Annotated in this window: 31 protein-coding genes and 1 pseudogene; 7 read left to right on the forward strand and 25 right to left on the reverse strand. The window is 73.0% G+C overall.

Annotation, left to right across the window (positions count from 1 at the left end):
• From ABT342_RS32035 to ABT342_RS32045, 3 genes and pseudogenes are all read right to left on the reverse strand, one after another.
• Window positions 1-176: pseudogene (locus ABT342_RS32035) on the reverse strand (urease subunit alpha); the annotation flags it as partial.
• On the reverse strand, window positions 173-889 hold the full coding sequence (ureA, locus tag ABT342_RS32040; protein WP_351581669.1) for an urease subunit gamma: 717 nt from the start codon (window positions 887-889) through the stop codon (window positions 173-175). The gene ureA and the pseudogene ABT342_RS32035, both read right to left, overlap by 4 nt.
• Before the next feature lie 298 nt (window positions 890-1,187).
• Window positions 1,188-1,769 (reverse strand): TetR/AcrR family transcriptional regulator, encoded by a 582-nt coding sequence (locus tag ABT342_RS32045; RefSeq protein WP_351581607.1) that lies wholly within the window; start codon window positions 1,767-1,769, stop codon window positions 1,188-1,190.
• Window positions 1,770-1,893: 124 nt separating this feature from the next.
• Between ABT342_RS32045 and ABT342_RS32050 the strand changes: the two genes are divergently transcribed.
• Window positions 1,894-2,508 (forward strand): TetR/AcrR family transcriptional regulator, encoded by a 615-nt coding sequence (locus ABT342_RS32050; protein WP_351581609.1) that lies wholly within the window; start codon window positions 1,894-1,896, stop codon window positions 2,506-2,508.
• 235 nt (window positions 2,509-2,743) lie between these two features.
• Window positions 2,744-3,907, forward strand: a complete 1,164-nt coding sequence (locus ABT342_RS32055) for an agmatine deiminase family protein (protein ID WP_351581611.1) — start codon at window positions 2,744-2,746, stop codon at window positions 3,905-3,907.
• A 27-nt stretch (window positions 3,908-3,934) separates the two neighbouring features.
• On the opposite strand, the gene ABT342_RS32060 is transcribed toward ABT342_RS32055, so the two are convergent.
• Both ABT342_RS32060 and ABT342_RS32065 read right to left on the reverse strand, forming a co-directional pair.
• Complete coding sequence (locus ABT342_RS32060) at window positions 3,935-4,348, reverse strand: cupin domain-containing protein (RefSeq protein WP_351581613.1); 414 nt, start codon at window positions 4,346-4,348, stop codon at window positions 3,935-3,937.
• Between the two features lie 136 nt (window positions 4,349-4,484).
• Window positions 4,485-5,096 carry a DUF1707 SHOCT-like domain-containing protein gene (locus ABT342_RS32065; protein ID WP_351581615.1) on the reverse strand — a complete coding sequence of 204 codons (612 nt, stop codon included), beginning with the start codon at window positions 5,094-5,096 and terminating at the stop codon, window positions 4,485-4,487.
• 310 nt (window positions 5,097-5,406) lie between these two features.
• Between ABT342_RS32065 and ABT342_RS32070 the strand changes: the two genes are divergently transcribed.
• A complete protein-coding gene (locus tag ABT342_RS32070) occupies window positions 5,407-5,742 on the forward strand; it encodes a hypothetical protein (protein ID WP_351581617.1) in 336 nt (111 codons plus the stop codon).
• Window positions 5,743-5,807: 65 nt separating this feature from the next.
• On the opposite strand, the gene ABT342_RS32075 is transcribed toward ABT342_RS32070, so the two are convergent.
• The 4 genes from ABT342_RS32075 to ABT342_RS32090 form a co-directional block, all read right to left on the reverse strand.
• Window positions 5,808-6,833, reverse strand: a complete 1,026-nt coding sequence (locus ABT342_RS32075) for a hemolysin family protein (RefSeq protein WP_351581619.1) — start codon at window positions 6,831-6,833, stop codon at window positions 5,808-5,810.
• Window positions 6,830-8,224 (reverse strand): hemolysin family protein, encoded by a 1,395-nt coding sequence (locus ABT342_RS32080; RefSeq protein WP_351581621.1) that lies wholly within the window; start codon window positions 8,222-8,224, stop codon window positions 6,830-6,832. Before ABT342_RS32080 ends, ABT342_RS32075 begins: the two co-directional genes overlap by 4 nt.
• A 382-nt stretch (window positions 8,225-8,606) precedes the next feature.
• Complete coding sequence (locus ABT342_RS32085; RefSeq protein WP_351581623.1) at window positions 8,607-10,241, reverse strand: isovaleryl-CoA dehydrogenase; 1,635 nt, start codon at window positions 10,239-10,241, stop codon at window positions 8,607-8,609.
• A complete protein-coding gene (locus tag ABT342_RS32090) occupies window positions 10,225-10,839 on the reverse strand; it encodes a TetR/AcrR family transcriptional regulator (protein ID WP_351581625.1) in 615 nt (204 codons plus the stop codon). The genes ABT342_RS32085 and ABT342_RS32090 overlap by 17 nt, the downstream gene beginning before the upstream one ends.
• A gap of 203 nt (window positions 10,840-11,042) precedes the next feature.
• Between ABT342_RS32090 and ABT342_RS32095 the strand changes: the two genes are divergently transcribed.
• Window positions 11,043-12,179, forward strand: a complete 1,137-nt coding sequence (locus ABT342_RS32095) for a PP2C family protein-serine/threonine phosphatase (protein ID WP_351581627.1) — start codon at window positions 11,043-11,045, stop codon at window positions 12,177-12,179.
• A gap of 208 nt (window positions 12,180-12,387) precedes the next feature.
• On the opposite strand, the gene ABT342_RS32100 is transcribed toward ABT342_RS32095, so the two are convergent.
• Complete coding sequence (locus ABT342_RS32100) at window positions 12,388-14,106, reverse strand: aminotransferase-like domain-containing protein (protein ID WP_351581629.1); 1,719 nt, start codon at window positions 14,104-14,106, stop codon at window positions 12,388-12,390.
• Between the two features lie 158 nt (window positions 14,107-14,264).
• On the opposite strand from ABT342_RS32100, the gene ABT342_RS32105 reads away from it, so the two are divergent.
• Window positions 14,265-15,923 carry a SpoIIE family protein phosphatase gene (locus tag ABT342_RS32105; RefSeq protein WP_351581631.1) on the forward strand — a complete coding sequence of 553 codons (1,659 nt, stop codon included), beginning with the start codon at window positions 14,265-14,267 and terminating at the stop codon, window positions 15,921-15,923.
• 192 nt (window positions 15,924-16,115) lie between these two features.
• Here ABT342_RS32105 and ABT342_RS32110 read toward each other — a convergent pair whose 3' ends face one another.
• Complete coding sequence (locus tag ABT342_RS32110; protein ID WP_351581633.1) at window positions 16,116-18,263, reverse strand: SpoIIE family protein phosphatase; 2,148 nt, start codon at window positions 18,261-18,263, stop codon at window positions 16,116-16,118.
• 22 nt (window positions 18,264-18,285) lie between these two features.
• Complete coding sequence (locus tag ABT342_RS32115) at window positions 18,286-19,653, reverse strand: DUF6777 domain-containing protein (protein ID WP_351581635.1); 1,368 nt, start codon at window positions 19,651-19,653, stop codon at window positions 18,286-18,288.
• Between the two features lie 121 nt (window positions 19,654-19,774).
• On the opposite strand from ABT342_RS32115, the gene ABT342_RS32120 reads away from it, so the two are divergent.
• A complete protein-coding gene (locus tag ABT342_RS32120) occupies window positions 19,775-21,079 on the forward strand; it encodes a streptophobe family protein (protein ID WP_351581637.1) in 1,305 nt (434 codons plus the stop codon).
• A 43-nt stretch (window positions 21,080-21,122) separates the two neighbouring features.
• On the opposite strand, the gene ABT342_RS32125 is transcribed toward ABT342_RS32120, so the two are convergent.
• The 11 genes from ABT342_RS32125 to ABT342_RS32175 form a co-directional block, all read right to left on the reverse strand.
• The gene (locus ABT342_RS32125; RefSeq protein WP_351581639.1) at window positions 21,123-22,085 is read right to left on the reverse strand and encodes a serine/threonine-protein kinase; all 963 of its coding nucleotides are present in this window, start codon (window positions 22,083-22,085) and stop codon (window positions 21,123-21,125) included.
• Window positions 22,082-22,654, reverse strand: a complete 573-nt coding sequence (locus tag ABT342_RS32130) for an SH3 domain-containing protein (protein WP_351581641.1) — start codon at window positions 22,652-22,654, stop codon at window positions 22,082-22,084. The genes ABT342_RS32125 and ABT342_RS32130 overlap by 4 nt, the downstream gene beginning before the upstream one ends.
• A gap of 15 nt (window positions 22,655-22,669) precedes the next feature.
• Window positions 22,670-25,894, reverse strand: coding sequence for an FHA domain-containing protein (locus tag ABT342_RS32135; RefSeq protein WP_351581643.1), 3,225 nt, complete (start codon window positions 25,892-25,894; stop codon window positions 22,670-22,672).
• Window positions 25,895-25,951: 57 nt separating this feature from the next.
• Window positions 25,952-29,080, reverse strand: a complete 3,129-nt coding sequence (locus tag ABT342_RS32140; protein WP_351581645.1) for a S41 family peptidase — start codon at window positions 29,078-29,080, stop codon at window positions 25,952-25,954.
• A gap of 29 nt (window positions 29,081-29,109) precedes the next feature.
• Window positions 29,110-30,714, reverse strand: a complete 1,605-nt coding sequence (locus ABT342_RS32145; protein ID WP_351581647.1) for a nitroreductase family protein — start codon at window positions 30,712-30,714, stop codon at window positions 29,110-29,112.
• Window positions 30,715-30,731: 17 nt separating this feature from the next.
• Window positions 30,732-32,732 carry a TOMM precursor leader peptide-binding protein gene (locus ABT342_RS32150; protein WP_351581649.1) on the reverse strand — a complete coding sequence of 667 codons (2,001 nt, stop codon included), beginning with the start codon at window positions 32,730-32,732 and terminating at the stop codon, window positions 30,732-30,734.
• An 88-nt stretch (window positions 32,733-32,820) separates the two neighbouring features.
• On the reverse strand, window positions 32,821-32,967 hold the full coding sequence (locus ABT342_RS32155; protein ID WP_351581651.1) for a thiopeptide-type bacteriocin: 147 nt from the start codon (window positions 32,965-32,967) through the stop codon (window positions 32,821-32,823).
• 87 nt (window positions 32,968-33,054) lie between these two features.
• A complete protein-coding gene (locus ABT342_RS32160; protein WP_351581654.1) occupies window positions 33,055-35,265 on the reverse strand; it encodes a TOMM precursor leader peptide-binding protein in 2,211 nt (736 codons plus the stop codon).
• Window positions 35,266-35,599: 334 nt separating this feature from the next.
• Window positions 35,600-38,692, reverse strand: coding sequence for a lantibiotic dehydratase (locus ABT342_RS32165; protein WP_351581656.1), 3,093 nt, complete (start codon window positions 38,690-38,692; stop codon window positions 35,600-35,602).
• Between the two features lie 88 nt (window positions 38,693-38,780).
• Window positions 38,781-39,938 (reverse strand): XdhC family protein, encoded by a 1,158-nt coding sequence (locus ABT342_RS32170; RefSeq protein WP_351581658.1) that lies wholly within the window; start codon window positions 39,936-39,938, stop codon window positions 38,781-38,783.
• Between the two features lie 44 nt (window positions 39,939-39,982).
• Window positions 39,983-41,455, reverse strand: coding sequence for an NCS2 family permease (locus tag ABT342_RS32175; RefSeq protein WP_351581660.1), 1,473 nt, complete (start codon window positions 41,453-41,455; stop codon window positions 39,983-39,985).
• A 47-nt stretch (window positions 41,456-41,502) separates the two neighbouring features.
• On the opposite strand from ABT342_RS32175, the gene ABT342_RS32180 reads away from it, so the two are divergent.
• Window positions 41,503-41,646: a hypothetical protein gene (locus ABT342_RS32180; RefSeq protein ID WP_351581662.1), complete on the forward strand. Its 144-nt coding sequence runs from the start codon at window positions 41,503-41,505 to the stop codon at window positions 41,644-41,646.
• Window positions 41,647-41,775: 129 nt separating this feature from the next.
• Here the strand turns inward: ABT342_RS32180 and pucD are convergent, their stop codons facing one another.
• Both pucD and ABT342_RS32190 read right to left on the reverse strand, forming a co-directional pair.
• The gene (gene pucD, locus ABT342_RS32185; protein WP_351581664.1) at window positions 41,776-44,178 is read right to left on the reverse strand and encodes a xanthine dehydrogenase subunit D; all 2,403 of its coding nucleotides are present in this window, start codon (window positions 44,176-44,178) and stop codon (window positions 41,776-41,778) included.
• A gap of 2 nt (window positions 44,179-44,180) precedes the next feature.
• The coding region (locus ABT342_RS32190; protein WP_351581667.1) for a (2Fe-2S)-binding protein at window positions 44,181-44,629 on the reverse strand (449 nt) is incomplete at its 5' end.

A 44,629-nucleotide genomic window follows, 5' to 3' on the forward strand; every position in this document is an offset into this window, starting at 1 on the left:
AGGAACTCGTCACCCGGCTTCTGCGAGTCGGACTCGACACGGACGACGAGCCCGGAGTCGCCGAGGACGACCCGGTCCCCGGCGCGCGGGCCGTGCACGGAGGCGTACTCGTGGGGGTCGATGTGCCGGCTGGCGCCCGGCGAGCAGTGGTCGCTGTGCCTGGTCGGCCTGCTCATGCGCGTACTCCTTCCGAAGCGCCTCGGCGCGACTCCGCACCCAGGTAGCCGCAGGCCGCGGCCCGCCTCAACGCCCGGTCCTTGGCGCCGGGTGCGTCCAGCGGGCCGTCGACCAGGCCCGCGAAGCCGATGGCGATGCGCTCCCCGCCGATGGGCACGAGGCCGACCTCGGCCTCGCCACCCGGATCGAAGCGGACGGACGAGCCCGCCGGGACACACAGCCGCATGCCGTAGGACGCGGCCCGGTCGAAGTCGAGCCGCGGGTTGGCCTCGAAGAAGTGGAAGTGCGAGGTGACGCTGACCGGGACCGTCGCCGTGTTGCGCACGGTCAGGGTCACGACCGGCTCCGGCCCGACGACGGCATCCGGGCCGGGCAGTACGGCACCGGGGGCGCCGTCGTTCCGGTCCTGGGCGCCGAACGGCGCGGCGACGGCGGCGAGCCGGGTGCCGTCGTCGAAGACGGCCTCGACCTGGATCTCGGTGACCACGTCGACGACGCCGGGCAGCACGTCGTCGGGGCCCAGGACGGTGCGCCCCCGCTCGATGGCCTCGGCCAGACGCAGGCCGTCCCTGGCGGCCTCGCAGACCGTGTCCGCGATGAGCGCGGTCGCCTCGGGGACGTTGAGCCGCAGACCTCGCGCGTGGCGGGTCCGGGCGAGTTCGGCGGCGGTGAACAGCAGCAGGCGGTCCCGCTCGGTGGGGGTCAGCGGCATGCCGACCTCACGTACGTGGCGCACATGGGGGTGTTTCCTTCCTCCCCTGCGAAGAGGGCAGGGAGAGCGAGGGGGCGGGGGCTTCTCCGCGGCCCAGGCTCGGCCTCTTGGGGCGAGCGGGACCGGCGGATCCCGGCGATGCCTCACTGTCGCACTGACTGAAAAATCAGTCAAGAGATTGCGTGTGCGTGAACACCACATGGAAAGCAGAGTGGCGCGACCAGGTCCGCGCCGGGCGCCAAGGCCGGCTCTACGTCTGGCTCCAGGGCCGGCTCTACGCCGGGCTCCGAGGCCGGCTCTACATCTGCCGCAGCCGGGTCAGCTCCACCTCGATGGCTTCCCGCATGAGAGTGCGCGCGTGGTCGATCGCGAGGCCGCCGCTCAGCCAGCGCATACTCAGGCCCTCGAGGAGGGCGGTGAGCCGTTCCGCGGCGGCGGCGAGCGTGGCCGCCGGCGCCATGGGCTGTACCTGGCCCAGGAGCGCGGCCACTTCCTGCACCCAGACCAGGGTCGCGCGGGCGAGGTCCTCGCGCAGGACAGGGTCGAAGACGGCGCTCGCCCGCAGCTCACCCCAGGCGGAGCTGTTCTCCCGCACCTCCGGGGTGTCCTGGAGCTCCAGGAGGAGGACCTGGTCCAGCTCCTCGCGCGGGCCGAGCGGCTCCGCGTCGGGGTCGAGGGAGGTGGTGTACCGCTCGGCGCGGTCGTTGATGAACTCCAGCGTGTGACGCAGGATTCCGGTGCGGTCCTTGAAGTGGTAGTAGATCAGACCGGTGGAGACCCCGGCCTCGGCGGCCAGTTCCTCCACACGGAGCCCGCGGACCCCGCGCCGGGCGATGACCCGGGCGGCCGCTTCAAGGATCTGAGTACTGCGAGACGCCATGCCATGAACCCTATCCGGAGTGCCGGACGGGGTGATCGGGAGCACCGTTCCAGCTATTGACTAAAGTTTCAGTCAACAGAATGTCAGACCCCATCGGGAGATCAGAGTGAGTGAGGAGCACGGGGTGAAGGACCGGAGAAAGGCGATTCTCGAAGCCGCCGCCCGGGTGATCGCGCGCCGCGGAGTGCGCGGACTCCGGGTCGAGGAGCTGGCCGCCGAGGCGCGGGTCTCCAAAGCGCTCGTCTACTACCACTTCGAGGACCGGGCCGGCCTGCTGCGCCACACGCTGGAGTTCATCGGCGACCGTGCGGAGCGGTACACCCGCCGCGATCCCGCCGGCCGCCCGCACGAACCCGTGAGCCCGCTGCGGGAGCTGGAACGCAGGCTCCTGCTGGAGCTCCAGGACGCGCCGGAGGTTCGCGAGAACAGCACGGCATGGGGCGAGCTGCGAGCCAGCGCGGTCTTCGACCCGGAGTTGCGGGAAGAGCTGGCGCAGGCGGGCCTCGACTGGGTCCGCGAGATCGCCGACCTGCTCGGCCGGGCCGGGCCGACGGTCCCGGACGCCGCCCTCGTCGCCTCCGCGGAGCGGCTCACCGCCCTGCTGGAAGGGCTGAGCACCCGGTGGCTCATCGGGTTACTGCCGCTGCGTCACGCACGCGAGCTGATGCGGGAAGCGATCGCGGTGGAGCTGGAGCGGCTCGAGCTCCCGGACCGGCCCGCCGTGTGCACCGTGCGCTGACCTGGTGACGCGGAGCTCACCACACCACCATGCGTTTGACTGAAAATCCGGTCAGTGCCACGATGGTCTCAACGGCCACCCCCACTCGCGCCTCCGGTGCCGCCGTCTCCGCACGGCCGGCACCCGCGTGAGGCCAGGCCCGCGATTCCCGCCGCCGCGCGCGTCATCGCGCCCAGCACGCCGCGCCCCGCTCGCCGCGTCGGACAGCCTCGCCAGCCCATGATCGGAGCACACCGTGTCCCACCGTTCCCTCTCCCGCCGCACCGCCCTGCGCGCCTTCGCCGGAATCGGCGGGGCCCTCGCCCTCGGCGCCGCCGCCTGCGGCCCCGAGGAGTCCGCGCAGGGCCGTGCCACGACCGGCACGGGTCGCACCCCGGCCGCGGACGGCGAGCTCCGCTTCGGCGCCGAGTGGGAGAGCCACGCCCGTACGTTCATGTCCTGGCCCGCCCTCGCCTCCGTCTGGGAGGACGACCTCCCCTACGTACGGGAGGACATCGCCCGCATCGCACGGGCGGTCGGGGAGTACGAGGCCGTCGTGATGATGGCCCGCCCGGAGCAGCAGGCCGCGGCCCAGCGGGCGTGCGGCTCGCAGGTCGAGGTCATCCCGCTCGCTGTCGACGACCTGTGGGCGCGCGACACCGTTCCCGTCTTCGTGGAGGAGGACGGCAAGGTCATCGGCGTCGACTTCAACTTCAACGGCTGGGGCAACAAGCAGGAGCACACCAACGACGCCCGGGTGGGCAGCGCGCTGCTCCGCAAGTACGGCGTCCCCCGCGTCCAGGCGCCGCTCGTCGCCGAGGGCGGCTCCTTCGAGACCGACGGCGAGGGCACCCTCCTCATCACCGAGAGCTCGATCGTCAACAACAACCGCAACCGGGGCAGGACCCGGGACCAGATCGAGGACGAGCTCATCGACACCCTCGGTGTGGAGAAGGTGGTCTGGCTGGCGGGGGTCCGCGGCGAGGACATCACGGACGCGCATGTCGACAGCCTCGTACGGTTCACCGCGCCGGGCGTGGTCCTGCTGGACCAGGCGTTCCCCGGCATGCCCGCCGACTCCTGGTCGCGCTCGGCCGACCAGGCCCGCTCGGTGCTCAGCAAGGCCACCGACGCGCGGGGCCGGCGCTTCGAGATCATCGACCTGCCGCAGCCCGACCTCGACAGGATCACGGGCGAGGGCGACGACTTCGTGTCGACGTACGCCAACTTCTACGTCGCCAACGACTCCGTCTTCCTGCCCAAGTTCGGGGACCGGAAGGCCGACGACCGCGCCCGCGGCATCCTCCAGGAGCACTTCCCCGAGCGGGAGATGGTGCAGGTACAGATCGACACCATCGCCTCCGGCGGGGGCGGCATCCACTGCTCGACCCACGACCAGCCCGGCAAGCCCGCCGCCTGAGCCCCCGCCCCCGCCCCGCCCCGTCGGTCACATGCCCGCTTCCTCCAGGTGGTACAGCTCGGGCACGGACACCTTGATCGGCTCCTGCGTGGTCCGTGCGATCACGACGACCACGGGCTCGTCCGGGTCGGGGTTCTCCTCCCGATGCGGGACGAACGGGGGGACGAGCAGGAAGTCGCCAGGGCCGGCGGAGATCCGTACCTCCTGCACGCCGTCGTGGAAGACGAAGACGGGGTGGCCGCTGACCACGTAGATCCCCGCCTCCGACGCGCCGTGGTGGTGGTTGTCCGTCGCACTCAGCGGCGCGTTCTCGACCAGGCCCATCCAGAGCTTCTTCGAGCCGACCGTGCCGCCGCTGATGGCGGCATGGCCGGCCGGCTCACCGGCTCGAACGTGGTGGACGCGGTTGCCCAGCGGCCTGTTGCCGTCGGCGGTGGTCATCGTGTGGCCTCCTGATGGTTGTCGACATCCTTCGGTCGGCATCAGGCTGCGACCACCGCGCCCGGAACGACAACTGTTGTTGCCGTAACGGCAACACGCGTCTCAGGGAAGCACCCCCGGTCGCGCCGGAGGCCGTTCAGCCGAGCGGCTTCCGGCGACGCTCCAGCTTGCGGCGTTCGCGGAGGTTGGGGTGGCGGACGACCACTCCCCCCATCCCGCCCTGCCCGACGAAGCGGATGAGAGGGGTGCCGGGCAGCCGGTCCTCCGTGGTCTTGTCCTTGACACCGCCCACCCCGGGGTCCACCCCGTCGGTGTCCGCCACCCAGCCGTCGGGGATGACGACGGTGACCCCCGCCATCTCCCCGTGCACCTCGATCTCCACCTCGGGGAGCCGGCATTCCGTGCGGGTGAAGTCGAGCTTCACACCACCCATGCCGCCGCGCGCGCTGATCCGGGCGGGGACCTGCCAGCGCCCCACCCGGGACACGCCGTGCATGCCGCCCTTCAGCGTCAGCGGCTCCCCCGGGTCCAGGACAGCCGCCTCGGTGGGCAGATCGGCGGTGAGCGGCGCCAGATCGCCGTAGGTCTTGGCCGTCAGCGCCACGGCCAGCCTGGCGTCCAACTCGTCGAGATCGATACGGCCGTCGGCGGCCGCGTCCCGCAACTGCTCCACCACCGCGTCGCGTTCCGCGTGGGACACCCGCATCGCGCTGGGAGGGACGAGGTTCGCATCGTCTTCACCTGTCATGCCGGGAATCCTACGGATGAAGTCCCGGCCCCTGAAGGCCTGTCCGGCGCTCCTCCACGCACGGACGGTGATGGCGGTACGCGGTATCGCGTACGCGGAAGTCTCGCCGCCCACCTTTACGCCGACCCGGCCGACCTGCCGCCCGCCGCCGCCCTGGCCGCCCTCGGCGACCACCTCGCGTCCGTCCTCACCGGCGAATGCCACCTACGCGGCCGGTACCCGCCGGACACCACGTCCGGCCTGGGGCTGAGCCTCTGAGAATCCTCAAGTCCCTTGCCACACGGAGGGAATGACAGTCACGGTGATCCACATGGCAGCTATCGCAGGACTGAACAAAAAGCACAACTTCGTGCTGGTCATCCGAGACGCGGACATGGTCGCCGCGGACCTGCGTCAGGCGCTGGCCGAGGCATCGCCCGATGAGCGCCCAGGCCTGGAACGCGCCGCCGCACTCGTCGAGGCCACCGCCGCCGCCACCGAAAGTCACCTGCGCGCCCGCTGGGTGCGCTCCCGACTGGCCGCCGTCGGCTTCACCGGGGACATCGCCTCGGTCGCGGCGGTGAAGGCGCTGCGCCAGGCGGAGCCGAAGCTGAGCCTGCTGGCGGCGGTGCAACTGCAGAAGGAGGCCGTGGCCCACCCGGAGTGATCCGGATGGGCCGGCCCCGCCACGCCCCCTCGAACTCGGCCGGCTCCGCCGCGCCCGGCCGGGGATCAGCCCACGGCGTCCGGGGTGGGGCCGACGAGTTCCTCCAGGACGTCCTCCATGGTGACGAAACCGAGCACCGTGCCCTTGTTGCCGGTGACGGCCGCGAGGTGGGTGCCGGCCGCGCGCATGGCGGTCATCGTGTCGTCCAGGGGGGTGTCGAGGGCGACCTCGGTGATCGGGTGCAGTGCGGCGCGGGGGAAGGGCCGCGTGCGGTCGGCGGCGCCGAGGGCGTCCTTGATGTGGAGGTAGCCGAGGATCTCCTCGCCGGGGCCGACGACCGGGAGGCGGGAGAAGCCGTTGGCGGCCGCGGCCCGTTCCAGGCCCTGCGGGGTGATGTCGTGGCCGACGGTGACGACTCGGTCCAGCGGCACCATCACTTCGCCGACCGGCCTGGTGCCGAGTTCGAGGGCGTCCTGGAGCCGCTGGCCGTCCTCGGGGCCGAGGAGGCCGGCGGCGCTGGAGTCCTTGACCAGCCGGGCGAGTTCGTCGTCGGTGAAGACCGAGGCGACCTCGTCCTTCGGTTCGACCTTCATCAGCCGCAGCAGGACGTTGGCGAACGCGTTGATCCCGAACACGACCGGCCGCAGGGCCCTGGTCAGCGCGACCAGCGGCGGGCCGAGCAGCAGCGCGGTCGGCGCCGGGGCCGCGAGGGCGATGTTCTTCGGGACCATCTCGCCGACCAGCATGTGCAGATACGTGGCCAGCGCCAGGGCGATGACGAACGCGATCGGGTGGATCAGCGCGCCGGGCACGCCGATCGCGTGGAACGATGGTTCCAGCACGTGCGCGATGGCAGGTTCCGCGACCGCGCCGAGCACCAGCGAGGAGATGGTGATGCCGAGCTGGGCCGTGGCCATCATCGCGGACAGGTGCTCAAGTCCCCAGAGCGTGCTCCTGGCACGCCGGTCGCCCTTGAGGGCGGCAGGTTCGATCTGGCTACGGCGCACGGAGATCAGCGCGAACTCGGCGCCGACGAAGAACGCGTTGGTGAGGAGGGTGAGGGCACCGATCAGAAGCTGCACGGTGGTCATCGGGTCTCCTCCACGCTCTCCGCGGCCACGGACACGGGCGCGGGCGCGGACACGGAGCCGGTCTCGGACGCGGAACCGGTCTCGGACGCGGCGGGACCGGTGATACGGACACGGTCGGCCCGATGGTGCTCGACACGGAGCACGGCCAGTTGCCTGCCGTCGATGTCGAGGCGGTCGGCCACGGTCGGGATCCGCTCCAGATGGGTGGCTATCAGTCCGGCCAGCGTCTCGTACGGGCCCTCGGGGGCGGTGAAGCCGATCGCCTCCAGCTCGTCGAGGCGTACGCTGCCGTCGGCCTCCCACACGGCACGGCCGTCCGGCGACGGCTCGACGGCGATCAGGTCGGGGATCTCGTGGGGGTCGTGCTCGTCACGGACCTCCCCGACGACTTCCTCGACGATGTCCTCGACGGTGACCACTCCGGCGGTGCCGCCGTACTCGTCGATGATCACGGCCATCGTGCGGGCCTCGCGCAGCCGTCCGAGCAGCTTGTCCACCGGCAGGGAGTGCGGCACCAGCAGTGGCTCGGTGGCCAGGTCGAGAACGGACGTCAGCGGGCGCTCGCCCTCCTCCAGAGCGAGGACGTCACGGATGTGGACGGTGCCGACGACCTCGTCGAGAGTGGCGCGGTAGACCGGGAAGCGGGACAGACCGGTGGCGAGGGTGAGGTTCGCGGCGTCCGCGGCGGTGGCCTGTGCCTCCAGCGCCCGGACATCGACGCGGGGCGTCATCACGTTCTCCGCGGTCAGCTCACCGAGGTGCAGGGTGCGGACGAACAGCTCGGCCGAGTCCGCCTCGATCGCGCCCTCGCGGGCCGAGTGCTGCACGAGCGCGACGAGTTCCTCGGGCGTGCGGGCCGAGGCCAGCTCCTCCTGCGGTTCCAGGCCGAAGCGGCGCACCAGTCGGTTGGCGGTGTTGTTCAGGTGCCGGATCAGCGGTGCGAACGCGGCGGTGAAACCGCGCTGCGGGCCGGCGACGACCTTCGCCACGGCCAACGGCCGGGAGATCGCCCAGTTCTTGGGCACCAGCTCGCCGACGACCATCAGCACCACGGTGGAGATCGCGACACCGAGGAACGTGGCCACCGACGGGACGGCCCCCGGGGGCACACCGACGGCGTCGAGCGGGCCGCGCAGCAGGGCCGAGACGGACGGCTCGGCGAGCATGCCGATGACCAGCGAGGTCACGGTGATGCCCAGCTGGGCGCCGGACAGCTGGAACGTCAGCCGCTTGGCGGCCTTCAGCGCGCTCTCGGCGCCGCGCTCGCCGGATTCGGCGGCCCGTTCCAGCTCGCCGCGCTCGACCGTGGTCAGCGAGAACTCGGCCGCGACGAACACCGCGCACGCCAGCGTGAGCGCGAGAGCGAGGAGCAGCAACAGCACTTCGGTCACCGTGCCACCCCCGGACCCTCCATGGTGAGCGGGCGGGATGTGGCACGGCTGGGACTGGGAGGTTCACCCATTGCGGGTCTGCTGCTCCTTCGTGGCGCGGTGGGCCGCTGGGCGGGCCTGGCTGATTCTTGAGGGGGACAGTGTCTCGAATCCAGGGTAAAGGGTCGGTAAAGCGCCTGACCATCCATGTCCACGGAGTGGGCGGAAGGTCATTCAGCGAGCACAGGGCAGGTCAAGGGGGGTGCGCCGCGGCGCACCCCCCTTGACCTGCCCCGGACGCCGGGCCCGCTCCCTGCGCCCGGGGCGTCACGTGCCCGTACGTCAGGCCGTGCCCGTACGCACGCGGTCCACGTCAATCCGTGCCCGTACGCGCGCGTCCACGTCAGACCGTGGCCGTACGCGCCCGGTCGAGGATCGCGGCGGTGTCCACTCCCGGCGGCAGGGTGCCGAACGCGCGGCCGTGGTCGCCGCCGAGCCGGGAGGCGCAGAAGGCGTCGGCGACCGCGGTGGGGGCGTAGCGCTGGAGGAGCGAGCCCTGGAGGACGAGGGCCATGGTCTCGGTGATCCGGCGGGCGCGGTACTCGGCCTGGCCGGGGTCGGCCAGTTCCTTGCGGAGCCCGGCGACCGCCGCGTCCAGTCGGCGGTCGGCTCCGGCGGCCTGCTCGACCTCGGCGAGGAAGGCCTCGACGGTCTCCGGCTGCCGGGCCATGGCGCGCAGGGTGTCCAGAGCGGCCACGCTGCCGGAGCCCTCCCAGATGGAGCCCAGCGGAGCCTCCCGGTACAGGCGCGGCATGCCGGATTCCTCGACGTACCCGTTGCCGCCCAGGCATTCGAGGGCTTCGGCGGCGTGTACGGGGGCGCGCTTGCAGACCCAGTACTTGGTCACGGCCAGTCCCAGACGGCGTACGAGAGCCTCGTCCGTGCGCCCCGCGGCCACCCGGTCGGTCGCTCCCGCGAGCCGCATGGCCACCGCCGTGGCTGCCTCGGACTCCAGGGCGAGGTCCGCGAGGACGTTGCGCATCAGCGGCTGGTCGATCAGCGCGGCGCCGAACGCGCGGCGGTGGGTGGCGTGGTGGACGGCGCGGATGAGACCGAGGCGCATGCCGGACGCCGCGCCGAGGACGCAGTCCAGCCGGGTCATGTTGACCATCTCGATGATGGTCGCGACCCCACGGCCCTCCTCGCCCACGAGCAGGCCGTAGGCGTCGTCGTACTCGATCTCGGCGGAGGCGTTCGAGCGGTTGCCCAGCTTGTCCTTGAGGCGCTGCAGGTGGATGCGGTTGCGGCTGCCGTCCGGCAGCACGCGGGGCAGCAGGAAGCAGGACAGCCCACCGGGCGCCTGAGCCAGCGTCAGGAAGACGTCCGACATGGGGGCCGAGGTGAACCACTTGTGCCCGGTGAGGCGGTACGTCCCGTCCGCGGCCGGTACGGCGGCCGTCGTGTTGGTCCGTACGTCCGAGCCGCCCTGCTTCTCGGTCATCGACATACCGGCGATCAGGCCGCGCTTGGCCATCGGCTCCCTGAGCCCGAAGTCGTACTCCCGGGAGGCGAGCAGGGGCTCCAGCCAGTGCGCGATCCCGGGTGCGGCGCGCAGCGCGGGCACGGCGGCGTACGTCATCGACACCGGGCACGAGTGGCCCGCCTCGACCTGTCCCCAGACGTAGAACTTGGCGGCCCTGGCCACGTGCGCGCCGGGCCTGTCGTCCTGCCACGGCGCGGCGTGCAGTCCGTTCCCGACGGCCGTGCGCATCAGTTCGTGCCAGTACGGGTGGAACTCCACCTCGTCGACGCGGTGCCCGAAGCGATCGTGGGTGCGCAGCACCGGGGTGTTCTCGTTGACCAGGCGCCCCCATTCGGCCGCCTGCTCCGAACCGGCGAGAACGCCGAGTTCGTGGATCTCCCCGGTGGCCCATCCGGCGCCTTCGCGGGCGACCGCCTCCAGCAGGGCCGGATCGGCGGCCGCGTCGTATCCGTGGTGCGGCCGGACCTGGTTGGTGACCTCATGCGTCTGCGCCATCATGCCCTCCAAGAGCACGCAACGTGAAGGTGATCAGTCCTGGGATGACATCGTCCGGGGCCGCGTCGCCGTCGGCGAGCGGTCCGACGAGTGCTTCGGCGACCGCGCCGACGAGCGCCGCCGCGGTCAGTTCCGGGGGCTGCGGGGGCAGTTCGCCGCAGGCGACGCCCGCCGCGATCCGCTCGGCGTACACGTCCCGGAACGCCCGGCGGAAGACGAGCCGTTCGGTGTCGACCGCCGGGTCGGCCGGCTCGGCGAGCAGGGCGAACGCCCGGCGCGGTGCCTGGAGAGCCCGCACGGCGAAGGTCTCCACCGCGGCGGCCACGCGGACCGCCGCGGGCCCCGGGCGGGCCGCCGCGAGGCTCACGGCTTCCAGCTCGCGGGCCGCGAGGGTGCGGAAGAGGGCGACGGCCAGCTCCGACTTGCCGGAGAACGACTGGTAGACGCTGCCGGTCGAGATGCCCGCCTCGGCGGCGATCGCGGCGACCGAGCAGCCGGCGTAGCCCTCACGGGAGAGCAGCCGGACGGCGGCGTCGAGGACGAGGTCGCGGCGGGCGTCGAGGCGGGCCTGTACGGCGGGGGGTCTGCGGTAGGGCACGGAAGTAGTGAAGCATCGATTCAGTGCTTCAGCCAGATGTCGGCCGGGCGTATTCGGCTCGGTGTCACCCGGAGCTCGGGCGGACCGGCGCGGGTTCCCCGGTCTCCCGTCCCGTCCTGGCCCGGCCCCGTCCCGGCCGGATGGCACGACACGGCACGCTCCGTGACCGGTCCGGGGCGGGAAAGGCTCTTAGGGTGCGCCTTATGCCTCGTTGGGTGATGCCTCGTTGGGTGCGTCAGGGATGGATCTGGTGGCTGCCGCTCGTGGTGGTGGTGGCCGATGTGACCGCGGAGTTCGCCCTCGGGGGGCGCGAGCCGGTGAGCTTTCTGCTCATCGGCGTGCCGCCGCTGGTCGCCGCGACGCGCGGACCACGGGGCACCGCCGCGGCGACCGTGGTGTGTCTGGCCCTGCAGATGTGGATGGCGTGGCGGCGGCCGGGCCACTTCGGCGAGCAGCACCATGTGGCGATGTACTTCGGAACCCTGGTCATCGGGATCGCCAGTACGGCGCTGGCCCGGCAGCGGGAGCGGACCCGGGAGCATCTGATCCGCGCCAACTCGGTCGCCGAGGCGATGCAGAAGACCCTGCTGCGGCCGGTTCCGCCCCGGCTCGGGCCGGTACGGGCGGCAGGTTTCTACGCCGCCGGGGAGGGCGGCCTGCTCGTCGGCGGCGACCTGTACGACGTGTGCGGGACGCCCTTCGGGGTGCGGGCGATCATCGGGGACGTACGCGGCAAGGGGATGGACGCGGTGCAGACGGTCGCGGCCGTGCTGGGCAGCTTCCGGGTGTCCGCGCACGAATGGAAGCACCTGAGCAGTCTCGCGGACCGGCTGGAGCTGAGCATCGCCCGCAACAGCCCGGCGGGCGAGGCGGGCGACCCGGAGCTGTTCGTGACCGCGCTGGTGCTGGAGTTCCCGGCCGCGGCCGAGCCGGGCGGCGAGGCCCGGGACGGTGAGGTACGGATCGTCAACCGCGGCCACCCCGAACCGATCGTCGTCGGCGCGAAGGGTGCGCGCAGGCTGGTCACGTCGCCCTCGCTGCCGCTGGGGCTGGGCGGGCTGTCCCCCGGCGGCGCCGACACCACCGTGCACCGGCTGGCCCCGGGCGAGGTGCTCGTCGTCCACACGGACGGGGTGAACGAGGCGCGTGACGCGCGCGGCGTGTTCTACCCGGTCCTGGACCGGCTCGCGGAGCGCTTCGGGGGCCAGGAGGCGCCGGATCCGGCGGCGGTCGTGTCGTTCGTACGGGCGGACTCGGAACGGTGGTCCGCGACCGTGGACAACGACGACCGCGCGATTCTCGCCGTGACGCTGACGGGGGGCGGGGTGGCCGGGCGGTAGGGCGATAGGGCGGGGCGGGGGCCGGACGCTTCCGGGGGCGGGGGTCGAACGCCTCCCGGGGGCGGGGGCCGGACGCTGCCCCGCGGCCCGGAGCGGGGGCCGAACGCTTCCCGGGGGCGGGGGGGCCGAACGCTTCCCGACCGGGGCGGAGCCCGAATTCTGCCCCGCGGCCGGGAGCAGGGACCGAGAGATTCCCCCGTGGCCGAGGTCAGTGCCGCAGCAGCGCCCGGAGCGCCTCGCCGATCGCGGCGACCCCTTCGGCGATGGCCGACGGCGAGCTGACGGCGTATCCGAGGACGAGGCCCGGGCGCCCCGGCCGCAGCCGGTGCCAGGAGAGCGGCTGCACCTTCACCCCGCGTGCGAGCACCGCCGCGGCGAGCTCGGCGTCGGAGAACTCCGCGTCGAAGGTGATCATCAGGTGCAGTCCGGCCGCCGCGCCGTGCACCACGGCGTCCGGGAGATACGTTCCGATCGCCTCGATCATGGCGTCGCGGCGGCGTCGGTGTCGCCGGCGGATCAGCCGCAACTGGCGCTCCATGTCGCCGGATTCCATCAGCCGGGCCAGCACGAGCTGCGGCAACATGGGATTGCCGAGGTCGGCGAAGCGTTTGGCCTCGACAAGGGCTTCCCGGTAGCCGGGCGGGGCCAGGACCCAGCCGGTGCGCAGTGCCGGGGCGAGGAGCTTGGACACGCTGCCCACGTACAGGACGCGATCCGGCAGCATGGACCGCAGCGCGGGCACGGGAGGCCGGTCGTAGCGGTGCTCCGCGTCGTAGTCGTCCTCGATGATCAGCCCGCCACGGCCACCGCCGGGGCCGTCGGCGTCGTCGCCGCCGGCCCAGCGCATGAGCTCGCGGCGCCGGGCGCCCCCGAGCACCACGCCCGTCGGGAACTGGTGGGCCGGTGTCAGCAGGACGGCCGGGGCCGCGGTGGCGCGCAGCGCGTCGACGCGTACGCCCTCGGGGTCGACGGGGACCGGCGGGGTGGCGAGCCCCCAGTGGCGCAGATGCTGCCGGACCCCGAGCGAGCCGGGATCCTCCACCGCCACGCGCGTGATCCCTGCCCCATGGAACACCCGCCCGATGAGGCCGAGCGCCTGCGCGGTGCCCGCGACGATCAGCACCTCGTCCGGGTCCGTCCGGATGCCCCGGTAGCGGGCCAGCCAGTGGGCGACGGCCACCCTCAGCTCGGGCGTGCCGCGCGGATCTCCGTACCCGAACCCCGACGCCGGAAGCCCGGCCAGCACGGACCGCTCCGCCCGCAGCCAGGCCGCCCGCGGGAACGCGGCGAGCTCCGGCACGCCGGGCGACAGGTCGATCCGCGCCTCCGCCGCCCGTACGGCCTCGAACACCGTGCTCCCCGGCTCCCCGGCGAACGGTCCACCGGCGCCGGACGGCAGCGAAGGCGCGGACTGCGCGGACCCGTCGGGCATGACCGGCCCGCCCCGGGGATCGCCCCCGGGACGCACCTCCGCCGCGCCGACGGTCATCCGGCCGTGCGGCCCGGCGGCAACGGTCCCGCCGCCCGGCGACGAAGCCGCGGCGGACCCCACGGGATCGGGCGCACCGGCCGGCTCGTCCGACCCCACGCGACCGGGCCCCCCGGGCCCACGCGCATCCGGGCCGCCGGGGAACAGGGGGGCCGCCAGCACGATCGTGCCGGTACGGCCGTGGCCCGTGACGTGGCCGTCTTCCGTCAGGCGGCGGTAGGCCTCGGTGACGACGCCGCGCGAGACGCGCAGCTCCGCCGCCAGGACGCGGGTCGCGGGGAGCCGGCCGCCGACCGGGAGGCGGCCGTCCGCGATCGCGCGGCGGAGGCGGGCCGCCAGCCAGGTGGAGATTCCGCCCGCCGGGGCCTCGCTCACGTCCAGCTGGAGGAAGTCGGATCCCGCGGCGTCGGCGGCGGGCGTTATGGTCCGGTCATCCATGACCATGATGGGCACCCTTCACCGGACCATTGTCCCATCGACAGCCCACGTGATAGGGCTGAGCCGGTCGTGGGCAGATCATTTCCCTCAGCTGATGCGTTCGGAGAGGCTGTGGAGCAAGCTGGGGTCACCGCCCCGTGAGGGGAGAAGGTGATCGTGTGGCTGCCGATCGTCGGGACCGGCTCCAGGGCCGTCGCGCACTCCGCACGCCGGAGGCCGACGGCCCCGGCACGTGGAGTCTCGAAGACGCCCTGCGGGGCGCCTCGGCCGGGATAGCCGTCCTCGGCACGGACCTCCGCTACCTCTTCGCCAACTCCGCGTACTGCAGGATCACCGGTGAAGCGCCGGCGGGACTCGTGGGCCGGCCCCCGAGCGACCGGGCGGGGCAGTACATCGGTCCGGCCTCACTTCCTGGCGAGGTGCTCGACGACGGGGTCCCGCGCAGCCATGTGACCGGCCCCGGCTCCAGTAGCCGGTGCACCTGTGTCCGGCTGGAGAACCGGGGAACCGTGACCGGCGTCCTGTGCATCGTGGTCGAGACCTCCGTCCCCGAACTGTACGAAGAGCTGGAGCTGGCGCGGGCCCGCCTCGCCGCGGCGGACGAGGCCGTCGAGCGGATCGGGACCACCCTCGACGAGGGGGCCACCTGCTACGAGCTCGCGGAGTTCCTCGGCTCCCGGCTCGCGGACGCCGTGGCCGTCGACCTGCTGCCCGCCCCGCCCCCCGGCGGCTCCCCGAAGGCGCTCGCCGCACCGGCCGCGATGCGCCGCGCCGCCGTGGCCGGGCCCGTGCGCCTGCTCGGCGACGACGCGGACCGCCGCCACCCCGCGCCGTCGGCCGTGGCCAGAGCCGTCGCGACCGGGCTGCCCGCCACCGAGCACGGCGCCGGCGCCGTGGTGCTCGCCGTACCGCTGGCGCCCCCGGGCGGCCGCGGCCGCCTTCTCGGAGTGGTCCTGCTGGCCCGTACGCACTCCGCGTTCACCGCGAACGACACCCGCATCGCCCAGCACGCGGCGCGCCGCGCGGCCGTCGGCATCGCGCACGCCCGCGAGTTCGCGGCGGAGCAGCACATGGCCGTCGAGCTGCAGCGCGCGCTGCTGACGGAGCCCGGCAAGCCACACCCCAACCTGGAGCTGGCCACCCGCTATCTGCCGTCGGGCACCAGCAGTCTGGTCGGCGGCGACTGGTTCGAGACGGTACGCCTCCACTACGGGCGGACCCTGCTCGTCATGGGGGACGTCATGGGCCACGGGGTCGAGGCGGCGGTCGAGATGAACACGTACCGCGCGATGCTGCGCGATGTCGCCGCCGCCGATCTGCCCCCGCACCGGGTGCTGCGGCAGCTCGACCTCGCCATCGCCGACACCAGCGCGCGGCCCGCTACGTGTCTGCTCGTCCGCATGGACCCGGCCCGCTCGCTCGCCTCCTTCTCCAGCGCCGGGCACCTGCCACCCGTCGTCTTCGCCCGGGACGGGACCGCCGAGCTGATCGACGTGCCCGCGGGACCACCGCTCGGCACGGGCTTCGGCGGCTACGAACTCGTCACCCGCGAGCTCACCACCGACGACACGCTCCTCCTCTACACGGACGGGCTCGTCGAGCGCCGCGGCGAGGACATCGACGCCTCGCTGGCGCGGCTGACACGAGTGCGACTGCCGCCGGGTACGGCGGTGGAAGGGCTGGCCGACGAGGTCCTGCGGGTCCTCGACGCGGACGCGGCGGAGGACGACGTCGCGCTGCTGGCGGCGCGCATCCGCAGCCGTCGACGTGCGGACCACGTGGCGGAGGAACACCCGGTACCGGGGCGGCAGGACTGACGTCGCGGGACAGCTGGGGCTCGGTCCACCCTGGTCCGGGGGCGCGGAGCGTTACGGGGACGGCTGGGCTCCGTCCACCCGGGTCCGGGGGCGGAGCCCCGTTACGGGGACTCCGTCCACCCGGCACCGTCGCCGTCGCCGTCGCCGTCGCCGTCGGCAATGAAGGCGCAGGAGGGCCGGGGAGGGGCCCCGTTACGGGACGGCTGGGCTCGATTCCTCCGCCCTCGTCGGCGACGCAGGCGCAGGCGTCCCCGCCCGCAGGATCAGCAGCGCCACGTCGTCCCCCCGCGCGTGCGACCGTTCCGTGTGCCGGACCAGGCTGTCCGCCAGGTCCTCCAGCGGCAGGCCGCCGACGTCGGCGAGGTGGGCCCCGAGGTCGGCCAGGGCCTCGTCGAAGTCGGTGTCGGGGGCTTCGACGAGGCCGTCGGTGTACAGGACGAGGAGAGAGCCGGGCGGCAGGGGCACCTCGGTGGCGGGGTACTCGGAGTCGGGGTCGACGCCGAGGAGCGCGCCGCCCCGGACGTCGAGGACGTGGACGGAGCCGTCGGGTTCGCGCAGCAGCGGGTGCGGATGGCCGGCGCGGGCGACCAGGGCCCGCCCGTGCTCGGTGTCGAGCTGGACGTACACGCAGCTGACGAAGAGTTCGGCACCGAGGTCGAACAGCAGCCGGTTGGTGCTCGCCATGACCTCGCCCGGCCCCTCGCCGACCGCCGTGAACGCGCGGACGGCGGTGCGGACCTGCCCCATCAGCCCGGCGGCCGTCACATTGTGGCCCTGTACGTCCCCGACGACGGCCGCCGCCCCCGTGCCTTCGCCGCGCACGAGGTCGTAGAAGTCACCGCCGATCTCCATGCCCCGGGTGGCGGGCAGATAGCGGGCGGCCCGCTCCAGGCCCGGCAGTTGCGGCAGGGAGTGCGGCATCAGCGCGGCCTGGAGCCCGTGCGCGAGCAGGTGCTTGGCGTCGTACAGCCGGGCCCGCTCCAGGGCCTGCGCGATGAGGCTGCCGAGACTGGTGAGTACCGCGCGGTCGTCGGGCGAGAAGCGGTGGGGCTCCGCGTAGCCGAGTACGCAGGTGCCGACGGGGCGGCCGGAGGCGATCAGCGGCAGATAGGCCCAGGCCGCCATCCCGTCGCGGGTGGTCTGGCGGGCGGGATAGACCTGTTCCAGTTCGCGGAGGGACTCGAAGAACGACGGGACTCCGGTGGCCAGCGCCTGCGCTCCCGGTGTCTGCGCGGTCAGCGGCATCCCGTGGAACCGCTCCACGATCCCCGGGTCGTCGTAGCCGCGGTGGCCGAGGACGTTCAGCCGGCCTCCCTCCGCGCCGAGGATCACCAGCGTCTGGCAGCCGACGGCGGGCATGAACTCGGCCGCGACCAGCTCGATCACGTCGTCGACGCCGATGGCCTGCGTCAGGCCGCCGGCCAGGGAGAGGACGTGGGAGATGACGAAGAGCCGGGCGGGCGTGGGCTCGTCGGACCGGCGGTCGGACCGGCGGTCGGACCGGCGGTCCGTCCTGGCGGGATTGACGCGCACGGTGATGCCGGTCGTGCTCGGGTGCAGCCTGAAGGACAGCCAGTCACGGGGCGGGCGCAGCGCCACGAACGAGGTCGGCTGCTGGCTGATCAGGGCGGCGCGATAGCGGTCCTCGTACACCGGGTCGTTCAGCCACGGCAGCACGCCCCACAGCTGTCTGCCGACCAGTCGGCGCCGGTCCAGGCCGAGCAGCCCGGCGGCGGCCTGGTTGGCGAAGGTGATCCGGCCGTTGAGGTCGAGGGCGCACAGGCCCTCCGGGACACGGCTCACCATCTCCACCGCCTCGACCGCGCTCAACGAGCCCGTGAGGGTGGAGTCGCCCAGCACATCGGGCTCGGCGCGGGCGGGGCGGCCCAGTTCGGCCGCCCGCTCCAGTCGCAGCGCGAGGCGGTCGCAGGCCGCGCCGAGGTGTTCGCGTTCCCAGTCGGAGAGTTCCGGCGGATGGGAGCCGGGCCAGAGCACGAACACCGCTCCGTGCATGGTGTCGCCGCTCGCCACGGGCAGCGCGGCGAGCGAGAACGGGTACGGCAGGACCACCGCGATGCGGGGATAGCGGGCGGCCATCTCCTCCTCGCCGCCGACCCAGACGAGCCGGCGCTCGCGCACCGCGTCGGCGACGGGGACGGGCGCGTTGATGCCGACGCGTTCCCAGGGAGCGGCGAACGCCCTCGGCAGCCCGGCCATCACGGCCATCTCCAGCGCCTTCCCGTCGGAGGCGAGCAGGTACACCCCGCCGCCGTGGGCGTGGACCTCGTCCATCATCCCGGCCAGCGCGAGTGAGAGGAGCGGCTGCTGGCCCTCGGTCATCACCGGCCCACCTCTTCCTGACTCAGGGCGCCGGGGCGGGCGAGGGGGGCTCGGGCGAAAGCGGTGCGGGCTGATCCGGATCCCGTTTCTGGTTCTCGTCCTGGTCCTGGTCCTGGTTCTGGTTCTGGTCCTGGTTCTGGTTCTGGTTCTGATCCTTCTGGGGATCCTCCTCGGGCTTCTTCTCCGGCTCGTTCTCGGGCTGCTTGTCCGGCTGGTCCTCGGGCTGCTTGTCCGGCTGCTTTTCGGGCGGCTTCTCCGGTTGCTGATCCGGCTGGTTCTCGGGCTCCGGCTTTTGTTCCGGTTGTTCCGGTTGCTCCGGCTGCGACGGCGAGTTCGTGGGCGGGGTCGTGGGCGGTCCGGTGGTCGTGCCGGCCGGGGGGTGTGCCGGCGGCGGAGCCGGTTTGTCGGCCGCGCCGGTGTCGCCGCGTTCGCGCGCGAACCACTTGTCGTTGTCGGGGTCGTACACGACGAAGGTCTTCACGGCCTTGGGCGCGGGGGCGACGACCACGACATCGGCCGGCCGGTATCCGCTCCAGGGCTCGCCGGTGTGCTTGGGGGTGCCCCGGACCGCGACGGGAGGCCGCAGCGGGTTGCCGCACGCACAGCGCACCCGTGGCACTCCGTGCTCGTCGACGAGCACGGCCGTACCGGACTGGAGGACGGCCTGGTAGGCGACCGGAGCGCCGTCGGTGTAGCGGTGGTTGGTGACACGGGTGGCCATGCGCAGCTGAACGGGGGTCAGGGAGCGCAGATAGGCGGGGACGGCGGACGCCTCGATGTCCAGCGCGGCGGCGAAGGCCCGGTTCTTCTCCGGCTCCGCGGACAGGAAGCGGACCTGTTTCTCGATGTCGCAGCTGGCCACCTTGCGGGTGCCGCCGTACAGCCCGGCGGCCGAGCCGGCCACGCTGCGTGTGACGTTGGCGCCCGTGGGGGCTGGGGTCGGCAGGGTCGCGGGCGGCCGTGCGGCGGTGTCGTTCGCGGAGGACCTGGTGAAGGGGGCCGGTCCGGCCGTGCCGGCGGGCTGGAGGAAGACCTCGCCCGCGGCGGTGGGCGTGCCGTCGGGGCGGGTGAGGACGAGGGTGAGGGTGACCGCGGCGGCGACGGCGGCGGTGATCGCGGCGACCGCCGGGACGGAGCGGTACCAGGGTCTCCCGGTCCCGCCGTCGGGCGCTCCGCCCGACGGTTCGGAAGGGGGTCCGGGAGGAGGGCCGGAGGGAGGACCCGCGGGTGGTCCGGAAGGAGGGCCTGCGGGAGGACCGGACGGCGGCGGGGGCGGCGCCGACTCCCCGCCCGCATCCGTACCCCTGTCCGGGCCCGCATTCCTCTCCCGGCCCGAGAGCGGGCCCGAGGGAGGGCCTGTGGGCCGGCCCGGCGGTGGTTGGTCACTCACGGATGCTTCCTCCTGTCCCCCTTGCCCCCAATTGTGTGCCCCGCTCGTGTACGGCCCGCAAGCCGACGCGGTCGGACCTCCCGGCGCGCGGACAGGCATCGCCGCTGCTTACCGTGGGCGCGTGAGCCGGCACCGAACGACCACCCGGGGCGATGCCGCCCACACGGTCCGCGACTGGCGCGACGCGCTGGCGGCGGTCCTCGCGGGACTCGTTTCCATGATCGTCGTGGCCGCGCTCGGACTGTGGGCGGCGGGCGCCACCGGCGTCCCCGAGAACGCCTTCCCCCGCCTCGTCGCCGCCGTCGTCGTGATGGCGGCGGGCGGCTCCGTGGAGCTGGCGGGTGACGCCGGTGTCATCGCCGAGTCGCAGGCGCAGCTCACCGTGCTGCCGTTGTCGGTGAGCCTCGTGGGTGCGCTGGTGACCGCCGGGCTGGTCCTGCGCCCGCTGCGGCACCGCGCCGTGGCCGGGACGGGCGAGCTGATCGGCCGGTTCGTGCGGCTCGCGGTGCTGTGGCTGGCGGCGCTGGCCGCTCTCGCCGGGCTCGCCCGGCACAGTTTCGAGATCCCGCTCGGTGAGGACTCCCTGGTGGGTGACATCACCGACTTCCTCGACGCGTCGCCGGAGGCCGGATTCGCGGCGGACGTGGGGCTCACGCTCGTCCTCGGCCTGCTCTGGCTGATCGGCGTCGTCGTCGTGGCGCTGCTCGTCTCCCGGCGGGCCCCGCTGCCCGCCCGTCTGGTGCGCTTCCAGGAGTCGGTACGCCCGGCCGCGTTCGCCATGGTCGCGCTGCTGCTCACGTACGTCGGCATCGGCCTCGTCGTCGGCATCGTCGTCGCCGCGACGCAGGGCCACGCCGGCCGGACGTTCGCGGTGATCCTCCTCGGCCTGCCGAACGTCGTCTGGCTCGCTCTCACGCTCGGCCTCGGCGCCACCTGGGAGGGCAGGGTGGAGGGACCGTTCGGGCTGCCGATGCCGCGGGTGCTCGACGAGGTCCTGCGTACTCCCGACGGGGCGACACCCGACGGGGCGACACCCGGCGGGGCGACACTCAACCTCTCCACACTCGCCGAGCGGGACGGGCGGGCGTGGTGGCTGCTGGTGGTGGCCGCGGTGCTGGTGCTCGGGGCCGCGTTCGCCATGGCCGTACGCTCCCCCGCGCGGGTGCGGCCGTGGCGGCATGCCCTGCACATGGGCGTCGCGCTGGCCCTGACGATGCTGGTGGTCTGCCTGCTCACCCGCCTCACGGCCCGTTACGGTCTGTCGCTCATCGGCATCGGTGACGTCGAGGCCCTGGGCGGCGAGGTGTATCTGCACCCCCATCTGTGGGGGGCGGTGGGGCTCGGGCTGGGGTGGGGGCTGGTCGCCGGGCTGATCGGATCGCTGCTCGCGACGCCGGTGCGGCGGCGGGGAGAGGTACGGGGGTAGGAGCCCGGCTGTCGTGGTCCGGGAGCGGCGCCGGGCGGAGCGCCTACGCGAACCCCCGGAACACCGGCCTCGCCCACCGCGGCGGCAGCGGCACCGGCTCCACCACCGGCAGGTCCACCAGGGTCGGCGGGTGGCCACCGGGGCGGCCCTCGCCCCCCGGTCCGCCCGCCGCCACGCGCAGCGCGGAGACGAAGCGCAGACAGCTGTCGTAGCGCTCGTCGGGCGACTTGGCGAGCGCCTTCGCCAGGACGGCGTCGAGCGCGGGCGGCAGCCCGGGGCGCACCTGCGACAGCGGGGGCGGCGGATCGTACTGGTGCGCCCAGAGCAGCGCCAGGTCGTCGTCGCGCCGGAACGGCGGCGCTCCGGCGAGGGCCTCGTACACGACACAGGCGAGGCTGTAGACGTCGCAGCGCCCGTCGACCGGACGGCCGCCGATCTGTTCCGGGGCCACGTAGTCGAGGGTGCCGACGAACTGCCCGACCGTGGTGAAGCCGGTCAGGGACAGGGACTTCTTCGTCAGGCCGAAATCGGTCAGGTAGACGTGTTCGGGGTGATCGCTGTCCGTGCCCTCGGCGACCAGGATGTTGGCGGGTTTGACGTCCCGGTGCACCAGGTCGTGCGCGTGCGCGGCGTCGAGCGCGGACGCGACCTGGGAGGCGATACGGGCGGTGTCCGGCACGGACAGGGGCCCGGTGCGGTCGAGGAGGGCGCGCAGGTCCTGGCCGGGGACGTACCGCATGGCGATGTAGAGGATGCCGTCGGTCTCCCCGGCCTCGAAGACCGGGACGATGTGCGGGTGGTCGATGGCGGCGGCGACCCGCGACTCATGGGTGAAGCGGCGGCGGAAGGTGTCGTTGCGGGCGAGTTCGGGAGCCAGGAGCTTGAGTGCGACCGTACGGTCCAGGCGCAGGTCACGGGCCCTGTAGACGACGGCCATGCCGCCGCGGCCGATCTCGCTCTCGACGCGGTATCCGGCGATCCGTTTCCCGATCACCGACCCGTTCACACGCCCCCGCCCCCCTCCACCGGCCCTGCTCTCGTCGCTCGCTCCGCCCGCTCCGCCCGCTCCGCTTCGGGAGGCGATCCGGCCGCGTACGTCGACAGCCGCGTGCCGTCGCAGTACAGCCACCGCTCGTGCTCGGCGTCGTACAGCCACACCGCCTCACCGTCCACGACGATGCCCATCCGCAGGCCCCGCGTACGTCCGCGGAAGGTCTCGCCGTCCGCGCGGCCCGCGGCGAGGGACTCCGCCGCGAGCCGGTACCGGTCGAGGACCTCCTCCGCGCGGGCGAGGAACGGGCGCGGGTCCTCCGCGCGGGCGAGCGGCGCTCCCGCGAGCGGCGGGGACTGCGGTACGGCGACGAGGAGCCGGCCGTCGACCCAGGCGGACCAGCCGTTGGCGCACCGGACCCGGCCCCAGTCGCCGCGCCGGTCCACCAGCTCCACCGGCAGGAAGGGGTCGAGCGGGGCGCTGGGGCGGCCGGTGTCCGGGGACTCCCAGGTGGGCAGGCCGGCACCGGGGACGACGTGCGTCGGGCGGAACCCGGGAGCGGTGGCGGCGGCGACGGTGGTCACAACGGCACCCGCCCGCTACTTCCGCATGACCGCGGGCTCATGGCGCCGCAGCAGCAGGGTGACGGCGTAGCCGAGCACGGCGCACAGGACCAGCATCATCCCCATGTTGATCAGCCACGTCCCGGTCTCGTGCGCGAACATCGGGTCCGTGGTGAGCCGTCCCGGCACGATGCGGGCGAGGTCGAGGGTCCCGGCCATCGCCCCGAGTGCCCACCGGGACGGCACCAGCCACGCCAGCTGTTCGATGCCCACCACGCCGTGCAGCTTGAGCAGCGCGCCGCAGAAGACGACCTGGACGATGGCGAGGAGCACCAGCAGCGGCATGGTGACCTCCTCCTTGCTGACCAGCGCGGAGACGAGCAGGCCCAGCATCATCGCGGTGAAGGACAGCAGGGCGACGGCGAGGGTGATCTCGACGAGCGGGGGCATCAGGACGCCTCTGCCGTCCGGTGCGCCCAGGTCGACGCCGAGGAGTCCGACGAGGGTGAGGACGACGGCCTGGACGACCGTGACCAGGCCGAGCACCACCACCTTGGACATCAGGTAGGCGGATCTGGAGAGCCCGACGGCGCGCTCGCGCCGGTAGATGACGCGTTCCTTGACGAGCTCCCGGACGGCGTTCGCCGCGCCCGTGAGGACGCCGCCGACGCACAGGATGAGCAGGGCGTTGATCGCGGTCTCGTGGGTGAGCCTGCTGCCGGCCAGTGCCCGGACCATCGCGCCCATGACGAAGGGCAGCGCGACCATGATGACGAGGAAGGTGCGGTCGGCGCTCAGCGCGGCGGTGTAGCGCCGCACGAGGGTGCGCAGTTGGGCGCCCCAGCTCTGGGACTTGGGCGGGGGCTGTGTGAAGCCCCGGGGCTCCCGGTCTCGGGCGAGTGCCGGCTGGGCGCTGGAGGCGACGTACCGACGGTGGTACGGGGACGCCCGGTACTCGCCGGCCCAGTCGCGGTCCCGGTCGTTCTCGAACGCCTCGAAGGCCTCGGGCCATTGCCTGTAGCCGAAGAAGGCGAGCGTGTCGGCGGGCGGGCCGAAGTAGGCGATCCGGCCGCCGGGCGCGAGGACGAGGAGCCGGTCGCAGACGTCCAGGCTGAGCACGCTGTGGGTGACGACGATGACGGTACGGCCGTCGTCGGCGAGGCCGCGGAGCATGTGCATGACCGAGCGGTCCATGCCGGGGTCGAGTCCGGAGGTCGGCTCGTCGAGGAAGAGCAGCGACGGCTTCGTCAGCAGCTCCAGTGCGACGCTGACGCGTTTGCGCTGGCCGCCGGAGAGACTGTGGACGGGCTGGTCGGCGCGCTCCTCCAGGCCGAGTTCGTGGATGACCTCCTCGACCCTGGCCTCGCGTTCGGTCCGCGCGGTGTCCTCGGGGAAGCGCAGTTCGGCGGCGTACCCGAGGGCCCGGCGGACGGTGAGCTGGAGGTGCAGGATGTCGTCCTGCGGTACGAGTCCGATGCGGCGGCGCAGCTCGGCGTAGTCGCGGTAGAGGTCCCGGCCGTCGTAGAGGACAGTGCCGTGGTCGGCGGGGCGCAGTCCGGTGAGCGCGCCGAGGAGGGTGGACTTCCCGGCGCCGCTGGGGCCGACGACGGCGAGCAGGCACTTCTCGCCGACCGGGAACGAGACGTGGTCGAGGAGGATCTTGCGGCCGCCGTCAACGGACACGGCGAGGTCCTGGACGTCGAGCGACACCTCGCCGGAGTCGACGAACTCCTGGAGCTCGTCGCCCACGAGGCAGAAGGCGGAGTGCCCGATGCCGACGATGTCCCCGGCGGTGACCGTGGCGTGCTCGACGCGCCGGCCGTTGAGGTACGTGCCGTTGTGGCTGCCGATGTCGACGATCTCGTACGTACCGTCCGCGTGCGCGCGCAGTTCGGCGTGCCGCCGCGAGACGACGAGGTCGTCGAGGACGAGGTCGCTGTCGGGGGCGCGCCCGATACGGACGGTCCGGGTGGGCAGCGGGCGCACGTGCGTGGGCTCCCGGAACGTCCCGGTCGCGGCGGGCACGGAGACGGCGGCCGGCCGCTCCTCGTACGCGCCCGGAACGGACTCGGGCCCGGTCCGGGGCGCCCGCCGGGGCCGGACGCTGAACCAGTCACTGACCCGGGCACCGGGCCCGGACGGCCCCGAGGCCCCCGGCTCGGGCGGCCCCTCGGTCCCCGGCGCGTGCCCCGGCCCGGCTCCGGCCGCGCTCCCGGTCCCCGCCTCCGGCCTCGGCCGGGCAGCGAACCAGTCACTGACACCGCCACCGGCTCTACGCCCGCGTGCCAACCACTTTTCCGATCTGCGCTCAGGTCCGGGCCGGGGCTCGGCCTCGTCCTCGAGCTCGGATACAGGTCCGGGTCCGCGTGCGGGCCCCGATCCGAGCTCGGACTCAGGTTCGGGTCCTGCTCCGGGATCGTGGGCGGGTCCGGACTCGGGTACAGGAACGGGTTCGAATCCGGGTCCGTGTGCGGGTCCGAGTCCGGACTCGGGCTCGGGCTCGGGCTCCGATACAGGCCCTGGTGCGAGCCCGGGTCCTGCTCCGGGTTCGCCCGCGAATCCGGGTTCGGGCCTGGGTACGAATCCGGCTGCAGGCTCCTCCTCGGGAACTGGTCCGGGCCCGGGGCCCGGTCCGAGCGCGGGCTCGGGCAGGCGTTCGGCCTCGGATCCTTGTCGGCCCCTCAACAGCTCGGCCTCGTCGTCCATGCCGGATCCGGCACCGGCGCCTGCCCCCGCATCGGGTTCGGGCACCGGCCCGGGGCGGCGCTCGGGACCGGGACCGGGGCGGGGTTCGGGGCCGGGGCCGCGCTCCGGGCCAGGGCCGCGCTCGGCAGGGCGCTCCGCAGCGGGACCGCGCTCCGTGCCGGGGCCGAGGTCCGAACCCACCTCGCCGGGGCCGCGCTCCGCCTCCGCGGGGGCGAGGGCGGGCTCGGGGCCCGGGCGGTCCGTCAGGACCGCGCGGGGGCCGTCGGCGGGGTTGCCGAAGCGGAGGACGCTGCCCGGGCCGATCCACCCCTCACGGACGCGGCGCCCTTCGGCGAACGTACCGTTCGTGCTGTTCTCGTCCTCCAGCCGCCACTGGCCCGCCTCCGTGCGCAGCACCGCGTGGTGCCAGGACACCCGGGCGTCCTCCAGCACGATGTCGCTCAGGGGGTCCCGCCCGACGTGGTACTCGCGGTCCGGGCTCATCAGCGTCGAGCCCCCGTCGAATTCGAGGACGAGCTCGGGCGCGGTCGGCGCGACGGGACGGCGCTCTCCCATGACCCGATTTTAACTTTTGGGTCAGTGTGCCGCCGCATGGGTGGAAATGGGCACTGGTCACCAGTCGCGCGGCGGAGCCGTGGCCGCCGGACGCTCGGCGAGGAGCTTCAGGGCGCTGCGGACCGCCTCGTCCAGCTGGGGGTCGCGGCCCCCGGCCCAGTCCTGCGGCGCGGGCTCCACCTCGATGTCCGGCTGTATGCCCCGGTTCTCCAGGCTCCAGCCGCCGGCCTCGAACCAGGTGGCGAAGCGCGGCAGGATCAGCCCGGTACCGTCCACCAGCGAGTGCTGCCACTCGATGCTGGTGAAACCGCCCCAGGTGCGGGTGCCGATGACCGGCCCAAGATCCATGTGCCGTACGGCCAGGGCCATGATGTCGCCGTCCGAGCCGGTGAACTCGTCCGCGATGAGCACCATCGGGCCTCGGGGGGCGACGTTGGGGTAGGCGTGGCCCCAGCCGTTCCTGGCCACCCGCCAGCCGAAGACGCGCTGGGAGAACAGTTCGAGGACCTTCTCGGACAGCTCTCCGCCCGCGTTCTCGCGGATGTCCAGCACCAGTCCGTCCCGGACGATCTCCGCCCGCAGATCGCGGTGCAGCTGGGCCCAGCCGGTCTCCCGGAGGTCCGGCAGGTGCAGATAGCCGAGGCGGCCGTCCGAGGAGCGGTGCACGTGCTCGCGCCGGCCCGCCACCCACGCGTGGTAGCGAAGGGTCCGTTCCTCCGCGAGCGGTGTCACGGTCACCCGTCGCGGCACGTCGGCGTCGGACCGGACGGTCAGTTCCACCGGGCGTCCCGCCGTCCCCGTGAGCAGGAGGCCGGGGCCCGCTTCCGGGTCCACGCGGACGCCGTCGACGGCCAGCAGCACGTCGCCGGGACGCACCCCCACGCCGGGGGCCGCGAGCGGGGAGCGGCCTGACGGGGCCGACACCTCGCCGCGCGGAATCCCGGTGACGCGCCACTCCCCGCCGGCGCCCCGCTCCAGGTCGGCGCCGAGGTACCCCTGCGCGGCGGCGGGGTCCGTCTCCCGTGGTCTCGGCACGACGTTGGCGTGCGACATGCCCAGCTCGCCGTGCACCTCCCAGAGCAGGTCGGTGAAGTCGTCGTGACCGCCCAGCCGATCCACCAGGGGCCGGTACCGGCGCAGGACGCCGTCCCAGTCGGCCCCGCCCTGGTCGGAGCGCGCGCAGACGTCCCGCAGCAGCCGCCCGTCCTCCTCGTAGGCCTGCCGCCACTCCGCCGCCGGGTGCACGACCGCGCGGACGCGGTCGAGGTCCACCTCGGCCGCGTCCCCCGGCACCGTCGCCGAGAGGACCGCCATGGCGCCGGTGTGGTCCCGCAGGACGACGCGCGTGCCGTCGCCGGCGACCTCGTAGTCGCGTACGCCGTGACGCAGTTCGACGCGCCGCCGGCCGGCGAGGTCCCAGCCCTCCAGAACCGCGTGCCGGTCCTGCGAGGCGGGCGGCGGCGCGGGTTGGCGGATCCACAGCACCCCGTTCGCCGTGGCCCGCAGTGCCCGGTACGTGCCCGCCTCGACGGGGAACGGTTCGGCGCGGTCCGACAGCCCCTCCGGGTCGACGACGACGTCGGTGACGCGGGCCGTCTCGGCGCGTCCCCCGAACGGTGAGGGGGTGTCCGCCGCGAGCGGGAGCAGGTGGGGCTGTGCCCCGCCGACGAAGGCCATACCGAAGTCGTGCGTCTGGTGCACGGGGGCGAAGACCCGCTCGGAGAGGAAGGCCAGGTGGCGCCCGTCGGCGGTGAACGCGGGCGAGTAGTCGCGAAAGCGCATCGGCGTGGCCTCGACGAGCCGCCCGTCGCGCAGGCGCGCCAGCCGCAACTGGCGCATCCGTTCCGGTCCGGGATGGGACCAGGCGAGCCATCCGGAGTCCGGCGAGAAGGTGAGCCCGGTGACCTCGCCCGCCTCGCTCCTGTCGATCTCGGTGACCCGTCCCGACGCCACGTCGATCAGCAGCACGCCTCCGTGGAGTTCGGCGACCGCGAGGGTGGCGCCATCGGGCGACGCCGCCAGTTCCAGTACGCGGCTGATCCGGCCCGAGCCCAGCCGGAGCGGCTCCCCCGCCCCCGCGCCCGGCGGCCCGTGGACCTCGACGCACTCCTCGCCGCCCGCGTCCGACACCCAGGCGACGCGGCCCGATTCCCCGAGGACGCGCGGCAGCCGGCGCCGTACGCCCGGCTCGGCTTCCAGTACCCGCACGGGGCCGTCCTCGTGGGGCAGCCAGTAGGTGGCGCCGCGTACCTCGACGACGCTCGCCCGTCCCGACCTGTCCGGTCCGTAGCCGCCCATGTTCCGGTCGGCGGGCACCCGGTGGGGGGTGCGCGCCGTGCGGGGGCCGCCGAGGCGTACGGCGAGGCGTTCGGGTGCGGTGTCCGGTGTCAGGCCGGACAGCAGCCATACGTCACCGGCGCACTGGTAGACGACGCGGGCGCCGTCCGTCGTGGCGTTGCGGGCGTAGAAGTCGTGCCGGGTGTGGGGCCGCAGGTCCTCGCCGCCGGGCAGGCTCGACCACAGCCGGCCGGAGCCGTCGTGGTCGGAGAGAAACGCGACCCGCCCGCCCACCCACAGCGGGCACTCGATGTTGCCGTCGAGTCCACGGTGGAGGCGCCCGAACGCGCCCTCCCCCACGGTGTCGATCCACAACCGTCCGGCCGTGCCGCCCCGGTAGCGCTTCCAGTACATCGCCTCCGTGAACGTGGGCGTCTGCAGCAGCACCCCGCCGCCCGGCCCCTGCGTCAGCCCGCCCACCGGGCCGTACGGCAGCCTCCGGGGCGGCCGGCCGTCCGTCGGCACGGCCCAGGCCCATGGCCTGCGGGCAGTGGGTTCTCCCGCCGCGGTGATGACGAGCACATCTCCTTCGGGGGTCCAGCCCGTCACCCGGGTGCGCCGGTCTCCCCAGTAGGTCAGTCTGCGTGCCGCACCACCGCCGGCCGGGGCGAGGTGCACCTCGGGCGCCCCGTCCCGGGTCGAGGTCCACGCGATCCACTGTCCGTCGGGGCTGATCCGCGGATGGCTCACGGGGACCCGGTCGGCGCTCAGCCGCCGGGCGCGTCCGCCGCCCGCGTCGCAGGTCCATACGTCGTCCTCGGCGACGAACGTCAGCAGGCCGCCGCTGATGTGCGGGAAGCGCAGGTACGCTCCGCCTTCGAGCGGTTCAACGGGTCGGGCGGCGGTCAAGAAGGCTCCTGAGTACGTGGTGGGGGCTCTCAGCGCAGCCGGCCGTCGAGGGCGGCCGCGCCTGCCTGGGGATGTCCGAGGAAGAGGTACACCTGGCTGCGACGGCCCTTCCCGGGCAGTCCCAGCGCCTCGTCCAGCGCCACCGCGTCGAGTCCGAGGACGATTCCGGAGGCGAGGCCCAGCGCCGTCGCCGCCAGGTGGGCCCGCTGGACGACGGCGCCCGCCTCGACGTTCGCCGCCCGGTAGGCGCGCGGGCCGTAGGTGGAGACCGCCTGCTCCGGGTGCCAGTCGAGCACGAGCATCGCGGCGGCGTGGCTGACGGCGTAGTTGTCCATGCCGTAGAGCTCCTGCGTGACGGCGGACAGGCCGTCACCGGGGGCGCGGGTGAGCGTGTGGCGGTCGCCGCCGTGGTAGGCGTACAGAGCCGGTTCGAGTCCCGTGACTCTGCGCGCCACCACGTGGATCCCCGTCAGTCCCACGGGTTCGCCGTTCGCCGACGGCGCCGGGTCGGTGGTCAGCGCTTCGTGGATGACCGCGCCGAGCAGGTCGGCCTCCAGGGGCCGGGCGCCGTCGAAACGGCCGAAGGCCGATGTGCGACGGGCCAGGGTCTCGGCGGCGCGACCGGCGAGCAGCGGATGTGCCCGGCGGGGCAGCGGCACGTGGCGGGTGCTGTCGGAGGGGTCCGTCATCCGCGATGTGTGCGCGGGAGCGGCCACCGGCGCCGTCACCGGCGCGTCGGCGGTCGCCCTGAGGACGGCGCGGGCCAGCGGGAAGTCCCGTACGGTGCGCGAGCGTTCGTGGTGCGGCGGCCGTGCGGCCCCGGGCACCGGGGCGGTCGGTGCCGTCCACCGCCGCGAGGTGCCCCACGGCAGGGGAAGGACTGCGTGGACCGATTCCTGGTCGGGGTCCAGCCCGAGGAGCCCGTTCAGGGCGCTCTCGTCGAACCACAGGCGGCGGTGGTGCGCGATGTCCCGGTCGCGGCAGAGCAGTCCCCATGAGCCCGTGAAGGCGCCCAGGTCCAGGGTCGCCAGGTGATAGGCGAGGTTGTGGTACTTGAAGGAGTTCTTCCACAGCCGCACGGTGCACAGCAGGAACTGGTCGCCGAGGTCCGCCGCCCCGGGGCCGAGTGCCGCGTGGACCGTCGCGGTCGGGTCCTGCGAGGAGAGCCGCTCCATGGCGTGCAGCCCGGTGGCGTAGTGGTAGATCCCGGCGGGGACTGGCGCCGAGGGGCCCGCGGACCAGTACACCTCCAGCGGGTAGGTCCCGCCGCCGGACGCGCTGCCCCTGCCCCAGCGGGCCGAGCGGGGCGAGGTCATCTCCTCGACGGCGGTGTCCCAGTCCACGTGGCAGCGCCGGGCGGCGATACCGATCGCGGCCTGGAGGTCGGCCGCGAGCTCGTCGAGTCCGAGGACGCCCTGGCCCGTTCCGGTCCGCATCGCGCGGTCTGCGGGGAAGGGCGGCGCGAGGTCCGCCGGGAAGGGCAGGGCGATGCGTTCGGCGCCCGGGTGGTGGGTGTGCGGGAGCGGGCGGTCCGCCCAGTCGGGGGTGAACCCCGGTGGCTGCATGGGCTGCCGCACGCGTTGGTGCACGGCGTCGACGTAGTCGAGCGTCACCTGCTCGGCGTCGCTTCTCATCGTCCGGCTCCGGCCTGTCAGGGGAAGGGGTGCGGATGGCGGTGGAGGTCCTCGTCGCGCAGCGGCGCGGGGCGGCGCCCGGCCCGCCAGGATGCGACCCGGAGCCGTTCGTGGTGCAGTGCCCGCTGCTGGGCCCAGCCGAAGTCGATCGGTACGAGTCCGGGGGCGACGACGGCCGCGGTGTGCAGTCCGCACGCGCGCTGCTCGGGGCAGGTCTGGTCGACCAGCACGATGTCGTCGCTGACCGAGCCGACGAGGCGCACGCACTCCTTGAGGTCGTCCAGGAGGTCGGTGTGGCGGGGCGTCCGGCCGTGCCAGTCGGCGAAGGCATCCTTGAGCGGGACGGGTTCGCCGCAGTCGGCGAGGAAGGGCACGTGCTCCTCCATCTCGGGGAGCCCGTAGAGGATCTCGTGGTCCTCCAGTTCGCGCACCAGCCGGTAGTCGGCCGCCAGGGCGCGCGCGTCGTCCTGCTTGTCCTCCATGGTGCTGATGAGGCGCGGCAGCAGGGAGGCGACCTCCTGGAGCGCCGAGGTGACGGCCTCCTCGGCGGTCAGCGCGGCGCCCGCCGACAAGCAGAGGTTGCCCAGGCCCCGCTCCCGGCGCCTGGCCACGCACAGGACGGCGGGCACGGGCAGGTCGATGCGCATGTCGAAGAGGCGGATGTCGTGGCCGAGCCCCTCGATCCTGTCGCGCACGGCCGCGAGCCGGGGAGAGCGGGTGCAGCTGTCCAGGTCGATCTCGCGCAGCCGTTCCGCGCCGTACCACGCCAGCAGGAACGCGTCCCGCTCGATCAGTTCCAGCAGCCCGAACAGCGCCGCCTCCTCCAGGCAACTCCCCGTGGCGCAGCCGCTGGAGTTGCTCGACAGAAGGGATTCGCCCCGTCTTCTGGGCCCGTAGTAGACGAGTTGCTGGGGCACGAGCACCGGTGCGTCGCGTATCAGTGAGTGTCCCCAGACCCAGTCCACGCGCTCGTCGGGGCAAAAGCGCCGGAAGGTGTCGGGGCGCTGGGCGTAGAAGTCGTCGTCGTACAGGAGCCCGCCGCGCGGGTCCAGTGCCGGCAGGGAGAGTGCCCTGAGCTCGTTCAGCGCCACGCGCGCGGCGGGCTGTCGCCCCCAGGGCCGCTGGCCCGCGTAGCGTTCCAGCCCCTCGAACATGGCCACCATCTCGCTCTGGGCGTGGGTGTCCGTATGACCGGCCCAGCCGATCTCGTACAGTCCGCTGCGGCCGGTCCGCTCCCCCCCGAGGCGCATGGAACCGCCCACCGACTCGGTGACCGGGCTCTCCAGGTCGTGGTACGTCCGCGCGCCGAGCGCGCCGCACACCGGGTTGACCAGCGCGTCCTTCGGGATGTCGTACGTACGCCAGCTCCTCAGCCGGGAGCCGGCGCCGGGCGTGCGCGGGCGCGGTGCGGGAAAGCCGTGCAGTGCGGGCGGGACGTCCGGGGCGGACGGGCCGCAGCGCGGGCACGACGGGTCGGCCAGCAGCTGATGCGCCGTGATCAGGCCGTCGCGCAGGCGGACTTCCAGGACCGTCGCCGGCCCGGTTCCGGCGGTGCCGTGCTCCGTTTCGCGCGAGCGCGCCAGAGTGTGCAGCGCGGCGGCGACGGCCGGCGCGCCCCATTCGTACGGCCCGGTGTGTCCGGGGCCGGTCACGTACTGCGCGGTGCCGGTCTCCAGGGCCTCGCGCTCCTTGAGCGGGCGCAGCCGGGTCCAGCGCCGCTCCAGGCAGACGGTGCAGGGGCCCGGTCCGTCCGCCCGCGTGTGCACCGGTCCGACGAGCGCGGTGTCCCGGTAGAGGCGTACGGGGAAGACGGACGCGCCGCCCCCCGACGGACCTCCGGCCACGCTCGTACGCGTCGCCGGTGACGCCTGTGGGAGCACTCCCAGAGCCCCGATCTCCGCCGTCCCGTCGAGGGCTCCGGCCGGGCCGGTCTCGGCGAAGAGGGCTCGGAGCGCCTGGGCCAGTGCCTCCTGGGCGGCGTCCAGAGCGGTCTCCGTAGGGAGCGTCACAACGTGCATGGGTTCTTCCCCGGGGCTCTCACGAAAGGGACCCGCGGTGGCGGGCACGGGCCCGCCACCGCGGTTCGGACTGTCAGCCGGACGAAGGTCAGGCGGACAGGTCCGGGGTGGTGCTGCAGTTGCAGCAGGAGCCCGTCGCGGCACAGTTCTTGGCCGCGGCGGCAACCTCGGCGGAGATGGCCTCCAGCTCGAAGTCCTCGATGTCCAGGGTGTTGAGCTCCGAAATGTTGTTCATTTTGTGCTCCTTCCGATTTATGTGAACAGGAATCCACCGGAGAAATCCCCGGTGCTCCCCCCGGTCTCCCGGCGGGAAGTCAGGTGGTCATGCGGTGAGCAGCACCCTGCCCACCCGCACGGGTGCCTCGGTTCCGCCCAGCGACGCGGGTGGAGTGGCGACAAGGAGGGCGTCGCGGCCGTCGGCGCGCAGGCCCGCCACGAGCCGGGCCAGCCGGTCCGCTCCCTCGGCGGTGCCGGGGGGCGGGGGCGACGGGGCGGTGGCAGGGCCGGGGTGGCCGGGGTTCGGGCGGCCGGTGCTCGGGTGGCCGGTGCTCGGGTGGCCGGGTGAGGGCGCGAGCGCGGGCCACTGCGGCGGGCACAGCAGCGACGGGCCGCCGTCGGGCGCGGTTCCGTCCCGGTCCGCCGCCGTCCCCTCCGGCTCCGGCTCCGGCTCCGTGAGGCTCCTTCGCTGGATCCGGCCGGCGAGTTCGACCAGGGCCGCCCGTGCCGCTTCGGCGCGGTCCACGCCCGCCGCGACGGTCTGGAGGGTTCCGTCGGGGGACTCATGACGGGCGGTCACCACATGTGCGGGTCCCGGGCCCGGCAGCGCGGCGACGGTCAGTGTGCCGGAGCGGGCCAGACCGGGCACGATCGACAGGCCCGACCCGGCCGCCGCGTCATCGAGCGGGATCAGCTCGGCCGCCGGGTCCGTACGGCCCCCGAGGGTCTCCTGGATCCGCTCGTGCAGCAGCGCGGACAGCACACCGCCGACGGCGACTTCGGTGAAGGACGCGCCCGCTCCGTACCCGGACAGGGCATGTTCCGCGGCCGGGTCGTTCCCGGCGCCGCTGACCAGGTCCGCGGGCACCCAGACGGTACGCAGGTCCAGGAGGGAGAGAGCCGGGGTCCAGCGGATCGCCCGCTCTTCGTCCCTGCCGTCGTCCTCGCGGCCCGGGTCCGGGCGGCGGGTGAGCGCGAGGCCGTCCGCCGTGACGGTGGACTCCCCCTGGTCAGCGAGATCCTTGCGGGTGCGGTGCACGGTGGCGAGGGGGGCGGGGGCGGTGGCGGCCGCGCGGATGGCGGCCCGCTCCACCGCCGCGCACCTGGCTTCGATCAGCGAGTCGGCGTGGAACCCGTAGGTGAGTCCCCGCGCACTGCCCGCGCCGCGTACGGCACCGGCCTTGACGGCGGTCTGCGGTACGGAGGCGTCGTCGAAGCGGCGCAGCATTCCGGTGCTCTCCGCCAGTACGGACCGGTACCGCTCGTACCGCTCGTCCGCGTCGGCGGGGAGGTCGAGCCGGCCCTCGGCGAGCGCCAGCAGTGAGGCTTTCGTGTCCGGTACGTCGGTCTGCGGGGCGCAGGCGGGACATCGGGGGTGCGGGGGAAGCGTTTCGCGGCGGGCCGCCAGGGTCAGCGGGTCCTGGACCACGACGGCGCTTTCGAGGCCGGCCGGCCCGGTCGCCGCGATGTGCCGGAAGATTTCGAGGGACAATTCGCTCCCGACCGCCGCCAGTACGGCCGGATAAAGTTCCGGGTATTCGTGACCGTTTTCCTGGACCGTCATCGTGTCGGCCATGTGCTCGGCCAGCCAGTTTTCCGCGCAGGACCAGCAGGAACGGCCGCCTGCGGGGACCAGGGGCCCCTTGACCAGATATCCGCCGGCCTCGCGGGCCGCGATGAACACGCGACGGGTCCCGTATGCGTGGGCGAAAAGAAGCTCACGTAACGGAGATTCTTCCGCGTTTCGCTCATCGGGCGTCAGCACAATGGCGTCCGGCGCCCAGGCGTCCACCGCGTGCACCGCCGCGTCGGCGGAATCCAGGCGGAACTTCTCGAGCCGCGCCGGGGTCCCGGCGTCCGTCAGCTCGGCCAGATCCCCGTCCCAGGCGCCGGTCGGCGCGTCGTCCCCTCGCCATGCCACCGCGACCTCGCGGGCCCCGTTGCGCAGCAGCGTCCGTACGGCGCTCACGGCCGCCGGGCCGCTGCCCACGACCATGGTCCGGGTCTCCCGCCAACGGCGGAACCTCTCCCTGGGCCGATCGCCGTCGTGGGCGAGGAAGGAGATCTGCTCGCCGAACCGCTGCTCCACCTCGTCCGGGAGCAGTCCGGCCGGCTCCGGTTCGCGCAGCGTGAGGAACCCGGCCCCGTGCAGACGCTCCACCAGGCGTACGACCATGTCGCGGCGCCGGTCGTCGAGACCGTCGCACAGCGCGTCGATGCCACAGCCCACGGCCAGTCGCGGAGCGAGGGCGGTCAGCCACTGGTAGACCGCTTTCCCCTTGAGGAAAGAATCGCCGTGGGCGCCTCTCAGGAACACTCCGTCGGACGTTTCGAAGAATGCGGAATCCTGTCGGAGGAAATACTCGGGAAATACACCCGGAATGGTGTCACCACTCACTTCCCCGCACCTCCCGTCGTGATCGTTGTGCCCGACACGGATTACTCAACATCATCTTCGACAGGCCCGCCAATAGTTCATAAAGCACAAATACCGGAGGGGTTTCGGAGCCGGATTTCAGAGGAAGACACAGGTAAAGGAATGCATCCTTCCGCTTATGTCGTCCGGTTGGCTCGCGCGCCTGATCCCGGGCATGCGAAAGGCCACCGGAGAACCGGTGGCCTTGGTCGCGCGTATGGGCATGTGTGCCCGGTTATTCGGTTGTTCCTCCCCTGGCGGCCCATGAGAGAGCCACGGACCGGGCCATCCGCAGGCAGGCCCGCTCGGCGTCCTCGTCGATGCCGGCCGCGCGGTTGTGGTGCATGTGCAGCAGGGCGCCCAGCACGGACGCGGGGTCCGGTCCGTCGTCCTCGCCGGCGAGGCGGGAGCGATAGGCGGCCAGTGCCGTCCGCCGCCGTTCCCACGCGGCGACGACGTCCTCCCCGCCGGGTATGTCGCGCAGGGCGGCGAAGCCGTCGCCGGGATCAGCCAGCCGCATCGCCGCGTCCTGGATCTCACGGCCGGTCGCCGGGCCCGAGGTTCTTCTGACCTGCTCGACCAGGGCTCGCATGCCGTCCCCGGTGTTTCCGGCGAAGGAGCACGCCAGATCGACGAAGCTCGCCACGGTCATGGCCATGGGGTGCGCTCTGCCGCCGGTGGTGAGCGCCAGTTGCGCGAGCGCGGCCGCCGAGTCGGCGGCGAAGACGGACTCGGCGGCGGCCATGGCCGCGCCCGTACCGTAACGGCCCGTCTCCGGGTGGTAGGTGTCCCACTGGATGCGGCCCACCAGGCCGAGTTCACGCCGGCCCGCCGCCCACGTGCCGACCCGCTCGGCGACCCGCCCGAAGGCTTCGGCACGGTCCAGCCGCACGCGCAGCCGAAGGTGCGGGTCGGGGTCGCGGTAGCGCACGAACCACCACTCCGGCACCTCGTCCCAGCCCTCCCACAGGCCGGGAAGGGAGGCGGTGAGGATGTCCGCCTGCCGCGCCGGGTGTCCGTACAGCTTCACGAACGCCCAGGGGGAGTGGCCCGGCAGATGGCCGTGACCGCGACCGATGGTGCTCCTCGGGGCGGCCCGTCGCGGCGCGGGCGGCAGGGCGGCCTCGTGCGTGGAGCCGAGGGCCATGGTGATCTCGTGGGCCCTGCCGTCGAGCCAGCCGTACGCCGACGGCTCGGGGGCCTCGTGGAGCGTGGCGTGCCCCTCCCGGTCCACATGGGCGCGCAGCAGCTGCAGATGCGCGGTCTCGGTCAGATCGAGGCGGAGACGTTTGTCGTCCTCCCCGAGATGGACCGTGTCCGGAAGGCCGAAACGCTTGCGCCACGCGGTGAAGCTCTCCTCCCACACCGGCCGGGAGGCCTCCGGCGGGGCGAGGTCGCCCGCGGCCGGCCGCCAGCGGGCCGGGACGAGCACCGCGCGGCCGTACCGCACGCGCGGCAGGAACGGCATCCGCCGAGCGGCGCCCCACGAGAACCCGCCCACCATGGCGGCCCTGGCGCGGGGCAGCTCGCTGAGGAACCGGGCCAGGGGATGCGTGAACCTGACCGGCTCCACGGCGTTCAGCACGGCGGGCTCGACCATCCGGCCCGTGGACAGGGACACCAGCCAGAGCCGGTGCGCGTCACCTCCCACGGCCAGGTCGTCCAGCGGCAGTTCACGGTCACGGCCGGTGTCGCCGTGCTCGGCCAGCGGTATGACGTGCGGCAGGACCGCCGGGGCCCGGCCGATGTTCTCGGTCCGGGTGAGCAGCGGGGGGCTGGAGATCTGCGCGCGCAGGGCGTCGGGCTCCAGCGTGGGCACCGAGGCGTACGCGGCGCTCAGCCGGTCGCGGTCGGCCGGGTCGAGCAGATCGAGGAACCGCCCTCCGGTGGCGCCCGCCGCCGAGTACAGACCGCCGACGACGAGGTCGAACGCACCGCGCTCGAGGGCGGCCGGTTCCGGTGCCTGGATGTGGAAGTACAGCTCGGCGTGCGCGGGGATCTGGACGGGGTTCTGGGTCGCCAGGGCGTCCAGGGCCCGGTCGTCCAGCACGATCTCGCGGGCACCGTCGACCGCGGCCTTCTGCGCCAGCGCGAGGAGCCGCTCGTCCCTGGCGGTCAGCCCCGGCTCCGGGAACTCCAGCAGGGAGGTCTGGTATCCGGCCGGATAGCCGAGACCCACGTCGGGGTCGACGAGTTCGCGGACCGGGACCAGGGCGCCGATCCCGTACCGCTCCATGAAGGCGAGGTGGTAGTCCTGCCAGGCCGTGGAGCCGTACGGGGAGGGCGTGAGGCGGGTCAGCGCCGTCGCGGCCCGCTCGGCCTCGCGGGCCACCTCCTGCGGAAGCACGGGTGCGCAGTCGAGGCGCAGGTCCACGACGAGGGGCTGTTCGGCGACGTCGGACAGCGCCGCCATCCGGCCGGACACGGCTTCCCTGATGCGCCGCCGGGCACCTCTGCCGCTCTGGTTGTGCCGGGTCAGCGCGCCGTGGATCTCGGTCAACTCGGCTACGAGGTCGGCCACTTGGGCGATGTCCTCGGCGTGCGCCGCGGTCAGCCGGTCGACGACGTGGCCGAGGGCGTCGGTGCTCGTCATCGGCGGACGCAGTCCGGTGAGCAGGACGCGGCGGGCGACCAGCTGGGCCAGCAGTCCGTCGATCGTCTCCGCCGGTACGGCCGGGTAGAGGGCGGCGAGTTCGCCGGCCAGGTGCGCCCCGGTGACGGGGGAGCGCGCCGCCTTCAGCACCGACTCGACGGCCCGGGTGTGCCGCATGCTCACCTCGGTCGGGCCGCCCTGCCCGGTGTGCGGCGGCTGCTGGCACGGCACCACGAGCTTCCCGCCCCGCACGAAGCAGGTGTTGTCCACCACGACCGGAAGCCGGCGCAGCAGTTCCGGGCAGGCCTCCAGGCGGGTGATCACGTCCGTCAGCCATACGGCGTCGGCCCGCGCCACGACCCGGTGATCGTGCCCCCGCGCCGCCGTCACCCCGGGGCCGAACCGCACCGGGGTCACCCCGGCGAACAGCCCGAAGGGCGTGGGCCTGTGCTCCATGCGCAGCAGATAGCGCACCAGGGACGTGACGGCCCGGCGTACCTGCCGGGGCCGCCGCACCTGCCCGTCACACACCTCGTGGACGCGGCGGGCGAGGACCGGGCTGGCCACCTCGATGGCCTCGGCCGTCTCGTCCTGTTCCCAGACCCGTTCCAGCCAAAGACGCCATCGCTCCACGTCCGCGTCCGTACTGCCGTCGAGGTCGGGCCAGGGCGGCAGGTCGAGTCGGTCCGTGTACGCGACGGCCCGTAAGAGTGCCGCGTCGATGTGCCGGTACAACAGCGATACCCCCAGTTGACGCAGATCGGCACCGGGGCCCGGGTCACTCCCTGAGCCTCCGGTGCTGGAACGCGTGATGCAGTAGGTGTCAGGCCACGGACCCGATGCGCCCCGCCGGGACCAGCGGTCCGTCGTGGTGGATCGGGGTGTGCGCGCCGGTCAGCGAGATGCCGCTGCCGCCGCGCCGGCCGGCGACGATCTCCGCGCCGATGGACAGGGCCGTCTCCTCGGGCGTACGGGCGCCGAGGTCGAGGCCGATCGGGGAGCGCAGCCGGGCGAGTTCCAGCTCGGTGACGCCGACCTCACGCAGCCGCTTGTTGCGGTCCTCGTGGGTGCGGCGGGAGCCCATCGCGCCGATGTACGCGACGGGAAGCTTCAACGCCATTTCCAGCAGGGGCACGTCGAACTTGGCGTCGTGCGTGAGGACGCACAGCACGGTGCGGCCGTCGACCTCCGTCGACTCCAGGTACTTGTGCGGCCAGGAGACGACGATCTCGTCGGCCTCCGGGAAGCGGAGCTTCGTCGCGAAGATGGGGCGGGCGTCGCACACGGTGACGTGGTAGCCCAGGAACTTGCCGACCCGCACCAGGGCGGAGGCGAAGTCGATCGCGCCGAAGACGATCATGCGGGGGGCCGGCACGCTGGATTCGACGAGCAGGGTCACGGGCTGTCCGCAGCGGGAGCCGTCCGCGCCGATCTCGACGGTGCCGGTGCGGCCCGCGTCCAGCATGGCGAGGGTCTCGCCGGCGGCGGTGCGGTCCAGTTCGGGGTGGCCGCCGAGGCTGCCCTCGTACGAGCCGTCCGGGCGGACCAGCAGGGCGTGGCCCATCAGGTCGTCCGGTCCGTCGGTGATCCGCGCGACCGCCGCCGCCTCCCCACCGGCGGCGGCGGACAACGCGGCCGCGAACACCTCCCTCGCGGGAGAGTCCGCGTGTACCGGGGTGACGAGGATGTCGATGATCCCGCCGCAGGTCAGGCCCACGGCGAAGGCATCCTCGTCGCTGTAGCCGAAGCGCTCCAGGACGGAACCGCCGTTCTCGTCCTCGAGTGCCTGCATACAGAGGTCGTACACGGCGCCCTCCACGCATCCTCCGGAGACCGAGCCGATCGCCGTGCCCTCGCTGTCGACGGCGAGCGCCGCTCCGGGCTGGCGGGGCGCGCTGCCACCGACGGCCACCACGGTGGCGACGGCGAAGTCACGTCCCTGCTCGACCCACCGGTGCAGCTCTTCGGCGATGTCCAGCATGTCGGTCTCCTCAGGTGTCTGTGGATGCGTGGAGGGCTTCGGCGTCAGCTGACGCCCAGCCAGTGTTCGATCGGGTTGATCGCGAAGAACACGATGAAGATCGCGGTCAGCGCCCACATGAAGGCGCCCACCTCGCGGGCCTTGCCCTGCGCCAGCTTGATGACGGTGTACGCGATGACACCGGCGGCGACACCGGGGGTGATGCTGTAGGTGAACGGCATCAGCACGACGGTCAGGAAGACCGGGATGGCGACGGCGCTGTCACCCCAGTTCACGTGCTTGGCGTTCATCATCATCATCGCGCCGATGACGACCAGGGCCGCGGAGCCGACCTCACGGGGCACGATCTGGGTGATCGGGGTGAAGAAGAGGCAGGCCGCGAAGAACAGGCCGGTGATGACCGCGGAGAAGCCGGTACGGGCGCCTTCGCCGACGCCGGTGGCGGACTCCACGAACACGGTCTGGCCGGAGGCGCCGGCGACGCCGCCGATCGCACCGCCCGCGCCGTCGACGAACAGCGCCTTGGACAGACCGGGCATGCGGCCCTTGTCGTCGGCGAGGTTGGCCTCGGTGCCGACGCCCAGGATGGTGGCCATCGCGTCGAAGAAGCCGGCCAGCACCAGGGTGAAGACGATCACACCGACGGTGATGTAGCCGACGTCGCCCCAGCCGCCGAAGTCGACGTCGCCGAAGAGCGAGAAGTCCGGGGCCGAGACCGCGCTGCCCTTGAGCTCCGGCGCGCCGTTGGCCCAGGCGCCGGGGCCCTCCTTCGGGATGTTGGCGACCGCGTTGACGATCAGCGAGATGATGGTGCCGGCGACGATGCCGATGAGGATCGCGCCGGGGACCTTGCGGGCCTGGAGCGCGAAGATCGCGAGCAGCGTGACGGCGAAGATCAGGACGGGCCAGCCGACGAGTTCGCCTTCGACGCCGAGGGTGACCGGCGGAGCGAACTCCGCGCCCTTACCGACGAAGCCGGCCTTGTTGAAGCCGATCAGCGCGATGAAGAGGCCGATGCCGATGGTGATGCCGTGCTTGAGCGGAAGCGGGATGGCGTTCATGACCATCTCGCGCAGACCGGTGACCACCAGGAGGCAGATCACCAGACCGTAGGCGATGCACATGGCCATGGCCTGCGGCCAGGTCATCACCGGGACGACCTGGGTGGCCAGTACTCCGGAGACGCTGAGGCCTGCCGCGAGGACGAGCGGGACCTTGCCGATGAAGCCCATCAGCAGGGTGGTCACGGCAGCCGCGAGAGCAGTCGCAGTGATGACCGCCGACGGACTCAGGAGGTTCTCGTCGACGTCCTTCCCTCCGAGGAGGATCGGGTTGAGCAAGAGGATGTACGCCATCGCCATGAAAGTGGTGATGCCGCCGCGCACCTCGCGCGAGACCGTCGATCCTCTTTCGGAGATGTGAAAGTACCGGTCGAGCCAAGACCGTCCTGCAGGGACCTTCGAGCCGGAGCCCGCGTCCTCTGAGGTGGTCTTCGGCTCCACTGACGACTGGGTCATGGTGCCTACTCCCAAGGTTCACAGGGGCACCCGCATAAGACTTCGGAATGTCAGAAAAGCTGCGGGATTTGGGATCTTGCATTGGCTGCACGACCCGGGGGACGGCCCGAGACGAACGGTTCAGCGTGGAAGCTGGTTCACAGGTGGTGCTGTTACTGCCGGTACTGCTGGTGGCGCTGGTGGTGCTGTGACCGCGAGCGGTGCGGCACTGGGTTCCTCCGGACGGTGCGGGCTTGGACTTGTGACGTTCCTGGGAGGCACGCACCGTCCGGAGAGTTCTTGGGCTGGGGCGGGGGCCACGGACCCCCGCCCCTGCGGTGTTACAGCGTGCCGGTCAGGTGCTCGGGGCGGACCGGCGTCTTGTTGAGCGCCAGACCCGTCGCGTTCCGGATCGCCGCGAGGACGGCCGGGGTGGACGACAGGGTCGGGGCCTCGCCGAGACCGCGCAGGCCGTACGGCGCGTTCGGGTCGGCGAGTTCGAGCACGTCGACCGGGATGGTCGGCGTGTCGAGGATGGTGGGGATCAGGTAGTCCGTGAAGGAGGGGTTGCGCACCTTCGCGGTCTTCGGGTCGACGATGATCTCTTCCATGACCGCCACGCCGAGGCCCTGGGTGGTACCACCCTGGATCTGGCCGACGACGGACAGCATGTTGAGCGCCTTGCCGACGTCCTGTGCGGTGGCCAGCTCGACCACCTTGACCAGACCGAGCTCGGTGTCGACCTCGACCACGGCGCGGTGGGCCGCGAAGGTGTACTGGACGTGACCGTCGCCCTGGCCGGTGACCAGGTCGAACGCCACGGTCGGGCGGTGACGGAACTCGTGCTCCTGGTCGACGGCCTCGCCCTCGAGGACGTCCGCCAGGTCGGCGAGGACCTCGCCGCCGTCGGTGACGACCTTGCCGTTCTCGAGCAGCAGCTCGGCGGTGGCCCACGCGGGGTGGTACGAGCCGAACTTGCGGCGGCCGATCTCGAGGACGGCCTCGCGGACCTTCTCACAGGTGTTCTTCACCGCGCCACCGGTCATGTACGTCTGCCGGGAGGCGGACGTGGAACCGGCGGAACCGACCTGGGTGTCGGCGGGGTGGATGGTCACCTGAGTGACGCCCAGTTCTGTGCGGGCGATCTGGGCGTGCACGGTGACGCCACCCTGGCCGACCTCGGCCATGGCCGTGTGGACCATCGCGACGGGCTCGCCGTTGATGACCTCGATACGGACCCGGGCGGTGGAGTAGTCGTCGAAGCCCTCGGAGAAGCCGACGTTCTTGATGCCGACCGCGTAGCCGACACCGCGGACGACGCCCTCACCGTGGGTGGTGTTGGACAGACCGCCGGGCAGGGCGCGGACGTCCGCCTGCTCACCGGCCGCGAGCCACTGCTGCTCGGGCGGCAGCGGCCTGGCCTTGACGCGGCGCAGCAGCTCGGCGACCGGGGCCGGCGAGTCGACGACCTGGCCGGTCGGCATGATCGTGCCCTGCTCCATGGCGTTGAGCTGGCGGAACTCGACCGGGTCCATGCCCAGCTTGGCCGCGAGCTTGTCCATCTGCGCCTCGTACGCGAAGCACGCCTGGACCGCGCCGAAGCCGCGCATGGCGCCACAGGGCGGGTTGTTCGTGTAGAGCGCGACCGCCTCGATCTCGACGTCGTCGATGACGTACGGGCCCACCGAGAGGGAGGACGCGTTGCCGACGACGGCCGGGGAGGCCGAGGCGTAGGCACCGCCGTCGAGCACGATCCGGCACTTCATGTGCGTGATCTTGCCGTCCTTGGTGGCGCCGTGCTCGTACCAGAGCTTCGCCGGGTGACGGTGCACGTGGCCGAAGAACGACTCGAACCGGTTGTAGACGATCTTGACCGGCTTGCCGGTGCGCAGCGCCAGGAGGCAGGCGTGGATCTGCATCGAGATGTCCTCGCGACCGCCGAAGGCACCGCCGACGCCGGAGAGCGTCATGCGCACCTTCTCCTCGGGGAGGCCGAGGACGGGGGCGATCTGCTGCAGGTCCGAGTGCAGCCACTGGGTGGCGACGTAGAGGTCGACACCGCCGTCCTCGGAAGGTACGGCGAGGCCGGACTCCGGGCCGAGGAAGGCCTGGTCCTGCATACCGAAGACGTACTCGCCCTGGACGATGACGTCGGCCTTCTTGGCGGCCTCGTCCGCGTTGCCGCGGATGATCGGCTGGCGGTGCACGATGTTCGGGTGCGGGACGTGACCGGAGTGGTGGTCGTCGCGGCCCGGGTGGATCAGCGGCGCGTCCTCGGCGAGGGCACTGGCCTCGTCCGTGACGAGCGGCAGCTCCTTGTAGTCGATCTTGATCTTGGCGGCCGCGCGGCGGGCGGTCTCCGGGTGGTCGGCGGCGATCAGGGCCACCGGCTCACCGTGGTGACGGACCCGGCCGTTCGCCAGGACGGGGGTGTCCTGGATCTCCAGACCGTAGTTCTTCATCTCGGCCGGCAGGTCGTCGTACGTCAGAACGGCGTAGACGCCGTCCATCGCGAGCGCCTCGGAGATGTCGATGTTCTCGATCTCGGCGTGGGCGACGGTGCTGCGGAGCGTCTGGCCCCAGAGCATGTCCTCGTGCCACATGTCCGAGGAGTACGCGAACTCACCGGTGACCTTGAGGGTGCCGTCCGGGCGGAGCGTGGACTCGCCGATGCCACCCTTGTTGTGCTTCTGGGTGACGTTGGTCGGGGTACCCGCCGGAACCGTGCGCGTGTTCTGCGCCATGGTCAGACCGCCTCTCCCTGACGGGCGGCCGCCAGGCGGACCGCGTCGAGGATCTTCTCGTAGCCCGTGCAGCGGCAGAGGTTGCCGGACAGGGCCTCACGGATGTCCTGGTCGGACGGGTCCGCGTTGCGCTCCAGGAGCTCGTCCGCCTGGACCAGCAGACCGGGGGTGCAGAAGCCGCACTGCACGGCGCCGGCGTCGATGAACGCCTGCTGGATCGGGGAGAGCTCCACGCCCTCACCGGTCTGCGAGTCGCCCGGCTTCGCGGCCCAGCGCTTGGCCTCGTCGGTGGAGACGCCCGCGCTGCCGCAGGCACCGGTGCCGCAGGTGCCGCCGTGGCCGTGCTCGTCGCGCTTCTTGGCGAAGTCCGCCAGGCCCTCGACGGTGACGACCTCGCGGCCCTCGACCTGACCGGCCGCGACCAGACACGAACACACCGGCACACCGTCGA

The sequence above is a fragment of the Streptomyces sp. NPDC000410 genome (assembly GCF_040300305.1).
In the GTDB taxonomy this organism is placed as follows: Bacteria; Actinomycetota; Actinomycetes; order Streptomycetales; family Streptomycetaceae; genus Streptomyces.

What these genes read in the sequence shown, in the direction of transcription:
- ABT342_RS32150 (WP_351581649.1), bottom strand. Translation starts at nt 32,732, where the DNA reads ATGCACGTTGTGACGCTCCCTACGGAGACCGCTCTGGACGCCGCCCAG.
- ABT342_RS32170 (WP_351581658.1), bottom strand. Translation starts at nt 39,938, where the DNA reads ATGCTGGACATCGCCGAAGAGCTGCACCGGTGGGTCGAGCAGGGACGT.
- ABT342_RS32075 (WP_351581619.1), bottom strand. Translation starts at nt 6,833, where the DNA reads ATGACCACCGTGCAGCTTCTGATCGGTGCCCTCACCCTCCTCACCAAC.
- ABT342_RS32110 (WP_351581633.1), bottom strand. Translation starts at nt 18,263, where the DNA reads ATGACCGAGGGCCAGCAGCCGCTCCTCTCACTCGCGCTGGCCGGGATG.
- ABT342_RS32175 (WP_351581660.1), bottom strand. Translation starts at nt 41,455, where the DNA reads ATGACCCAGTCGTCAGTGGAGCCGAAGACCACCTCAGAGGACGCGGGC.
- pucD (WP_351581664.1), bottom strand. Translation starts at nt 44,178, where the DNA reads ATGGCGCAGAACACGCGCACGGTTCCGGCGGGTACCCCGACCAACGTC.
- ABT342_RS32060 (WP_351581613.1), bottom strand. Translation starts at nt 4,348, where the DNA reads ATGACCACCGCCGACGGCAACAGGCCGCTGGGCAACCGCGTCCACCAC.
- ABT342_RS32085 (WP_351581623.1), bottom strand. Translation starts at nt 10,241, where the DNA reads ATGGCGCAGACGCATGAGGTCACCAACCAGGTCCGGCCGCACCACGGA.
- ABT342_RS32100 (WP_351581629.1), bottom strand. Translation starts at nt 14,106, where the DNA reads ATGGATGACCGGACCATAACGCCCGCCGCCGACGCCGCGGGATCCGAC.
- ABT342_RS32155 (WP_351581651.1), bottom strand. Translation starts at nt 32,967, where the DNA reads ATGAACAACATTTCGGAGCTCAACACCCTGGACATCGAGGACTTCGAG.
- ABT342_RS32135 (WP_351581643.1), bottom strand. Translation starts at nt 25,894, where the DNA reads ATGGGAGAGCGCCGTCCCGTCGCGCCGACCGCGCCCGAGCTCGTCCTC.
- ABT342_RS32070 (WP_351581617.1), top strand. Translation starts at nt 5,407, where the DNA reads ATGGCAGCTATCGCAGGACTGAACAAAAAGCACAACTTCGTGCTGGTC.
- ureA (WP_351581669.1), bottom strand. Translation starts at nt 889, where the DNA reads ATGCCGCTGACCCCCACCGAGCGGGACCGCCTGCTGCTGTTCACCGCC.
- ABT342_RS32065 (WP_351581615.1), bottom strand. Translation starts at nt 5,096, where the DNA reads ATGACAGGTGAAGACGATGCGAACCTCGTCCCTCCCAGCGCGATGCGG.
- ABT342_RS32095 (WP_351581627.1), top strand. Translation starts at nt 11,043, where the DNA reads ATGCCTCGTTGGGTGATGCCTCGTTGGGTGCGTCAGGGATGGATCTGG.
- ABT342_RS32145 (WP_351581647.1), bottom strand. Translation starts at nt 30,714, where the DNA reads ATGAGAAGCGACGCCGAGCAGGTGACGCTCGACTACGTCGACGCCGTG.
- ABT342_RS32045 (WP_351581607.1), bottom strand. Translation starts at nt 1,769, where the DNA reads ATGGCGTCTCGCAGTACTCAGATCCTTGAAGCGGCCGCCCGGGTCATC.
- ABT342_RS32180 (WP_351581662.1), top strand. Translation starts at nt 41,503, where the DNA reads ATGTCAGAAAAGCTGCGGGATTTGGGATCTTGCATTGGCTGCACGACC.